43 protein-coding genes (2 of these 43 cut by a window edge) are annotated in these 57,671 nt (G+C 61.6%); 16 read left to right on the top strand and 27 right to left on the bottom strand.

Features of this window, described 5'->3' with window-relative positions:
- Positions 1 to 683 carry the final stretch of a PCMD domain-containing protein gene (locus tag QVG21_RS03340; protein WP_287922267.1) on the top strand. 964 nt of this gene lie to the left of the window's left edge, so the window shows 683 of its 1,647 coding nt (coding positions 965-1,647); the start codon falls outside the window, past its left edge; its stop codon occupies positions 681 to 683.
- A gap of 491 nt (positions 684 to 1,174) precedes the next feature.
- Here the strand turns inward: QVG21_RS03340 and QVG21_RS03345 are convergent, their stop codons facing one another.
- The 3 genes from QVG21_RS03345 to QVG21_RS03355 form a co-directional block, all read right to left on the bottom strand.
- Positions 1,175 to 1,858: a transglycosylase SLT domain-containing protein gene (locus QVG21_RS03345; protein ID WP_287922270.1), complete on the bottom strand. Its 684-nt coding sequence runs from the start codon at positions 1,856 to 1,858 to the stop codon at positions 1,175 to 1,177.
- 44 nt (positions 1,859 to 1,902) lie between these two features.
- Positions 1,903 to 4,017 (bottom strand): putative porin, encoded by a 2,115-nt coding sequence (locus QVG21_RS03350; RefSeq protein ID WP_305155700.1) that lies wholly within the window; start codon positions 4,015 to 4,017, stop codon positions 1,903 to 1,905.
- 131 nt (positions 4,018 to 4,148) lie between these two features.
- The gene (locus QVG21_RS03355; protein WP_287922275.1) at positions 4,149 to 4,856 is read right to left on the bottom strand and encodes a CDP-alcohol phosphatidyltransferase family protein; all 708 of its coding nucleotides are present in this window, start codon (positions 4,854 to 4,856) and stop codon (positions 4,149 to 4,151) included.
- 90 nt (positions 4,857 to 4,946) lie between these two features.
- On the opposite strand from QVG21_RS03355, the gene QVG21_RS03360 reads away from it, so the two are divergent.
- The 8 genes from QVG21_RS03360 to gdhA all read left to right on the top strand — a co-directional run bounded on the left by QVG21_RS03360 (position 4,947) and on the right by gdhA (position 15,416).
- A complete protein-coding gene (locus QVG21_RS03360; RefSeq protein ID WP_251214200.1) occupies positions 4,947 to 6,020 on the top strand; it encodes a mannose-1-phosphate guanylyltransferase in 1,074 nt (357 codons plus the stop codon).
- 3 nt (positions 6,021 to 6,023) lie between these two features.
- Positions 6,024 to 7,268, top strand: a complete 1,245-nt coding sequence (locus QVG21_RS03365; protein WP_287922279.1) for a UDP-N-acetylmuramoyl-tripeptide--D-alanyl-D-alanine ligase — start codon at positions 6,024 to 6,026, stop codon at positions 7,266 to 7,268.
- 125 nt (positions 7,269 to 7,393) lie between these two features.
- The gene (locus QVG21_RS03370; protein WP_251214202.1) at positions 7,394 to 7,720 is read left to right on the top strand and encodes a nucleoside triphosphate pyrophosphohydrolase family protein; all 327 of its coding nucleotides are present in this window, start codon (positions 7,394 to 7,396) and stop codon (positions 7,718 to 7,720) included.
- Positions 7,721 to 7,892: 172 nt separating this feature from the next.
- Positions 7,893 to 9,893: an OPT family oligopeptide transporter gene (locus QVG21_RS03375; protein ID WP_287922282.1), complete on the top strand. Its 2,001-nt coding sequence runs from the start codon at positions 7,893 to 7,895 to the stop codon at positions 9,891 to 9,893.
- A 14-nt stretch (positions 9,894 to 9,907) separates the two neighbouring features.
- Positions 9,908 to 11,125, top strand: a complete 1,218-nt coding sequence (pepT, locus tag QVG21_RS03380) for a peptidase T (RefSeq protein ID WP_287922285.1) — start codon at positions 9,908 to 9,910, stop codon at positions 11,123 to 11,125.
- 169 nt (positions 11,126 to 11,294) lie between these two features.
- Positions 11,295 to 13,223: an NAD(+) synthase gene (locus QVG21_RS03385; protein WP_287922287.1), complete on the top strand. Its 1,929-nt coding sequence runs from the start codon at positions 11,295 to 11,297 to the stop codon at positions 13,221 to 13,223.
- 13 nt (positions 13,224 to 13,236) lie between these two features.
- Positions 13,237 to 13,842: a DUF4923 family protein gene (locus QVG21_RS03390; protein WP_287922290.1), complete on the top strand. Its 606-nt coding sequence runs from the start codon at positions 13,237 to 13,239 to the stop codon at positions 13,840 to 13,842.
- 218 nt (positions 13,843 to 14,060) lie between these two features.
- On the top strand, positions 14,061 to 15,416 hold the full coding sequence (gene gdhA / locus QVG21_RS03395) for an NADP-specific glutamate dehydrogenase (protein ID WP_287922293.1): 1,356 nt from the start codon (positions 14,061 to 14,063) through the stop codon (positions 15,414 to 15,416).
- Between the two features lie 27 nt (positions 15,417 to 15,443).
- Here the strand turns inward: gdhA and QVG21_RS03400 are convergent, their stop codons facing one another.
- From QVG21_RS03400 to asnS, 3 genes are all read right to left on the bottom strand, one after another.
- On the bottom strand, positions 15,444 to 16,055 hold the full coding sequence (locus QVG21_RS03400) for a PEX28-32 family peroxisomal membrane protein (protein WP_251214208.1): 612 nt from the start codon (positions 16,053 to 16,055) through the stop codon (positions 15,444 to 15,446).
- A 244-nt stretch (positions 16,056 to 16,299) separates the two neighbouring features.
- Complete coding sequence (gene rpoN, locus QVG21_RS03405) at positions 16,300 to 17,721, bottom strand: RNA polymerase factor sigma-54 (RefSeq protein ID WP_251214209.1); 1,422 nt, start codon at positions 17,719 to 17,721, stop codon at positions 16,300 to 16,302.
- A 136-nt stretch (positions 17,722 to 17,857) separates the two neighbouring features.
- Positions 17,858 to 19,246: an asparagine--tRNA ligase gene (gene asnS, locus QVG21_RS03410; RefSeq protein WP_251214210.1), complete on the bottom strand. Its 1,389-nt coding sequence runs from the start codon at positions 19,244 to 19,246 to the stop codon at positions 17,858 to 17,860.
- 100 nt (positions 19,247 to 19,346) lie between these two features.
- Here asnS and QVG21_RS03415 point away from each other — a divergent pair, with 100 nt between their 5' ends.
- From QVG21_RS03415 to QVG21_RS03445, 7 genes are all read left to right on the top strand, one after another.
- The gene (locus tag QVG21_RS03415; RefSeq protein WP_287922298.1) at positions 19,347 to 20,663 is read left to right on the top strand and encodes a glycoside hydrolase family 2 TIM barrel-domain containing protein; all 1,317 of its coding nucleotides are present in this window, start codon (positions 19,347 to 19,349) and stop codon (positions 20,661 to 20,663) included.
- Positions 20,664 to 20,670: 7 nt separating this feature from the next.
- Positions 20,671 to 21,144, top strand: a complete 474-nt coding sequence (rlmH, locus tag QVG21_RS03420) for a 23S rRNA (pseudouridine(1915)-N(3))-methyltransferase RlmH (RefSeq protein ID WP_287922303.1) — start codon at positions 20,671 to 20,673, stop codon at positions 21,142 to 21,144.
- Position 21,145: 1 nt separating this feature from the next.
- Positions 21,146 to 23,398: a TonB-dependent receptor gene (locus QVG21_RS03425; protein ID WP_287922306.1), complete on the top strand. Its 2,253-nt coding sequence runs from the start codon at positions 21,146 to 21,148 to the stop codon at positions 23,396 to 23,398.
- 13 nt (positions 23,399 to 23,411) lie between these two features.
- On the top strand, positions 23,412 to 23,945 hold the full coding sequence (locus QVG21_RS03430) for a hypothetical protein (protein ID WP_287922308.1): 534 nt from the start codon (positions 23,412 to 23,414) through the stop codon (positions 23,943 to 23,945).
- A gap of 61 nt (positions 23,946 to 24,006) precedes the next feature.
- Positions 24,007 to 24,861: a carboxylating nicotinate-nucleotide diphosphorylase gene (gene nadC / locus QVG21_RS03435; protein WP_251214215.1), complete on the top strand. Its 855-nt coding sequence runs from the start codon at positions 24,007 to 24,009 to the stop codon at positions 24,859 to 24,861.
- A complete protein-coding gene (locus tag QVG21_RS03440) occupies positions 24,861 to 26,780 on the top strand; it encodes an LTA synthase family protein (RefSeq protein WP_287922310.1) in 1,920 nt (639 codons plus the stop codon). Before nadC ends, QVG21_RS03440 begins: the two co-directional genes overlap by 1 nt.
- A complete protein-coding gene (locus QVG21_RS03445) occupies positions 26,773 to 28,167 on the top strand; it encodes a GNAT family N-acetyltransferase (protein ID WP_287922312.1) in 1,395 nt (464 codons plus the stop codon). The genes QVG21_RS03440 and QVG21_RS03445 overlap by 8 nt, the downstream gene beginning before the upstream one ends.
- 124 nt (positions 28,168 to 28,291) lie before the next feature.
- Here the strand turns inward: QVG21_RS03445 and folD are convergent, their stop codons facing one another.
- The 21 genes from folD to QVG21_RS03550 form a co-directional block, all read right to left on the bottom strand.
- A complete protein-coding gene (gene folD, locus QVG21_RS03450; protein ID WP_287922314.1) occupies positions 28,292 to 29,140 on the bottom strand; it encodes a bifunctional methylenetetrahydrofolate dehydrogenase/methenyltetrahydrofolate cyclohydrolase FolD in 849 nt (282 codons plus the stop codon).
- Positions 29,141 to 29,193: 53 nt separating this feature from the next.
- The gene (gene purD, locus QVG21_RS03455; RefSeq protein WP_287922316.1) at positions 29,194 to 30,450 is read right to left on the bottom strand and encodes a phosphoribosylamine--glycine ligase; all 1,257 of its coding nucleotides are present in this window, start codon (positions 30,448 to 30,450) and stop codon (positions 29,194 to 29,196) included.
- Between the two features lie 4 nt (positions 30,451 to 30,454).
- A complete protein-coding gene (purH, locus tag QVG21_RS03460; protein ID WP_287922318.1) occupies positions 30,455 to 31,984 on the bottom strand; it encodes a bifunctional phosphoribosylaminoimidazolecarboxamide formyltransferase/IMP cyclohydrolase in 1,530 nt (509 codons plus the stop codon).
- A 2-nt stretch (positions 31,985 to 31,986) separates the two neighbouring features.
- The gene (gene purN, locus QVG21_RS03465; RefSeq protein WP_287922320.1) at positions 31,987 to 32,553 is read right to left on the bottom strand and encodes a phosphoribosylglycinamide formyltransferase; all 567 of its coding nucleotides are present in this window, start codon (positions 32,551 to 32,553) and stop codon (positions 31,987 to 31,989) included.
- A 3-nt stretch (positions 32,554 to 32,556) separates the two neighbouring features.
- On the bottom strand, positions 32,557 to 33,582 hold the full coding sequence (purM, locus tag QVG21_RS03470) for a phosphoribosylformylglycinamidine cyclo-ligase (RefSeq protein ID WP_287922322.1): 1,026 nt from the start codon (positions 33,580 to 33,582) through the stop codon (positions 32,557 to 32,559).
- Between the two features lie 31 nt (positions 33,583 to 33,613).
- Positions 33,614 to 35,032: an amidophosphoribosyltransferase gene (purF, locus tag QVG21_RS03475; RefSeq protein WP_287922324.1), complete on the bottom strand. Its 1,419-nt coding sequence runs from the start codon at positions 35,030 to 35,032 to the stop codon at positions 33,614 to 33,616.
- 2 nt (positions 35,033 to 35,034) lie between these two features.
- Positions 35,035 to 35,751, bottom strand: a complete 717-nt coding sequence (gene purC / locus QVG21_RS03480; protein WP_251214224.1) for a phosphoribosylaminoimidazolesuccinocarboxamide synthase — start codon at positions 35,749 to 35,751, stop codon at positions 35,035 to 35,037.
- Positions 35,752 to 35,801: 50 nt separating this feature from the next.
- Entirely contained in the window at positions 35,802 to 39,521 is a 3,720-nt protein-coding gene (locus tag QVG21_RS03485) for a phosphoribosylformylglycinamidine synthase (protein ID WP_287922326.1), read from the bottom strand.
- A 13-nt stretch (positions 39,522 to 39,534) separates the two neighbouring features.
- A complete protein-coding gene (purK, locus tag QVG21_RS03490) occupies positions 39,535 to 40,629 on the bottom strand; it encodes a 5-(carboxyamino)imidazole ribonucleotide synthase (RefSeq protein WP_287922328.1) in 1,095 nt (364 codons plus the stop codon).
- Between the two features lies 1 nt (position 40,630).
- Positions 40,631 to 41,119 (bottom strand): 5-(carboxyamino)imidazole ribonucleotide mutase, encoded by a 489-nt coding sequence (gene purE / locus QVG21_RS03495; RefSeq protein WP_287922330.1) that lies wholly within the window; start codon positions 41,117 to 41,119, stop codon positions 40,631 to 40,633.
- A 404-nt stretch (positions 41,120 to 41,523) separates the two neighbouring features.
- Entirely contained in the window at positions 41,524 to 42,897 is a 1,374-nt protein-coding gene (locus QVG21_RS03500) for a DUF4989 domain-containing protein (RefSeq protein WP_287922332.1), read from the bottom strand.
- A 69-nt stretch (positions 42,898 to 42,966) separates the two neighbouring features.
- Complete coding sequence (locus QVG21_RS03505; protein ID WP_287922334.1) at positions 42,967 to 44,475, bottom strand: BT_3987 domain-containing protein; 1,509 nt, start codon at positions 44,473 to 44,475, stop codon at positions 42,967 to 42,969.
- Between the two features lie 20 nt (positions 44,476 to 44,495).
- A complete protein-coding gene (locus QVG21_RS03510; RefSeq protein WP_287922335.1) occupies positions 44,496 to 45,671 on the bottom strand; it encodes a DUF1735 and LamG domain-containing protein in 1,176 nt (391 codons plus the stop codon).
- 11 nt (positions 45,672 to 45,682) lie between these two features.
- Positions 45,683 to 46,732 (bottom strand): glycoside hydrolase family 18, encoded by a 1,050-nt coding sequence (locus QVG21_RS03515; protein ID WP_287922337.1) that lies wholly within the window; start codon positions 46,730 to 46,732, stop codon positions 45,683 to 45,685.
- Between the two features lie 19 nt (positions 46,733 to 46,751).
- Positions 46,752 to 48,341, bottom strand: a complete 1,590-nt coding sequence (locus QVG21_RS03520; protein WP_287922339.1) for a SusD/RagB family nutrient-binding outer membrane lipoprotein — start codon at positions 48,339 to 48,341, stop codon at positions 46,752 to 46,754.
- A 15-nt stretch (positions 48,342 to 48,356) separates the two neighbouring features.
- Entirely contained in the window at positions 48,357 to 51,764 is a 3,408-nt protein-coding gene (locus QVG21_RS03525) for a SusC/RagA family TonB-linked outer membrane protein (protein ID WP_287922341.1), read from the bottom strand.
- Between the two features lie 167 nt (positions 51,765 to 51,931).
- Entirely contained in the window at positions 51,932 to 52,873 is a 942-nt protein-coding gene (locus QVG21_RS03530; RefSeq protein ID WP_287922343.1) for a FecR family protein, read from the bottom strand.
- Between the two features lie 102 nt (positions 52,874 to 52,975).
- A complete protein-coding gene (locus QVG21_RS03535; protein WP_287922345.1) occupies positions 52,976 to 53,548 on the bottom strand; it encodes an RNA polymerase sigma-70 factor in 573 nt (190 codons plus the stop codon).
- A 177-nt stretch (positions 53,549 to 53,725) separates the two neighbouring features.
- Positions 53,726 to 55,285 (bottom strand): BACON domain-containing protein, encoded by a 1,560-nt coding sequence (locus QVG21_RS03540; RefSeq protein WP_287922347.1) that lies wholly within the window; start codon positions 55,283 to 55,285, stop codon positions 53,726 to 53,728.
- A gap of 56 nt (positions 55,286 to 55,341) precedes the next feature.
- On the bottom strand, positions 55,342 to 56,790 hold the full coding sequence (locus QVG21_RS03545; protein ID WP_287922348.1) for a BT_3987 domain-containing protein: 1,449 nt from the start codon (positions 56,788 to 56,790) through the stop codon (positions 55,342 to 55,344).
- Positions 56,791 to 56,797: 7 nt separating this feature from the next.
- Positions 56,798 to 57,671, bottom strand: partial view of a DUF1735 and LamG domain-containing protein gene (locus QVG21_RS03550; protein ID WP_287922350.1) — the 3' portion only. 341 nt of this gene lie beyond the right edge of the window; only the last 874 of its 1,215 coding nucleotides appear in the window; its start codon lies off the right edge, out of view; it ends in the stop codon at positions 56,798 to 56,800.

Consider the following 57,671-nt stretch of genomic DNA (forward strand, 5'->3'; position numbering starts at 1 on the left):
CATTCTGGGACACCGGAAACCACGGCTCGGCGACCATGGGCGTCAACGTGACGACCAATGCCAACGAACCCCGGCCCGGTTCGGCCGGCACGACCTCGGCCTATCTGCACTCCCAATTCGTGGGCATGGGCACCTTGGGCAAATTTGCGGCCGGCAACATCTTCACGGGCAAATACTTCAAGACCGACGGCACCGACGGCATTCTCAACTTCGGCCGTCCGTTCGCCACCCACCCCATTGCTCTGCGCGGCTGGGTGAAGTACCGGCAAGGCCAAATCGACAAGATAGGCAGCAGCCCTGCGGGCATGACGCTGACCACCGACGACATGGACGAAGGGTCGATCTACATAGCGCTCGGCACATGGACCCCGGCGGAATACGGCGGCACCGCAGAATCGCCCGTACAGATACGCACCAAACCGAGCGACCAGCTGCTTTTCGACAAGAACGCCAAAGCCGTCGTCGGCTACGGCGAACGGATTCTGACCGAGAGCGTCGGCGAATGGACGCAGTTCACCATCCCGATAGACTGGCGCGACAAGACGACCCCGCCGACGCATATGATAATCGTGGGCTCGGCCTCGCGCTGGGGCGACTACTTCACGGGGTCGACCCAAAGCGGCATGTGGCTCGACGACCTCGAACTGATCTACGACGAAGCCGACCTCGGCGAAAACCGATAACCCCGAAAGCAGCCGGCCCGGAGTGGCAGAGGTCACGGCTTCTGCCAGCGAGGTCCGCAGATTCAGCAATCCGCTGGCGGCACAACGCGTTTCCGGTCCGGCCGGGAACGAACAACCGCCAGTTATTCAATCCAGTCTGGCGGAAAACTCTTTTTTTCTGTCATCCATTCCAGCGATTGCTACTCAACACCTGCTACGGGCTACCGCCTCTACTCGACGGGAGCCTTGAACGTCGTCGGCACGGAAGGCGGTTCCTGGTGCTCATCGTCCTACGTTGCGGGCAATCACAACGCAGGCGACTTCTGGTTCCACACGGGCAACGTGAATCCGCTCAACAACGGCAACCGGAGCAACGGCCTCCCCGTGCGCTGCGTCCAGCATCTGCGTGCTGCTTTCCCCCTAACGGGCGCAAACCCTCCCCGAACCGCAAAACGAACCCCGCAGGCCATGAATGGTCTGCGGGGTTCGCTATGACTTGGGGATGACCGCGGCTAACGCCCGGCCCTCTTGCAATATTCGTGGTAATACTCCAACACGTCGTCGACATAAGCCTGCGTCATACCGGAGCCTGTGAAACGCCCGCAGCGGACGAGCTCGGACTCGTAATACTCGGGCAGGGCCTTCAAACTGAGATAATCGAGGACCGTGTCCCACGAATCGGGGTTGCGGCCGTCGCGGCGGGCCAGACGCCGCGCATCGCGGACATGACCGAGCCCGCTGTTATAACACGCCAACATGATACTCATGCGGTCCCTGGCCGGAGTATTCTCCGCCATCTGGAGCGCGTCGACGATACTCGACAAGAGCTGGTTGGCGAGCCGGACGTTGATTTGAGGGTCGGCGATCAACTCGACGGGCACGCCGAACTGCCGGGCCACGGAAGGCATGACCTGCATAAGCCCGCGCGCGCCGCGCGGCGAAACGAGGTGCGAACGGAAACGCGACTCGTGGTAGGCCATGGCCGAAATGAGCCGCCAGTCGTGGCCCTCCTCCTCGCTGATATGACGAATCAGCTCGTCGTAAGGCGAAATGACGTAATCGCCCTCCATGAGCAGCGAATAATCGGGCCCGATGGTATCGGAAGCCAAAGCCGGAACGGTCCAGCGGGTATGGAACCCGCAGAACGAAGTCAGCACCATCAGACACGAAAAAATCAGAACGCTCTTTCTGAACATACAAAAACGGTTTGCGGGCAGCTTATGCCGTGCAGAACAATACGCTAATCATAGAAACCCCACGAGATGCCTATCTTGAACATGCCGGGATTGAGCGGATAATTGGCGACGGAGAAATACTCGCCGTTGCCGAACAAACCCCTGTTGACATGCTGATACTTCAAGAAAATGCGCATCCTTTTCCACTTGGCCATCGCGAAAGCGTCGACGTAAGGGTAATTTCCCACCTCGACCTCGCGCTGGTTGTAGAAGGCAGACAAGGCCGGATTGTAACTCGGAGCCCGATACCTGGTGTGGTAACGGCCGTCCAGCCCGATCTGCAGCCGCAGCACGTCGCGCACCACCCAGAACTCGTAATAATACGACAGGTAGGCGCCCAACAGCGGCACGGGTACAACTTCCTGATTGGTACTCCACTGCAACAATACCCTGTTGTCTAAGTGAAATCCGCCGAAACGGAAATCCTTGCGGGCGTACACGCTCGTGAGGCTGACGGTACCGTCGTGCTGGGCGATACGGCTGTCGGCGCCGTAGTAGACCTTGCTGCCGACAACGCCCTGCTGCAATCCCGCCTCGAAGGCGAAATCGGGGACGGCGAACCGGACCTCGAAACGAGTTTCATTCTCCTTGTCCAAAGGAGCGGACCACCGGTAGTGGTTCGAGAAGAGATTCTCCTGCCAGTAAGAGGGCGTGCGGCGGTTCATCGAAAACCGCCCTTCGAGAATCAGGGGGTGTCGGCGGATGAATCCCGTGAGCGCCAGGTGAGCGCCTATTTCGAGATCGCCGCCTCTGTATCCCGACGGGTAGAACCTGAGGTTGGCATCCCAGTCGACATACTTCTTTATTTTGCCTCCGACCGACCCGTAGGCGAAGTAGCTGGTCTTCTTCACCCTGCGGTATTTTCCGGTCAGGTAGTCGTCCATCGCGAACTGCGAATAGGCGTGCAGGTCCAGACCCACGCCCGCATCTATCGTGCCGACCACCCCGTTGCGGTCCCACGGCTGGGCCTGCACGAAAACGCGGTTGGAAATGACCCGCTCGTAGAGCGAATCGCGCGACTGCGCCGGGTTGATGAACCAATCGTCGTAGTAACTGCCCGTGGCCGAGACGAAATTACCCTCCTCGTCGCGGTGGTCGCGGTCGTTGACGTAGTCGGCCCGGCGGTCGGTGTAGACCTTGCTCCACGAACTGTACTGGAACGAATGGCCGATGTAGACCGCCGAAAGCCCCGCCATCGAAAAATCGCTTTCGGTCATCCGCTGCAATGGGATGCCGTAAGACTGCGTGAGGAAAAAGGCGTTGTTGCGGTAGATGTTCCTCGCCTCGGCGTCGGCCAACTTCATGGGCACGCCCGAAGGATGCTGGAACGTAGTGTCGGCGATGGCCCAGATACCGACCACACCGCCGTTTTCCTGCTGCTCGATGTGGTTGTTGTAGTAGGCCGCGTGGACCGAATAACGCTTGCCCGTGTGGCTGAAAGCGACGGAGAGGTTGTGGTTCTTGGTCCGCGACCAAGCGTACAACCCCCGCGTACCGCGCGCCTTGTAATCGACGTTGAAACCCGTGGACGGCGAAACGTTCTGCGCGAGCATGATGTTGAAATTCTCCTCGCGGTAACGCTTCTGGCCCGACTCGATGTAACCCATGCGGATGAGCGGCCGCTTGGTATTGTAGAACGGCACGCTGCGCATGTCGTAGATATAGGCGTAGTAGGGAGAGGCAAAACTGAAGTCAAAGAACTGCGGCCGCCGGAAGTAGTCGAGCGGCATCGAGGTCTGCCCGAGGGCGCCCTGCGCCATGTCGCCCACCCCCTCGCGGTAGAACGGATAGTCGATCCGGAAATCCATGAGGGTGGTGTCCAGCGGTCCGATTTCCACGCGGTTGTAATCGGGGTCGATGTGCCACTTGAAGTTGTTGAGCGCCCGGACCGAATCGCTGAAAAAATAGGATTCGAGCGGCTTGCGGATACGCTTTTTCTTCTTGGTGGTGTCCTGAGGCTGTTCGGCGCCCTCCTCGTCCTGGGTCTCGTAGGGGTTGTTGCCGTAGAGGTTGGTCTGCTCGCCGCGCTGCTGCGCCCGCAGGATAGCCCGGGCGTCCAGCTGAGCCAGCGCGCTCGCGGGAACCGCCGTCAGCAACCCCGCCAGCAGAGTACGAACCAATTTTCTCGACAACCTCGACATACACCGGAGGCGGAAATCCGCCGCAAAGATAACGATTTAATTTTCAGCCTGCTTTTTCCGTTTCACACCATTCGTGTTCCGCACGGTCCTATTTCGTGGGCCACAAGGGGTCAGCTTTCCGAATGCGTGCGGCAGGCGGCCCACCGGACCAGCGACACGAACACGTAAAGCGCCACGACGACCGGAATGGCCCGCAACTGCAACACGGCGAGCAACACGGCGCTCACCGCCAAAAACGAATAACGTATTTCATTCCCTTTCCACCCGTAATGGGAGAACTTGAGGGCGAACATCCGCACGGGCGAGACCATCAACGCCCCGACGGACCAAGCCGCGAGTACCACCGCCTCGCGCGAAACCTCCAGCCCGTAACGCTCGGCCAACAGCCCCAGCGAAGCGCAGAAAAGCGCCGCGGCAGGCGACGGAAGCCCGCAGAACTCGGTATGCTGCGAATCGTCGATGTTGAACTTGGCGAGCCGCAAAGCCGCGCACGCCGCAAACACGAAGACCAAAAATCCGGCCCACTCGGGCAATAGACCGCCGGTCGACCGCCCGTAAAGCACATAGAGAACCGCCGCGGGCAGGAACCCGAACGAAATGTCGTCGGCCAACGAATCGAGCTCGCCGCCTATCGGCCCCTCCTGCCGCAGAAGACGCGCCGCGAACCCGTCGAAGAAATCGAAGACGGCCGCGGCGGCCATGAACCCGAAAGCCGCCGTCAGATTGCCCCGCGAGAGAGCCGCCACGGCGCCCAACGCCCCGCAGAGGAGGTTGGAGAGGGTCAGCAGATTGGGTATGGTAAAGAGTTTTATCCGCATGGGAAAGGTGAAATTTAATTCCACGTAGGCGGCAAAGTTACGAAAATATTTTTATCTTTGTAGTTACAATCCGACATAACAGCAAGCATTATGGCAAGCAACAGATACTGCGTCATCATGGCGGGCGGAATCGGCTCGCGCTTCTGGCCCAAGAGCCGGCAGTCGATGCCCAAACAGTTCCTCGACATCCTGGGGACCGGGAAGTCGTTCATCCGCCACACCTACGAACGTTTCGAGAAAATCGTCCCGCCGGAAAACTTCCTGGTGGTGACCAACCGCAAATACAAGGACCTGGTGCTGCAACACCTGCCCGAGCTCACCGAACGGCAGGTGCTGTGCGAACCCGTAGGCCGCAACACGGCCCCGTGCATCGCCTATGCGGCCTACACGCTGCTGGGGCAGAACCCCGACGCCGAGATGATCGTCACCCCGTCGGACCACCTGATACTCAACGAAGACGACTTCCGGGCCATCATCGGCGAATGCCTCGAATTCGCAGACAGGCACGACGCGCTGATGACCGTGGGCATCAAACCCACGCGACCCGACACGGGCTACGGCTACATCCAGGTGTCGGACGCGCAGCCCGTGAGCAAAGTGAAGTGCTTCACCGAGAAACCCGACCTCGAACTGGCGCAGACGTTCCTGCAATGCGGCGAATTCTTCTGGAACTCGGGCATCTTCGTCTGGAAAGTGAAGAACATCGTTGCAGCGTTCGAGAAATACCTGCCCGAACACCACGCGCTGTTCAGCGGACTGATGCGCGCGCTCGGCACCGATGCCGAACGGAACATCGTGGAGATGGTGTTCTCGGAGTGCCGCGCCATCTCGATAGACTACGGCATCATGGAAAAGGCCGACAATGTCTATGTCCGCTGCGGCGAATTCGGCTGGAGCGACGTGGGAACCTGGGGCTCGGTCTACCAACATTCGCGCAAGGACCGCTACGCCAATGCCGCGCCCGACGAAGGCTGCTACCTCTACGACACACGCTCGTCGATCATCTCGCTGCCCAAGGACAAAATCGCCGTCATCAGCGGGCTCAAGGAATACATCGTGGTCGACACCGACGACGTGCTGATGATCTGCCCCCGCGCCGAGGAACAGAACATCAAGAAGTTCATCGACGAAGTGAAGTACAAGAACGGCGAAAAACACATCTGAGCCTTGGCACTCTACGACCTTTTCTGCCGACACCCCCGGATTGCGACCGACACCCGGCGAATCGAACCCGGCTCGCTCTTCTTCGCCCTGCGGGGCGCCACGTTCGACGGCAACAAATTCGCCGCCGAAGCGCTGGCCAAGGGGGCGGCCTATGCGGTGGTGGACGACCCCGCGGCCGCGGCCGACGAACGCATCGTGCTGGTCGACAACGTGCTCGAAGCCTTGCAGGAACTCGCGCGCGAACACCGGCGGGCCCTGGGCATCCCGATTCTTGCCGTGGCGGGCAGCAACGGCAAGACCACGACCAAGGAACTGGTGAGCCGCGTGCTGGCCGAAGGATTCGAGGTCTGCGCCACGCAGGGCAATCTGAACAACCACATCGGCGTACCGCTCACGCTGCTCTCCATGACGCGCGAAGTGCAGTTCGGCGTGGTCGAAATGGGTGCCAGCGCCTGCGGCGAAATCGCGCGGCTGGCCGCCATCGCCGAACCCAACTACGGCATACTGACCAACATAGGCCGCTCGCACCTGGAGGGCTTCGGCGGCCCCGAGGGCATCCGGCGCGGCAAAGGCGAACTCTACGACTTTCTGGCGGCTCACGGCGGGCGCGTCTTCGTGCGCGAAGAAGACCCGGTGCTGACGGAGATGGTCGCCGAACGCAGCGGACTGGCCTGCGAACCCTACTCCGAACGGCTGGCCGACGGCATCGAGAGCCGGCTGGCGGGCGACTACAACCGCTACAACATAGCGGCGGCCGTGGCCATAGGCCGCTACTTCGACATCGACGAGGAGCGGATGCGCCACGCCATTGCGAGCTACACCCCCGACAACAACCGCTCGCAGCGGCTCGAAACCGCACGCAACACGCTGGTAGTCGACTGCTACAACGCCAATCCGTCGAGCATGCGGGCCGCCGTCGGCGACTTCCTGGCCAAAGCGCCCGGTCCGCGCACGCGCCGCATCCTGATATTGGGCGACATGCTTGAACTGGGCGAGTGGTCGGCCGAAGAACATGCCGCGGTACTGCGGCAGGCGATGCAGGACCCCGCGGCCGAACTCTATCTGGTCGGCCCCCGCTTTGCCGAAGCCTATGCGGCGTCCGCAATGGCGGAGACCGGGCGCGCCACCCTCTATCCCTCGCGGACCGAGCTGGCCGAAGCCCTGCGCTCGCACCCCGTCGCCGACGCGCTGGTGCTGCTGAAAGGCTCGCACGGAATCGGGCTGGAAAAGGTGGTGGAACTGCTCTGACCCGGCCGCAGGCCCCGACGAACCCACGACGAACCGCCCTCCGGTCCGTCGTATTTTTTGCAGGAGCGGCGGGCAGTTCCGAAATTATTGCGTATTTTTGTTCCGAGAATCCAAAAAACAACCCTATGACACTCAACGAATACCAACGGCACGCACTCGAAACGGCCATCTACCCGGCCGAAAGCCGTATCGTCTACCCGACGCTCGGACTGACGGGCGAAGCGGGCGAAGTGGCCGACAAGGTCAAGAAAGTCATCCGCGACGGCCACCGCGAATTCACGCCGGAGAAGAAAGCCGAAATCATGAAGGAAATCGGCGACGTGCTGTGGTACTGCGCGACCCTCTCGCACGACCTGGGCTACGAACTGGAAGAAGTGGCGCAGACCAATGTCGACAAACTCCGCTCGCGCATGGAACGCAACCGCATCGCGGGCAGCGGCGACAACCGATAGACGATTTCATAATTAAGAATGAAAAATTAAAATCGGGAGGGGGCATGCAGGTTTTCCCGTCTCGGCACAGGCGGCATTCCCACACGGCTCTTTATCGAACATCCGGTTCGCCTAAAATGCGATGAACAATTTTTAATTCTTAATTTTTCATTTCTAATTTCGAGAGACAATCATGGAAGAAAACAACCCTACTTCGCTGCCGGAGAACGCCTACCGCGAACTCAAGCCCGGCGAAGAATATACGCCCCTGATGCCGGCAGCCTCGGCCCCGCGCGAAGTGACGCCCTACTCGGTGACGATGGGCGTAATCATGGCCGTGGTCTTCTCGGCCGCGGCGGCATTCCTCGGCCTGAAAGTCGGGCAGGTCTTCGAGGCGGCGATACCCATCGCCATCATCGCCGTAGGCATGGGCAACGTGCTGGGCAAGAAGAACATGCTCGGGCAGAATGTCATCATCCAATCCATCGGTGCGTCGTCGGGCGTCATCGTCGCAGGAGCGATCTTCACCCTTCCGGCGCTCTACATCCTCGGGCTCGACGCCGCATTCTGGCAGGTCTTCCTCTCGTCGCTTTTCGGCGGACTGCTGGGCATCATGCTGCTGATTCCGTTCCGCAAGTACTTCGTCAAGGAGATGCACGGCAAATACCCCTTCCCCGAAGCGACGGCCACCACCGAAGTGCTCGTCTCGGGCGAAAAGGGCGGCTCGCAGGCCAAACTGCTGGCCGCGGCCGGACTGATCGGCGGCCTTTACGACTTCGTGGTGGGTACGTTCGGGCTTTGGACCGAATCGGTGTCGACACGCATCTGCTCGTGGGGCGCCATGGCCGCCGAGAAATTCAAGGTGGTCTTCAGCGTGAACACCTCGGCCGCCGTGCTGGGCTTAGGCTACATCATCGGACTGAAATACGCCCTCATCATCACGGCCGGGTCGGCCCTGGTGTGGTTCATCATCGTCCCGGTGGTGGGCTCGCTGGCCGAAGCGCTCGACCCCGCCGTCATGGCGTCGCTTCTGGGCGTCACGCGCGACGACCTGCTGGCCGACCCGCAGCGCCTGCTCTCGGCCGAAAACCTCTTTCAGTTCATCGGCAAACCGCTGGGCATCGGCGGCATCGCGATGGCGGGCATCATCGGCATCTTCAAGCAGTCGCGCATCATCCGGCAGGCCGTAGGGCTCGCCGTGACGGAACTCAAGGGCAGCAAAATCCAACCCGTAGCCGTGGGCCGCACCGACCGCGACCTGCCGATGAAACGGATTCTGACGATTCTGGTCGCCACGCTGCTGTCGGTCTTCGTCTTCTTCCATGTAGGACTGCTCGACGGCTGGGTGCAGTCGCTGACCGCCATCGCCGTGGTCTTCGTCATCTCTTTCCTCTTTACCACCGTGGCAGCCAACGCAATCGCCATCGTGGGCACCAACCCCGTCTCGGGTATGACGCTGATGACGCTGATTCTCTCGTCGCTGATTCTGGTGAGCGTCGGACTGAACGGCACCACGGGCATGACTGCGGCCCTTATCATCGGCGGAGTGGTCTGCACGGCCCTTTCGATGGCCGGAGGCTTCATCACCGACCTCAAGATCGGCTACTGGCTCGGCACCACGCCCCGCAAGCAGGAAAGCTGGAAATTTCTCGGCACGCTCGTTGCCGCGGCGACCGTGGCAGGCGTGATGATCGTGCTCAACAAATCCTACGGATTCGTGGGCGAGGGAGCGCTCATAGCTCCGCAGGCCAACGCCATGGCGGCCGTCATCCAACCGCTGATGACGGGCGGGCAGACCCCGTGGATGCTCTACTTCTGCGGCGCCATGCTGGCGCTGATACTCACGACGATCGGCGTACCGGCGCTGGCCTTCGCGCTGGGCATGTTCATCCCCATGGAACTGAACGCCCCGCTGGTAACGGGCGGTCTGATAGCCTGGTACGTCTCGACGCGCACGCAAGACGAGACGCTCAACAAAGCCCGCTTCGACCGCGGCACGCTCATCGCCTCGGGCTTCATAGCCGGCGGAGCGCTGATGGGTGTGGTGAGCGCCGTGCTGAAGTTCGCAGGCGTCGACTGGTTCCTCGCGGAGTGGGCTTCGTCGAACGCCGCCGAATGGGTCGGGCTGGCCATGTACCTGCTGCTGATAGGCTACTTCGCCTGGCACACGCTGAAATTAAAAATGAAAAATTAAGAATTAAAAATCCTATGGAGCTCCAGGAACGTTTTCTGAAATACGTCTCCTACGACACCCAGTCGTCGGAGGAGAGCACGACCTACCCGTCGACCGACAAGCAGAAAGTGCTGCTCTCGGAACTGCGCGACGAAATGCAGGCGCTCGGCATGACCGAGGTAACGATGGACCGCTACGGCTATGTCATGGGCACGGTTCCGGCGACACCGGGATGCGAGAACGCCCCTGTCGTCGGCTTCATAGCCCACGTGGACACCTCGCCCGACATGAGCGGCAAGGACGTCAAACCCCGCATCGTCGAAGACTACGACGGCGGCGACATCGTGCTGAACGGCCATCTGACCATGCGTGTGGCCGATTTCCCGGAACTCGCCTTTTTCAAGGGCCACACCCTCATCCACACCGACGGCACGACCCTCTTAGGCGCCGACGACAAAGCGGGTGTCGCCGAAATCATGACCGCGGCCGAATACCTGCTGACCCACCCGGAAGTGAAGCACGGCAAAATCCGCATCGGCTTCACCCCCGACGAGGAAGTGGGGCGCGGCGTCGACTTCTTCGACGTGGCGGCTTTCGGCGCCGACTTCGCCTACACGGTCGACGGCGGCATGGAGGGCGAACTCGAATACGAGAACTTCAACGCCGCGAGCGCCCGCATCGACATCCAGGGCCGCAACGTCCACCCGGGCTATGCCAAGGGCAAAATGATAAACGCCATCGAAGTGGCCTGCGACCTGCAACGGATGCTGCCCGAAGCCGAAAAACCCGAACACACCGAGGGCTACGAAGGATTCTATCACTGCGTAGGTCTCAACGGCACGGTCGAAAAGGCGACGCTGAGCTACATCATCCGCGACCACGACGCCGACCGCTTCGAGCAGAAGAAGGTCTTCATGTGGGCGGCGGTCGACCTGCTGAAGAAGAAATACGGCGACGAAGTGCTGACCCTCACCCTCAAGGACCAGTATTTCAACATGCGCAAGATGGTCGAACCCCATCCGCAGGTCATCGGCAAGGCGCTCGAAGCCATGCGGATGGCCGACGTGAAACCCTTGGTGCGGCCCATTCGCGGCGGCACGGACGGCGCACGCCTTTCGTTCATGGGACTGCCCTGCCCCAACCTTTTCACGGGCGGCATGAACTTCCACGGCAAATTCGAGTACTGCTCGCTCACCACCATGCGCAAGGCCCAACAGGTAATCCTCAACCTCGCGCAGCTATGGAGCGAATAATTCTTGAATTAAAAATTAAGAATGAAAAATTAAAAATGATTTGCAGAACTTCCGGCCTTGTCCCGAAGCCGGCTCGCATTTCATCAAGGCTCACTCTTGCACTCGACCTGCGCAAACGGATGAGACGTTGATTTTTAATTCTTAATTTTTCATTTTCAATTACGACAGGATGGATAATTTCGGTTTTCTGAAAGTCGCGGCGGCCGTTCCGCAGGTGCGGGTCGCCGACTGCGAATACAACTCGGCGCGCATCGTCGCGCTGGCCGAGGAAGCCGCCCGGCGGGGCGTCGAAATCGTCGCGTTCCCCGAACTCGCCGTGACGGGCTACACCTGCGGCGACCTGCTGCTGCAATCGGCCCTGCTCGATGCGGCCGACGCCGCGCTGGAAGAGATCGTGCGGGCGACGCGCAAACTGCCGCTGACGCTGCTTGTCGGCGCGCCCCTGCGCCATGGCTCCACCCTCTACAACTGCGCCGTAGTCTTCACGCAGGGACGCGTGCTCGGTGTCGTGCCCAAGACCCACATCCCCGACTACGCGGAGTTCTACGAAAACCGCTGGTTCGCGTCGGGCGCCGGAATCGCCGAGGAGGAACGCATCGCCGTCGCCGGACAGCAGACCGACTTCGGCACCGGTCTCACGTTCGAGGTCAACGGCACGGAATTCGGCGTCGAAATCTGCGAAGACCTCTGGACGGCCATTCCCCCCTCGTCGCAGCTGGCGCTCAACGGCGCCAAGGTGCTCTTCAACCTCTCGGCCTCGCCCGAGGGGGTGGGCAAGCACGCCTATCTGCGCCAGTTGGTGGCCCAGCAGTCGGCCCGCACCCTCTCGGCCTACGTCTACTGCTCGGCCGGGCAGGGCGAATCGTCGACCGACCTGGTTTTCGCCGGCAACGGATTCATCGCCGAAAACGGCGTCGTCCTGCGCGAAGCCGAACGCTTCGCGGCCGAAGAACAGCTCGTCGTGGCCGACGTGGACATCGAACGGCTCGAATTCGAGCGGCGGCGCAACACGTCATTCCGCAACAACGAAACGACGTCGGAAAACACCGTCATCGAAATGGAAATCCCCGAAGGGCTGCGCGCCGCGGCGCTCGACCGCGACATCGACCCGCTGCCGTTCGTACCCAAGGACGAGGGGCACCGCAGCGAACGCTGCGAAGAAATCTTCCGCATCCAGGCCCACGGCCTGGCCCAGCGGCTCCGCCACACGGGCTGCAAGCGCGCCGTAGTGGGGATTTCGGGCGGGCTCGACTCGACGCTGGCCCTGCTGGTCACCGTCCGCGCATTCGACTTCCTCAAGCTGGAACGCGCGGGCATCGTCGGCATCACGATGCCCGGATTCGGCACCACTGACCGTACCTACCGCAACGCGCTGGAACTGATGGGCCGCTTAGGAATCACCGTCCGCGAAATACCCATCCGCGAAGCCTGCATCCAACACATGAAAGACATCGGGCTCGACCCCGACGACCGTTCGGCGGCCTACGAAAACGCGCAGGCCCGCGAACGGACGCAGATACTGATGGACGTGGCCAACATGGAGGGCGGGCTGGTCGTCGGGACGGGCGACCTGAGCGAACTGGCCTTAGGCTGGGCCACCTACAACGGCGACCAGATGTCGATGTACGGCGTCAACGCCTCGGTGCCCAAGACGCTGGTCCGCCACCTGGTCCGGTGGGCCGCCGAAACCGAGACGGACGAGACGGCGCGCGCGACGCTGCTGGACATCGTGGACACCCCCGTAAGCCCCGAACTGCTGCCCGCCGACAAGGAAGGGCGCATCGCCCAGAAGACCGAAGACCTCGTGGGTCCCTACGAACTGCACGACTTTTTCCTCTACCACTTCCTGCGTTCGGGCTACGGACCCGCCAAAATTCTGTTCCTGGCCGAAACGGCGTTCAGCGGCAGCTACGACCGGACGACGATCCACAAATGGCTCGGCGTCTTCTTCCGCCGCTTCTTCGCCCAGCAGTTCAAGCGCTCGGCCATGCCCGACGGACCCAAGGTCGGGTCGGTGGCCTTGTCGCCGCGCGGCGACTGGCGGATGCCCTCGGACGCTTCGGCGGCCGCATGGCTGAACGAACTGGAAAACCTGTAAAACCCCGCACGAAATGAAGAAACTGCTACTGCTGGCCATACTGTGGCTGTCGGCAGGAACCGCCACGGCGCAAAACTGGTCGGACATACTGACCAAAATCGGCACGGCACTTGCCGACAAGGCCACCGACGGCCAGCTGACCCGCTACGCCATCGTCGGCCAATGGTGCTACACCGCGCCGGGCGTCCGCTTCGAGAGCGAAGACCTCGGCGGCGAAATCGGCGGCGCGGCGCTCGAATCGACCGCAGCGGCCAAACTCGAATCGGCCTACAAGCTGGTCGGCATCCGGCCCGGAGCGTGCGAATTCACTTTCGAGCGCGAAGGCGAGTTCACGGCGACGCTCGGGACGCACAAACTGAGCGGCACCTACGAATTCGAGCCTGCCACCCACGCCCTGACGCTCCGCTTCGCCAAAGGCAAGTACAACCTCGGGACCCTCCCGGGCCACGCTTTCGTCAGCGGCACGGAGCTGCAAATCGTCTTCCCCGTCAACGGGCTGGTCCGGCTTTTCACGGCGCTCGGCAGCAAGATTTCGTCGCTGGCGACCGTGGCAGAACTGCTGGGCAAATACGAAAACGTCTATGTCGGATTCCGGTTTGCGCGGCAGACGGGCCAATAAAACGGCAAAAAGTCGATAACTTTTTGATAAATGTCGGATTCTTCAAGAATCCGGCATTTTCTGTTATCATCTCTAATCGGGCGGAACCCGGCATGCAAGAAACGATAAGAAAAACAGCCCCGGAAACGGGACGGCGGGCGGGCGCCGTTATTAAAGAATTTGCAAAACCCGCCCGTTCCTCCTATTTTTGAATCCGGACAAACAAAAAACACCCCTCTATGGAGACCTCCCCCGAACGTTACGTCGAAACATTCATGGCGCAGCTCATCGCCCGCAACCCCAACGAACCCGAATTCCACCAGGCCGTGCGCGAAGTGGCCGAATCGCTGGCGCCCCACATCGCCGCCAGCCCCATGTTGCAGCAGATGAAGATTCTGGAACGCATCGCCGAACCCGAACGCGTGGTGATTTTCCGGGTGCCGTGGCTCAACGACCGCGGCGAGATCGAAGTCAACCGCGGCTACCGCGTCCAGATGAACAGCGCCATCGGTCCCTACAAGGGCGGCATCCGCTTCCATGCCTCGGTCAACCTCTCGATACTGAAGTTCCTGGCTTTCGAGCAGACATTCAAGAACAGCCTGACGACCCTGCCCATGGGCGGCGGCAAGGGCGGTTCGGACTTCAACCCCAAGGGCAGGTCGGACAACGAAGTGATGAAGTTCTGCCAATCGTTCATGACCGAATTGCAGCGCCACATCGGGCAGGACACCGACGTTCCGGCGGGCGACATCGGCGTGGGCGGCCGCGAAATCGGCTATATGTTCGGACAATACAAGCGGCTGCGCAACGAATTCACCGGCACCCTCACGGGCAAGGGCCGCGACTGGGGCGGCAGCCCGCTGCGGCCGGAAGCGACGGGCTACGGCGTCTGCTACTTCGCCGAGGAGATGCTGGCCGCGCGCGGCGACAAGCTGGCGGGCAAGACCGTCTGCATTTCGGGCTCGGGCAACGTGGCGCAGTATGCCTGCGAAAAGGCCACGCAGTTAGGAGCCAAGGTGGTGACCCTCTCCGATTCGTCGGGATTCGTCCACGACCCCGAGGGAATCGACGCGGCGAAGCTGGAATATGTCATGGAACTGAAAAACGTATTCCGCGGCCGCATCAAGGAATACGCCGACCGCTACCCGCAGGCGACCTACCATCCCGGCGAACGGCCGTGGAGCATCCCGTGCGACGTAGCCATGCCTTGCGCCACGCAGAACGAACTCGACGGCGACAACGCGCAGGCACTGGTAGACCACGGCTGCATGTGCGTGGTGGAGGGGGCCAACATGCCCTCGACGCCCGAAGCCATCCGCATCTTCCAACAGCACAAACTGCTCTATGCGCCGGGCAAGGCCGCGAACGCGGGCGGCGTAGCCACCTCGGGGCTCGAAATGTGCCAGAACTCGATGCGGCTGACGTGGACGCCCGAGGAAGTGGACGCCAAACTCCACGGAATCATGCGCAACATCCATGCGGTGTGCGTACAATACGGCACGCAGCCCGACGGCTATGTGAACTACGTGGTCGGGGCCAACATCGGCGGCTTCATGAAAGTCGCCAACGCCATGCTTGCCCAAGGGTGCGTATAGCACCCGCAGGCGGATGGCCGCAGAAAATCAAAGGAACAGAAGCGCCAACGCAGCGACGCAGAATCCGCCGCAGAACCCGGCGAAGATCTGCGCAGCGTTGTGGCAACCCAGGTAGAGCCGGGCGGAAGCCAACGCCCCGGCGCAGAAGACGGTGACGGCGAACGGCACGAGCGAACGCCCGGGGTCGGCGACGCTCATGATGACAAGCAAGGCCACGGCGGCCCCCATAGCTGTGAGGTGCAGGCTGATTTTCCAATAGAAAGACACCACGAGGCACATCCCCTCGCAACAAGCCGCGGCCAACATGAACTTGCGCAGGAAAACCGCCGACGGAATCCGGGCGAGCGTCACGGCGCAAAGCACATAACAGAGCGTGCCGATGAGCAGGGGCCACCACCGCTCGCGCCGCTCGTCGATGCGCCAGTCCGAAACACGCCCCAACGCCCGCAACAACCCCAGCGAGAGCACGGGGATGACCATGGCATAGAGGACGATGACCCACGCGAAATAGAACTTCATACCCGTGGGATAATAAACGAAAGCGGTGCATGTCAGCAGGTAGACCACCGCGTAGAGCGGCAGCAGAAAGGGATGCAGCGCCCAAGAAAGGGCATGAGAAATTCGGGCAAGAGGTTTCATTCGGGTAAAGGGAAAGTAAATGTTGCGACTGCTTGCGAGTTATGCGGAGCAAGGAGGAGGGGAACAGCGAAACGCAGTTAATTTGCCATAAGATTCTTCGCTGCGCTCAGAATGACAGAGAGGGGAAATTCGCTCAGAATGACAAAAAGGGGAAATTCGCCCTGCACGACAAAAAGCTGCCGATTTGCCCGGCGCGGCAAAAGACGGGGACATTTCACCTTTCACTTTTAACTTTTCACCCAAGTTAAATCTGTTTGCGCAACCGTGCGACGGGGATGTTGAGCATCTCGCGGTACTTGGCCACCGTGCGGCGGGCGATGCGGTAACCCTTGGAATTGAGGATGTCCATCAGCGTCTCGTCGGTCAGCGGACGGCGCTTGTCCTCGTCGTCGATGCACTGCTGGAGGATGTTCTTGATTTCGTAGCTCGACACCTCCTCGCCGCTCTCGGTCTGCATGGCTTCGGAGAAAAGCGACTTCAGCAGGATGATGCCGAACTGCGTCTGCACATACTTGCTGTTGACCACGCGCGAAATCGTCGAGACGTCGAGCCCCGTGCGGTCGGCGATGTCCTTGAGAATCATGGGCCGCAGTCTGGACTGGTCGCCGTCCTTGAAATACTCCTGCTGGTAGTCGAGAATCGTCTGCATGGTCCGCATCAGCGTGTCGTGCCGCTGCTTGATGGCCGAAATGAACCACTTGGCCGAGTCGATCTTGCTCTTGACGAACTGAATCGCCTCCTTGTCCTTCTCCTTGACCGTACCGTCGGACGCGACCATGTCGCGGATCATGTCGACATAACGGCGGTTGACCCGCACCTCGGGCACGTTGTAGGAATTGAGCGAAAGGTGGAACCGCCCGTCCTGGTAATCGAGGATGAAATCGGGGATGATGTAGGGCGTGGTGTCGGTGCCCCCCTCGGCGTAGAGATTGCCGGGCTTGGGCGACAGCCGCTTGATTTCGCCGATGGCCTCGCGGAAATCCTCCTCCGAAATCTGAAGCCGTGCGATGAGCTTCTCGTAATGCTTCTTGACGAACTCCTCGAAATAGGAGGTCAGAATCTTGCGGGCGAGCCGCCGCGGCCGGGAATTGACCGCTTTCTGGTTCATTTGCAACAACAGACACTCGCGCAGGTTGCGTGCACCGACCCCGGCAGGCTCCAACTCGTGGATGATGCCCAACAGCCGTTCGAGCTCTTCGGCCGTGGTTTCGAGCCCGACCGAAAAGGCGATGTCGTCGGCTATCGAATCGAGGTCGCGGCGCAGATAACCGTCCTCGTCGATGCTGCCTATCAGGTAGACCGACAGCCGCATGTCGCGCTCGGTGAGGTTGCGGAAACTGAGCTGCTCGACCAAATACTCCTGCAGCGAACGGCCCCCGGTCAGAAAGACGGGACGCTGCTTGTCGTCCTTGGAGTAATTGTTGATGCGGCTTTTGTAAGCGGGCGTATCGTCCTCGCGCAGGTACTCCTCGACCGAAATCTGCTGCGGCTCGGCATCTTCCTCGGAGGACCGCTCCTCCTCTTCGAGCACGATGTTGTCCTCGATCTCCTGCTTGATGCGCTGTTCGAGCTGTACGGTAGGCAGCTCCAACAGCTTGATCATCTGAATCTGCTGCGGAGAGAGTTTCTGCTGGAGCGAAATGATCTGTCGCTGATTGATGGCCATACTGCTGCCGAAAAAAATTAAAAATGAAAAATTAAAAATCACCTCGTGCACCCGGTATCGGGGAAGCAGCGCACATCGGCATCCGACCGTCGGCCGGCACTCCGATTTCCGAATTTTTAATTTTCAGTTCCTAATCTTAGAAGTCGGCGTGCTGCGGCGTGCGCGGGAAAGGCTGCACGTCGCGGATGTTGGTCAGGCCCGTCACGAAAATCAACAGCCGGTCGAAGCCCAGACCGAATCCCGAGTGCGGAGCCGAACCCCAACGGCGCGTATCCAGATACCACCAGAGTTCCCGCTCGCTCATCCCGAGTTCCCGAACCCTTGCACAGAGTTTGCCATAATCGGCCTCGCGCTCCGAACCGCCGATAATCTCGCCTATTCCGGGGAAAAGGACGTCCATTCCGCGCACGGTTTTGCCGTCGTCGTTCTGTTTCATGTAGAACGCCTTGATTTCCTTGGGATAGTTGATGAGGATGACCGGACGCTTGAAATGCTCCTCGACCAGGTAGCGTTCGTGCTCCGACTGGAGGTCGCAGCCCCACTCGCACGGGAACTCGAACTTGCGGCCCGAAGCCTTGAGGATTTCGATGCCCTCGGTGTAGTCCAGGCGCTTGAATTCGTTGTCCACCACGAACTTCAGCCGCTCGATGAGCCCCGGATCCCACATCTTGTTCATGAATTCGAGGTCCTCGCGGCAGTTGTCGAGCGCGTAGCGAATCAGATACTTCAGAAAGTCCTCGGCCAGCTCCATGTTGTCCTCCAGCTCGAAGAACGCCGCCTCGGGTTCTATCATCCAGAATTCCGAAGCGTGGCGCGGCGTGTTGGAGTTCTCGGCGCGGAACGTGGGGCCGAACGTGTAGATGCGGCCCAGCGCCAGCGCGCCCAGCTCGCCCTCCAGCTGACCCGAGACGGTCAGGTTGCAGGCGCGGCCGAAGAAATCCTGCGAGAAGTCGATCTTGCCCTCCTCGGTCTTGGGCGGATTCTCCATATCGAGCGTCGTGACCTGGAACATGGCACCCGCGCCTTCGCAGTCCGAAGCGGTGATGATGGGGGTATGGAAATAGTAGAAACCCTGCTTGTTGAAATATTCGTGAATGGCATAGGCCATCGCGTGGCGGATGCGCAGCACGGCCCCGAACGTGTTGGTCCGGGGACGCAGATAGGCTATGTCGCGCAGGAATTCGAGCGAATGGCCCTTCTTCTGCAAGGGATAGGTCTCGGGGTCGGCCGTACCGTAGACCTCGATGCGCCGGGCCTGCACCTCGACCCCCTGTCCCGAACCGGGCGAGGCGACCAACCGCCCGTCGACCCGGATGCAGGCGCCGGTCGTCACGGGCTTGAGCGTCTCCTCGGCGATTTCCGCCAGGTCGACCACCACCTGGATATTACCCACGCACGAGCCGTCGTTCAAGGCGATGAACGCCACATTCTTGTTGCCGCGTTTGGTGCGCACCCAGCCTTTCACAACAATGTCGGTGTCCACGACGCCCGACTTCAGAATCTCTGCTATTCTCTGCGTTTTCATGACGATGATGTTATGCTTGTTTCCGAATTCACAAAGATAGTCGTTATTTGCGATTCGGCAAAAAAAACCTACCTTTGTCGTGCTTTATAAAACAAGGTATATGATCAAACGCATCCTATCGCTCTGCATGGCTTTGCTGGCGGCCGCAGGCGCTTCGGCCCAGCAGGACGCACGCATCGGCCGCACCGAAGCCATACCCTACGACATGCGCCACGACGCCGAAGCCCGCAACCTCGCCGCGTCGGGCCATACCATCGCTTTCCGGCCCGAGACGACCATCACCGCCGAGGGGCCGCTCTGCGCTGTCATGGAGCAGCAGACCGAAATCCCCTATGTCTGGACCGACGGATGCGTCTACCTCCATATCGAGAACGCCCCCACGGCCTATGCACTGTGGGTCAACGACCGCAGCGTGGCCGAAGTCGACGACCCGCTCACGCCCGCCGAATTCGACCTCTCGCCCTATATCCGGCAGGGCGCCAACGACTTCAAGTTCCTGATATTCAACGACCGCGGCCGGCTGGACGCTTCCGATCCCGTGCGCCGCAAGGAATTCGAGGGCAGCTACCTCTACTATCAGAACAAGCGCTCCATCCGCGACTTCCGGATTGCGCTGGTGCCCGATTCGCTCGGCCGCAACTTCGCCATGCTCGACCTGCAAATCGTCGCGCAGAACATGTTCAACTACAACGAAAAGGTCGAGGTCGGCTACGACATCTATTCGCCGCAGGGCAAGCTGCTGGAATTCGACATCCGCGAGACGGTCATCCCCGGCCGCTCGGCCGACACGGTGCGGTTCTCGCCCTTCATCTACCACGCCTACGAAAACAAGTGGGAACCCTCGGCCAAGAATCCGCCGCTCTACAAGGTCATGCTTTTCACCCGCCGCGACGGCACCTACAAGGAATACATGCCGCTAAAAATCGGCTTCGGACCGGCCGAATTCGCCGACGGACGGTTCACCCGCTTCGGCAAGCCGCTGCAACTCAACATCGCCCGCTACAACGCCGCGGCCGACGCCAAGACGACCGCCGCCCAGCTGCAAACGCTCCGCAAGCAAGGCTACAACACCCTCGCGCCCGACTATCCGCAGCCGGAATGGTTCTACGGGCTCTGCGACCGGCTGGGGCTGCAAGTCATCGACCGGGCCAACATCCACGCCCCCGAACAGCGCGACAACCGCCGGGTAGGCGGCACGCCCTCCAACGACCCGGCGCTGGCCGACGAATATCTGGAACGCGTGCAGGCCATGTACTACCGCTCGCGCAACCACACCTGCGTCATCGCCTACGCCCTGGGCGGCGAAGCGGGCAACGGCTACTGCATGTACAAGGCCTACCAATGGCTCAAGGAAGCCGAACCCTCGCGCCCGGTCATCTGCGCCGATGCCGACGGCGAATGGAACACGGACTTATAAGGGTGAAATGACCTTAGAACTGATCGTCATAGGCAAAACCGACTCGCAGGAGGTGGCCGCGCTGGTGGAGCTGTACGCCCGGCGCGTGAACCACTATTGCAAGTTCTCGCTCACGGTCCTGCCCGACGTGCGCGACACCAAGAAACTGACGGCCCGCCAGCAATCCACGGCCGAGGGCGCCGCCATCCTGCGCCAGCTCTCCGAGGGCGATTTCGTGGTTCTGCTGGACGAGCGGGGCGAGGAGATGCGCTCCGTCGAATTCGCCTGCTGGCTCCAGAAACGGATGAACAGCGGCGTCAAGCGGCTGGTCATGGTCATCGGCGGCCCCTACGGCTTTTCCGGCGAGGTCTACGCCCGCGCCGACGCCCGGCTCTCGCTCTCGCGCATGACTTTTTCGCACCAAATCGTGCGGGCCATCTTCGCCGAGCAGATTTACCGCGCGTTCACCATCCTCAACAACGAACCCTACCACCACGAATAAGATGCGCCTGCTGTCGACCGTGCTGCTGCTCTGCTCCGCCCTGCCGCCGACCGCCCGTGCGGCGGCCCGGCACACCGATGCCGACACGACCATCTTGGTCGACAGGGTGCAGGTCACGGCCATCAAGCAGGGCACGGTGCTCCGCTCGCAGCCCGTCGCGGCCACCATCCTCGGCAGCCGGGTGCTCGAAGGCAGCCACGTCGGCGCCGTGAAGCACCTTTCGCAGCGGGTGCCCAACCTCCACATCCCCGACTACGGCTCGCGCATGACCTCGTCGGTCTACGTCCGCGGGCTCGGAGCCCGTATCGACCAGCCCGTCATGGGGATGAACGTCGACAACGTGCCCGTGATGAACAAGGACTGCTACGACACCGAGCTCTCCGACGTCGAGCGGATCGAAATCCTGCGCGGCCCCCAGTCGACCCTCTACGGCCGCAATACGATAGGCGGCGTCATCAATATCTACACCCGCTCGCCCCTCGCCTACCAGGGCACCCGCCTGTCGGCCGAATACGGCTCGGGCAACACATGGCGCCTGCGCGCTTCGACCTACCACAAGTTCGGCGACAGCTTCGGCGTCGCCCTTGCGGGTTTCTACACCCGTTCGGACGGTTTCTTCCCGAACCTCGCCACGGGCCGCAACTGCGACGGCGAGCAGATGGGCGGCGGGCGTTTCAAGCTGCAATGGCGCGGCAAAAACGGGCTGCGCATCGACAACACGCTGGCGTTCTCGCTGCTCGACCAGGGCGGCTATCCCTACGCCTACATCGGTCCGGAAATCGTGCGCGACGGGCAGACCGTCATCCGCCCCGGCGAAATCCGCTACAACGACCCCGCAGGCTACCGCCGCACGACCCTCAGCGACGGGCTCACCCTCCGCTTCGACGCCGGCCGCTGCTCCCTCTCGTCGATTACCGCCTACCACTATTCCGACGACGCCATGACGCTCGACCAGGATTTCCTGCCCCTCTCCTACTTCACGCTCCGGCAGGCCCGCACCGAGCACACGTTTTCGCAAGAGCTCGTTGTCCGCTCGCGCGACGAAGGGCGTTACCGCTGGCTCGCCGGGCTGTTCGGCCTCTACCGCCGTTCGGCGATGGACGCTCCCGTGCTTTTCAAGCGCGACGGCATCGAGGAGCTGATTCTGCGCAACGCCAACTCCGGCCCCGTCTTCCGCTACGACACCGACGCCGAAGAGCTGCTGCTCTCGTCGGATTTCCGCAATCCCGCTTTCGGTGCCGCGCTCTACCACGAATCGAGCTTCCGGCTCGGCCGCTGGACCCTCACCGCCGGCATCCGGGCCGACTTCGAGCACACCCGCCTGCACTACCGCAGCCGCACGAAGTTCGACTATTCGCTCAGCATCTCGGGCGGTCCTGCGGGACAGCACACGGCCGCCATCGACGACCGCAGCACCCTGAAGCGTTCCTACCTGCAACTTCTGCCCAAGGCCACCGTTCTATACAGCTTCGACGAAGCGCGCAACCTCTACTTCTCCATCGCCAAAGGCTACAAGGCAGGCGGATTCAACACCCAGCTTTTCTCCGACATCCTGCAAGAAAAGCTCAAGGCTCAAATGGCTTCGGGCGTCGACGACACCGACCCCGGGCTCATGTCCTACCGTCCCGAAAAAAGCTGGAATTTCGAGCTGGGCGGCCACTTCTCCTGCGCCCAGGGCATCCTGCGGGGCGATTTCGCCCTTTTCTGGATTCTCTGCCGCGACCAGCAGCTCACCGTCTTTCCCGCGGGCAGCTCCACGGGCCGCATGATGACCAACGCCGGGCGCTCGCGTTCGCTCGGCGGCGAGCTGTCGCTCCAAATCCTGCCCCACCGCAACGTGGTGCTCGACGCCGCCTACGGCTACACCGACGCCCGCTTCATACGCTACGACAACGGGCGCTCCGACTTCAGCGGCAACCGCATCCCCTACGCGCCCGGGCACACGCTCTCTTTGGGCGCCGAATGGAGCATCCCCACGGGCGCCGGCTGGCTCCACGAAGTGGTCCTCCACGCCGGGGTCCGCGGCACGGGACCCATTTGCTGGGACGAAGCCAACACGCTGCGGCAGGATTTCTACCTCCTGCCCGACGCTTCGGTTTCGCTGCGCCACAGCCGCTATGCCCTCGATTTTTGGGGCCGCAACCTCACCGACACACGCCACGACGTCTTCTGGTTCAAATCCATGGGCAACGAGTTCGTCCAGCGCGGACGTCCCCGCACCTTAGGCGTCACCCTCTCCATCCGCATCAACTAAAAACAAAACCGATATGCAAAAGTTCCTTCTGTTCGCCTTCGCGCTTCTCGCATTCAGCGCCTGCAACGACAGCGATTCGGACGAAATCCGCTTCGCTACTGAAAACACCGCCATCGCCGACGGCAGTCTGACGGGCATCAACCTCCATTTCCTCGGCACCTCGGTCGCCACGGCCCCCGACGGCACAGCCTACACCGACAGCTCCGCCCGCTTCGAGTTCGCAGGCGGCAGCGAAAAACTGACCCTCTACATGCACGGCACCCGTTTTGCAGCCGCCATGCCCGCCTTCAATATGCGTCTTTTCAACGTTCCCTACACCCCGGGCGAGGGGGCCGCGCTTTCGTTCTTGCTTCCGACCGTCGTTCCCGATGTCTACCTGCCTAATGCAGTCGGGGGAGGGTACAGCTACCAACCATTGCCCGCCTACACCCTCACCAACGTCGAGGGTTCCATCGACGGTATCGACTGCCGCGTCGCATTCTCGTGCAACGTTCCCAAACTGGGCGCCTACCGCGTTGAATACCAAGGAAAACTGCTCTCACGATAACCGCCCCTGCCCTTTGCGCAGGCCGCATCCGCCAACAACCGAACATTCAATTCAAACAACCATGAAACCCGAATACAGACCTTTCGTCGAAGAGTTGATCGAACTCTGCATCAAGGAAGACATCGGCGACGGCGACCACACGTCGCTCTGCTGCATCCCGGCCGACGAACACGGCCGCATGCGCCTGCTGTGCAAGCAGGAGGGAACCATCGCAGGCATCGAAATCGCCGAACTGGTGCTCCGGCGGCTCGACCCCGGCGTGAAGTTCGAGCAGCTGCTCCGCGACGGCGACCGTGTGAAGCCCGGCGACGTGGCGTTCTACGTCTCGGGGCGCCTGCGCTCGCTCTTGCAGGCCGAACGCATCCTGCTGAACATCATGCAGCGCATGAGCGGCGTCGCCACCCAGACCGCCGTCTACGTCGCACGCCTCGAAGGACTGCACACCAAGGTCCTCGACACCCGCAAGACCACGCCCGGCATGCGCGTGCTGGACAAGATGGCCGTCAAAATCGGCGGCGGCGAGAACCACCGCATGGGGCTTTTCGACATGGTGCTGCTCAAGGACAACCACATCGACTTCGCGGGCGGCATCCGCAAGGCCATCCAGGGCGCCCGCGAATACCTCGCCGCCAAGGGCAAGCAGATTCCCATCGAATGCGAGGTCCGCACCTTAGAGGACATCGACGAGGTCTTCGCCGCAGGGGGCGCCGACCGCATCATGTTCGACAACTTCTCGCCCGAATTGACGCGCGAAGCCGTGCGCAGGGTGGCCGGACGCTGCGAAACCGAATCGAGCGGCGGCATCACCCTCGACAACCTGCGCCAGTACGCCGAATGCGGCGTCGATTTCATTTCGGTCGGAGCGCTGACCCACCAGATCAAGTCGCTCGACATGTCGCTCAAAGCCTGCGAATAATGCAACGTCTGCTCCACACTCCGCTGGCGCTGCTCCTGCGGCGCATCCTGACGCTCTACGTCGTGCTGTGGCTCTGCCGCATCCTTTTCTACTCCTACAACCACGTGCAGTTGGGCGCCATCGGCTGGCCGGAGGTCGGGGCGCTGCTGCGCGGGTCGCTGCTTTTCGACACGGCGTCGGTGCTCTATGCCAACGCGCTGTTCGTCGTGCTCTCGCTGCTGCCGTTTGAGTTCTGCTGCGGCCCGCGCTACCAGAAAATGCTGTTCTGGTACTATACCGTCGTCAATTTCGTGCTGATCGTCGCCGCCAACCTGGCCGATGCCGTCTACTTCCACTATACGCAGAAGCGCATCACGGCCGACGAGTTTCTTTTCGCCGACAACGACAACTCGCTCCTGCTGGTTTTCAAGTTCATGGGCGAAAACTGGCCCCTGCTGCTCGCCGCCCTCGCGCTCGGCGTCCTGCTGGTCATCGGCTTCGGCCGCCGCACCCGCTGCGAATCGATCCTCAACCCCGGCTGGAGCTACTACACGCTGAGCACCGTCACCCTCTGCCTGGCCGCGGGGCTCTCGATAGCCGGCATCCGGGGAGGGGTCACGCGCGCCACACGGCCCATCACCCTCTCCAATGCCACCCTCTACACCCCCGACCCGGGCAAGGCCAACCTGATTCTGAGCAACCCGTTCTGCCTCCTGCGGACCATCGGCCACAGCGGCAAGGTCCGCTATCGCAAGGATTTCTCCGAGGAGCGGCTGCAGGAGCTGTTCTCGCCCGAGCACCGGCCTGCCGCCGATTCGGTGCGGAACGTCGCGGCCGACACCCTCCGCGGGGCGCTTCGCGGCCGCAACGTCCTAATTTTCATCCTCGAAAGCATGTCGGCCGAGCACTCGGCCCACCTGCGGCCCGACCTCTACGCCGACCGCCCCGAGCAGGGTTTCACGCCGTTCCTCGATTCGCTCATGCGCTCCGGACTGACGTTCCGCCGCATGTATGCCAACGGCACGCGGTCGATTCAGGCCATGCCCTCCGTCCTGGGCAGCATCCCCTCGTTCAAGACGCCTTTCGTGCTGATGCCGCAGGCGCTCGGCCGGAGCCGCCAGCTACCCGCCATCCTCGCGGAGCAGGGCTATTCCACCCTCTTCTTCTGCGGTTCGGAACGCGGTTCGATGGGCTTCGGGGCCTATGCACGTTCGGCCGGGGTCGAACGACTGGTCAGCCGCGAAGACTACGAAAAGGCCCACGGCACGAACGACTTCGACGGCTACTGGGGCATCTGGGACGAAGAATTCCTCCAGTTCGCAGGCGAGGAACTGCGGACGGTCGCACAGCCTTTCTTCGCCACCCTTTTCACCCTCTCGGCCCACCACCCGTTCGTAGTTCCCGAACGCTACGCCGCCGCGCTGCCCGAGGGTTACACCCGCATCCACAAGGGAATCGCCTACGACGACATGGCTTTCCGCCGTTTCTTCGCCCGCTTCGGCCACGAGAAGTGGTTCCGCAACACGCTTTTCGTCTTCGTAGCCGACCACGTTTCGTCGGAGAAGTTCGCTCCCGAAAGCCGCGAATACCCGGGCAGCCACCACATCGTCGGCTTCTTCTACACCCCCGACGGAGCCTTGCAGGGAGAAATAGGCGAAGTGACCCAGCAGTTGGACATCATGCCGACGGTCTTGGGGCTTCTCGGCAACGATCAGCCTTATTTCGCTTTCGGGCGCGACCTGCTCGGCGAGCCGGACCGTCCCCGCTGGGCCCTCTCCTACGACGGGCAGTTCCGCGCCTGGACCGACCGCGGTCCGGTGGAGTTCGACGATGCGCTCCCGCCCGCACCCACCGAAAGTGCAATGCAGCAGCGTTACCGCGCCCTCGTCCAGCAGTACTACTCCCATATCGAACGCAAAAGCTACGTCGTCGATGATTGAGTTCCGCCCCGTCCGGCTCGAAGACCGCGCGGCCATCGAGCGGTTCACCCTCCCGTCGGACGTCCGCAACTGCGACCTCGCTTTCGCCAACATGTTCTGCTGGCAGACGGCCTACCGCAGTTCGTGGGCCGTGGTCGAAGGGTTTCTGGTCGTCCGGTTCCACATCGGCGGCGGCACCCGCATCGGCTACATGCAGCCCGTCGGCGAGGGCGACTTCACCCGCATCGTTCCGGCGCTGGAAGCCGATGCCCGTGCCCTCGGACAGCGGCTGCGGCTCATCGGGCTGACCGACCAGGGGCGCGAACTGCTCCGCCGCAGCTGCCCCGGAGCATTCGCGTTCCACTCCGACCGGGCGTCCGAAGACTACATCTACCGCGCCGACGACCTGCGCCAACTGCCGGGCCGCCGCTATCAGCCCAAGCGCAACCACATCAACCGCTTCACAGCGACCTGCCCCGACTTCCGCTACGAGGAGCTCACGCCCGACCGTTTCGCCGAGTGCATGACCCTCGAACGCCAGTGGCGCCGGGCCCACGAGGGCCACGCCTCCGAGCTGTGCGCCGAACAGCGGGCCATGCAGCTGGCGTTCGACCATTTCAGTGAACTGGGCCTGCGCGGCGGGTGTCTCTACGTCGGCGAGCGGCTGGCGGCGTTCACCTATGGCTCGGCCGTCAACGACCGTACGTTCGTCACCCACGTCGAAAAGGCCGACACGGCGTTCGAGGGGGCTTTCACGGTCATCAACAAACTTTTCGCCGAGCACCTGCCCCCGCAATTCACCCTCGTCAACCGCGAGGAGGACCTCGGCATCGAGGGGCTCCGCCACGCCAAGCTCTCCTACCATCCGGCCGAACTGCTGCACAAGTTCGCGGCCATCCGGCTCGACCCCGACGAATCGGCGTGCAAGGCGTTGTGGATGAAAGTTTTCGGCGACGGCGACGAGTTCGTCGACACCTTTCTGATGCGCTATTACGACCGCAGCCGGATGCTCACCGCCCAATGCGAAGGACGCACGGCCGCCATGCTCCATATCCTGCCGTTCGACACCGAGCTGGGCCGCACGAGCTACATCTACGGCGTGGCCACCGACCCCGAATTCCGCAACCGCGGGCTGGCGTCGCAGCTGATGGAGCAGGCCCTGCAACTATGCGACGAGCAGGGCGACGGTGCCGTTTTCCTCATCCCCACCCCCGGCAGGGAGTGGCTGCGCGGGTTCTACGGCCGCTTCGGATTCGCAGGCTCCCTGCCCGCAGCGTTCCGCACGCCCGACGGCTTCGACTTCGGCACGGGCGACCCCGCCGCCGACCTCGCCATGCTCCGCCTGCGCAACCCCGCTGCGCCCCTGCCCGGGCAGCTGACTTGCACTTACAAGCAGGAACACGCATAGCGCATTTTCGGCCCGCATGAATTCCCCGGCAACGGCGAGCGAAATGCCGACGCACCCAACGAAAAAGGCCCGGAGAGCTCCGGGCCTTTTCTTTCCACTGGTTGCTAAAACGTTTTAGCAACAACTATTTCTGCTTGCGCAGGAAACATTCGATGGTATTTTCCATCAGGCAGCAGATGGTCATCGGACCCACGCCGCCGGGCACGGGTGTGATGACGGAGGCTTTCGGCTCGATGGCGGCGTAGTCGACGTCGCCGCACAGCTTACCCGTCTCCGAGTCGCGGTTGACCCCCACGTCGATGACCACGGCGCCGTCGGCCACCATGTCGGCCGTGACGAACTTCGGGCGGCCGATAGCCACGACGAGGATTTCGGCGCGGCGGGTCACCTCTGCCAGGTTACGCGTGCGGCTGTGAGCGATAGTCACCGTCGCGTTTTCGTCCAGTAGCAGCTTGGCCACGGGCAGTCCCACGATGTTGCTGCGGCCGATGACCACCGCCTCGCGGCCCGCGATCTCCACCCCGGCGGCCTTGAGCATCTTGATGATTCCTTTGGGCGTGCAAGGCAGCGTGCAGGGCTGTTTCTGCCACAGCGCCGCTACGTTGAGCGGGTGGAAACCGTCCACGTCCTTGGTCTTGTCGATGGCCGCGATGACCCGCTCCTCGCTGATATGTTTCGGGAGAGGAAGCTGCACCAGAATGCCGTCGACCTCCGCATCGGCGTTGAGCTCGGCGATGATGCCGAGCAGTTCCTCCTCGGCGATGTCCGCAGGCTTGCGGATGGTGGTGTTGCGGATGCCCACCTCGGCCGAAGCCTTGGCCTTGCCTGTCACATAGCTCACGCTGCCGGGGTCCTCGCCCACCAGGATGACCGCCAGATGGGGCACGCGTCCGTATCGGGCCGGAAAGGCCGCCACCTCCGCCGCCATGTCGGCCTTGAGCCGGGCCGAAAGTTCTTTTCCGCTGATTGTCATAATCTATTGCATTTTGAAGATTCTTCGTCGCCTACGGCTCCTCAGAATAACGGTTACTTGTTTTCATTCCCCAACGCCCAATGGCCGATGTCGGTGCGGTGGAACAGGTGCCCGCAGTCGATACGGGCCACATCGCGCAGGGCGTTCGCACGCGCTTCGGCGAGGTCCTTGCCCCGGCCCACCACGAACAGCACGCGGCCCCCGGCGGTCAGCACGCGGTCGCCGTCGGCCTTGGTCCCCATGTGGTAAACCGTACCGTCGACAGCGTCCAGCCCCCCGATTTCGTGGCCCTTTTCATAGGCGCCGGGATAGCCTTTCGACGCCAGCACGATACCCAGCGTTGCAAAACCGTGCCACTCCAACCGGGCGCCGCGCCCCTCGGCCACGGCGCAGAAAATATCGACGATGTCGCTTTTCAGCCGCGGCAGCACCACCTCGGTCTCGGGATCGCCGAACCGGGCGTTGAACTCGATGACCTTGATTCCCTGCGCCGTCTTCATCAGCCCGCCGTAGAGCACCCCCTCGAACGGGCATCCCTCGGCCGCCATCGCGTCGGCCACGGGCTGCATGATACGCTCCAACGCGAATTTTTCGTCTTCGGCCGTGACGAACGGCAGCGGCGAATAAGCCCCCATGCCGCCCGTGTTGGGTCCGCAGTTGCCGTCGTAGGCCCGCTTGTGGTCCTGCGCCAGCACCATGGGCCACACCCGGCGGCCCGAGACGAAACACATGAACGAGAACTCGGGACCCTCCAGATAATCTTCCACAACCACCTTGCCCTCGCCGAACTTGTCGTCGAGCAGCATGTCGCGCAGAGCGGCGTCGGCCTCCTCCATCGTCTGTGCGATGACCACGCCCTTACCGGCAGCCAGTCCGTCGTACTTGAGCACGGCTGGAAACGACCGCCCGGCCACATAGTCGCGGGCCGCGGCATAATCGGTGAAAGCCCGGAACCCGGCAGTCGGGATGTCGTATTTCGCCATCAGCTCCTTGGCGAACTCCTTGGACGATTCGATGCGCGCGGCCGCTTTCGTCGGGCCGAAAATCCGCAGTCCCGCGGCCTTGAACGCATCGACGACGCCCGCCGCCAACGACACCTCGGGCCCCACGACCGTCAGCCCGACGCCCTGCGCCACAGCGAAGTCGCGCAAGGCCTCCACGTCGGTCTCCTTGACAGCCACGCACTCGGCCTGCCGGGCGATACCCGCGTTGCCGGGCGCGCAATAGATTTTTTCGACCTGCGGCGAACGCGTCAGCGCATCGACGATGGCGTGCTCGCGGCCGCCCGAACCGATTACAAGAACTTTCATCTTTTCAATGTTTGAAATGGCGTTCGCCCGCAAAGCACATTGCGATTCCCTTTTCGTCGGCCTTGCGGACGGAATCTTCGTCGCGCACCGAACCGCCCGGCTGGACGATGGCCGCCACGCCGTAGTCGGCCGCAAGGGTCACGCAGTCGTCGAACGGGAAGAACCCGTCGGAAGCCAGCACCAACCCCTCGATGAACCCGGCGGCCCGGGCCTGCTTCAAGGCTATTTCGGCCGAACCGATGCGGTTCATCTGGCCGGCGCCGACACCCAAGGTGCGGCCCTCCTTCACGACCACGATAGCGTTGGATTTCACATGCTTGACGATGCGCCAGCCGAAATTGAGGTCGTCCAGCTGTGCGGCCGTCGGCTTCCGCTCCGTGACGCACATGTCGGCCGTCACGGCTTTCGTCGCGACGTCGAGCTCCTGCACGAGCAGCCCGCCGTTGACGCTGACATACTGCTTGGGCGCCCCGGCATCGGGCGTCATATCGACCTCCAACAGACGCAGGTTCTTCTTGGCGCAGAGGACTTCGAGCGCCCCATCGTCGAACTTCGGCGCCATGATGATTTCGAGGAAAACCGGCTTCATCAGCTCGGCCGCCTCGCGCGTCACGGTGCGGTTCGTGGCGACGATACCGCCGAAAATCGACACCTTGTCGGCCTCGTAAGCCTTGGTCCACGCATCGGCCACGTCTGCGCCGACGGCCGCGCCGCAAGGGTTCATGTGCTTGAGACCGACGCAGAACGGCGCATCGAACTCGCGCACGATGGAAAGGGCCGCATTGGCGTCCTGTATATTGTTGTAAGACAACTCCTTGCCGTTGAGCTGCCGCGCGAACGCCAGCGAATAAGGCGTCCGCTCGCCCTCGCGGTAGAACTTGGCCGACTGGTGGGGATTCTCGCCGTAGCGCAGCGACTGCACGAGGTCGAATTCGAGGAACAGCTTCTCGTCGAGCCCTGCCTGCGCCCGCATGTAGGCCGCAATCATGGCGTCGTACTGCGCCGTGTGGGTGTAGGCCTTGGCCGAGAGCTTCAGCCGCGTAGCCCTATCGGTATTGCCCGAAACGCGTATTTCGCTCAAAATCTGCGCATAATCGTCGGGGTCGCACACCACCGTCACGTCAGCCCAGTTCTTGGCCGCCGAACGCAGCATCGAGGGGCCCCCGATGTCGATGTTCTCGATGGCGTCCTCCATCTTCACGCCGGGTTTGGCAATCGTTTCGCGGAACGGGTAGAGGTTGACGCAGACCATGTCGATGAACCCGATGCCGTTCTCCTTCAGCGCCCGCAGATGCTCGGGGTCGTCGCGGCGCGCCAGCAGACCGCCGTGCACCTTGGGATGGAGGGTCTTGACCCGTCCGTCGCAGATTTCGGGGAATCCCGTCACCTCGCTGATGTTCAACACTTCAACACCGCCGTCGCGCAGCAGTTTCATCGTTCCGCCCGTGGCGATCACCTCCCAGCCCAACTCGCGCAGGCCCCGGGCGAACTCCACGACGCCCCGCTTGTCGCTAACACTGATTAAAGCACGCATAATTATTTGTTGTTCAATATTTTGTCTATCGTTTCAATATAAAGCGGATATTCCGTGGCATGGACCAGCCGTTCCAACTCGGCGAGGTCGCCGCCCTCGTAGTCGAACGCCCGCTGGGCGAGGATGGGCCCGCCGTCGAGCGTGGCGTCGACCCGGTGGATCGTCACGCCGAAGACCTTGACGCCGTACTCCAATGCCTGCTCGATGGCATGGGCGCCGCGAAACGCCGGGAGCAGCGACGGGTGAACGTTGATAATCCGTCCGCCGTAAGCCGCCAGCAGCGTGTCGCCCACGATGCGCATGTAACCCGCCAGACAAACCAATTCGACCCCGGCAGCATCGAGCCGCGCCACGATTTCACGCTCGTAATCTGCCTTGGAGGGGTACTCCCTGGGGGAGAAGACGAACGTATGGACCCCGTGCGCCGCCGCCCGTCCGACCGCCCGGGCTCCGGGCCTGTCGCAGACCAAGAGCGCCACGCACGCGTCCAGCACGCCCCGCTCGCACGCCCCGGCAATGGCCTCGAAATTGGTCCCCTCGCCGCTGGCGAAAACCGCGATCCGGTGCATGGACTACCGGATGGCGACACCCTCGGTGCCGGTGACGCGTCCGATGACCGCAGCCCGCTCGCCCTGCCCGGCGAGGATGCCGATGGCCCGCTGCGCCTCGGCGGCGTCGAGCGCGATGACCATGCCGATGCCCATGTTGAAGATGTTGAACATCTCGCGGTGGGGCACCTTGCCGTACTTTTCGAGGAAGCGGAACACGGGCAGAATCTCCCACGAACCCTCCTCGATCTCGATGCCCTGCCCCTCGCGGAGGATGCGCGGGATGTTCTCGTCGAAGCCGCCGCCCGTGATGTGGCTGATGCCGTGGACGTCGCAGCTGCGGATGACTTCGAGCACCTGTTTGACGTAGATTTTCGTGGGGGTCAGCAACACCTCGCCCAGCAAACGGTCGGAGAGCTCTGGGTAACTTTCGTGCAGATTCAATGCGTTGTCGGCCACGATTTTACGCACCAAGCTGAAGCCGTTGGAATGAACGCCGCTCGACGCCACGCCCACCAGCACGTCGCCGACCTTGACCTTCGAGCCGTCGATCAACCGCTTCTTCTCGACCACACCGACCGTGAACCCGGCGATGTCGTACTCGCCGTCGGCATACATGCCCGGCATTTCGGCCGTCTCGCCGCCCACCAAGGCGCAACCCGCCTGGCGGCAGCCCTCGGCGACCCCGGCGACGATAGCTTCGATTTTGCGGGGCTCGTTGCACCCCACGGCCACGTAGTCGAGGAACAGCAACGGTTCGGCCCCCTGCGCCAACACGTCGTTGACGCACATGGCCACGGCGTCGATGCCGATGGTATCGTGCTTGTCCATGGCGAACGCCAACTTGAGCTTGGTACCGACGCCGTCGGTGCCGCTCACCAGCACAGGCTCCTCGACCCGCAGCGCCGAGAGGTCGAACATCCCGCCGAACGCTCCGATATTGCCCATCACGCCCAAACGCGAAGTCGACGCCACGTGCTTCTTGATGCGCCGCACCACTTCGTATCCGGCTTCGAGGTTGACCCCCGCCTTTTCATAACTTTCTGCCATCGTGGAAAGGAATAATTTTTAATTCTTAATTTCAGAACTTTCCGTCCTTGTTAGCTTCCTCGCGCGCAGTGTAAAGCGCCGTCGGGTAACGCCCCGTGAAGCAGGCCGTGCAGAGTTCGCAGCGCCCGCCCGCCGCATAGAGCGCCTTTTCGGAGAGGAAAGCCAGCGTGTCGCACCCGATTTCGCGGCGCACGCCCTCGACGTCGAGCCGGGCCGAAATCAACTCGTCGTAAGTGGAGGTGTCCACCCCGTAGAAACACGGGTCGGTCATCGGGGGCGACGCGATGCGCACATGCACCTCCGCAGCACCCGCCTCGCGCAGCATGCCGACGATGCGCCGCGAAGTCGTACCCCGCACGATGGAATCGTCGATGAGCACCACCCGCTTGCCCCGCACGATGGAACGCACGGCCGAGAGCTTCATCCGCACCCCCTTTTCGCGCATAGCCTGCGAGGGCTGGATGAAGGTGCGGGCGATATACTTGTTCTTTATCAAACCCATTTCGTAGGGCAGGCCGCTCGCTTCGGCGTAGCCCATCGCGGCGCTGAGACTCGAATCGGGCACCCCGACGACGATGTCGGCCGAAACGGGGGCTTCCTCGAAAAGCAGGCGCCCCGACTCCTTGCGGTAGGCGTGGACGTTGCAGCCCTCGATGTCGCTGTCGGGACGCGCGAAATAGATATACTCCATGGCGCACATCTGACGCCGCTTGTACTGCGAATAATCGGCCGAACGCAGGCCGTGCGAATCAATGGTCACGATTTCGCCCGGCTCGACGTCGCGCACGAACTCGGCGCCCAGCACGTCGAACGCGCAGGTCTCGCTCGAAACGACATACCCGTCGCCCAACCGCCCGATGGAGAGCGGTCGCAGGCCGTGCTTGTCGCGGCAGGCGTAGATGCGGTGGGCCGTCATGATGACGAAAGCGAAAGCCCCCTCCAGCATGTTGAGCGCATCGATGATCGAATAGATGCGCGGCCGGTCGTGGAACTTGGTCTCCTTCTTGATGAGGTGGGCCAGCACCTCGCTGTCGGACGAGGACTGGAAAAGGCTGCCCCGGTTCTCCAGGTAATCGCGAACCTGTCTGGAATTGACGATGTTGCCGTTATGGGCCAACGCGAAATCGCCCGTGTTGTGGCGGAACATGAAAGGCTGCACGTTCTCGATTCCGCCGCCGCCCGCCGTCGAATAACGCACGTGGCCGATGGCCATGCTGCCCGTGAGGGTGGCCAAACCGGGCTCCTTGAAGACCTCGGTCACCAACCCCTCGCCCTTGATGCGGCGGAGCTTGCCGCCCTCGTCGACGCTGACGATGCCGCAGCCCTCCTGCCCACGATGCTGCAAGGCGTGCAGCCCGTAGTAAGCGAGCGTCGAAGCCCCGGGCACGCCGTAGACCCCGAAGACGCCGCACTCCTCGTGCAATTCCCTGTCGCTGAAGCGCCGCATCATTCCTAAGCCGTGATTTTACGCAACCGGGCCAGAATCTCCTCGTAAGCCTCGCGCACCTTGCCCAGGTCGCGGCGGAAACGGTCCTTGTCGAGCTTCTCGTTGGTCGTGGCGTCCCACAGACGGCAGGTGTCGGGCGACACTTCGTCGGCCAGCACGATTTCGCCGTCGGAAGTCTTGCCGAACTCGATCTTGAAGTCGATGAGGCGGATGTTCATCTGGGCGAACAAACCCTTGAGCACCTCGTTGATTTTGGCCGTCATCTTATAAATCGTATCGAGCTCCCCGTAGGTCGCGGCACCCAGCGCCACGGCGTGGTGGTCGTTGATGAGCGGGTCGCCCAGCTCGTCCTTCTTGTAGCAGATGTCGAAGATGACGTTCGAGGGCTCGGTCCCCTCCTCGATGCCCAGACGCTGGGCCATCGACCCGGCGATGACGTTGCGCACGATGACTTCCAACGGGATGATCGTCACCTTGCGGCACACCTGGTCGCGGTCGTTGAGCGTCCCGACATAGTGGGTCTTGACACCGGCCTTGTGCAGCTCCTTGAAAATCAAGGTCGAAATGGCGTTGTTCAGCACCCCCTTGTTCTCGATGGTCGCTTTCTTGACGTTGTTGAACGCAGTGGCCGCATCCTTGTAGTGGATGATGATTTTGTCCGGGTCGTCGGTCAGAAAGACCTGCTTTGCCTTGCCCTCGTAGAGCATTTCGAGTTGTTTCATGATTATGATGTTTTTGGTCTCTATCGTTTTCGCATGCGGAAAAGCGCTTTTCACCTTTCACTTTTCACCTTTCTGAAATAGCTTACGGCATTGCCGAACAGATCCTGCCGCTTGTTGCCCTCGATGTTCTTGAAGAGGTGCTCCTCCCAGCGTTCGGTGTGGCCCATCTTGCCCAATATGCGGCCGTCGCGCGAGGTGATGCCCTCGATGGCATAGGACGAACCGTTGGGATTCCACGGCGCCTCGGTCGTGGGCCGTCCGTCCGGCCCGACGTACTGGAACGCCACCTGCCCGGCGTCGAAAAGTTCGCGGGCCAGCTTCTCGCTCACCACGAACTTGCCCTCGCCGTGGCTCACCGCGACGGTGTGCAAATCGCCCGGCTCGAAGCCCGCCAGCCACGGCGAAGCGGCCGAAGCCACCCGCGTGGTGACCATCTGCGAAATATGGCGGTTGATGTCGTTGCGGAACAGGGTCGGCGATTCGCACGTGACCATGCCCAAACGGCCGTAAGGCAGCAGACCCGACTTGACCAGCGCCTGGAAACCGTTGCAGATGCCCAGAATCAGACCGCCGCGGTCGAGCAGCGCATGGACCGCATCGCGAATATCCTTGTTGTTCAACACGTTGACAATAAACTTGGCACTTCCGTCGGGTTCGTCGCCCGCCGAGAAACCGCCGCTCAGCACCAAAATGTGGCAGCGGTCGATACACTCGCGCAGCCGGGCTATCGAACGCAGGATGTCATCGCCCCCGAGGTTGCACAGCACGCTGGTCTCCACTTCGGCACCCGCCCGGCGGAACGCCTTGGCCGTGTCGTAGTCGCAGTTCGTACCGGGGAACACGGGCAGGCAAACCCGCGGGTGCTCGACCGCTTCGCCCGGATAGGTGCAAGCTCCCGTGCGGGGCGCTGCGTCCATCAGTTCGGCCCGGTTGTCGCCCTTGTCGGGATAAACCGTCGCGAAACGCTCGGTGTTGGCGCGGTAGAGAGCGTCGAGCGGCATCCGCACCCCGTTGACCGTCAGCGCCGGGTCGTCCACGGTCTGGCCGAGGAGCTCGGCAGCCGGGAAATCCAGCTCGCCCTCGCATTCCACCAGAATCGAACCGTAGGCATAGCCGAACAACTCCCGCTCGTCCATCGTCGCGCGGGCGCCCACCTCGTTGCCGAACGCCATCTTGGCCAATCCCTCGGCCACGCCGCCGAAGCCCACGGCCCACGCCGACACGATTTGCCCGGCCTCGATGCGGTCGGAGACGAACGTGAAATTACGCCGGAGCTGCGCGGTGTCGGGCATCCGGTTTTCGCGCGGAGTGTGGCGTATCAGATAGAGGTTGTTGCCCGGGCGCTTGAAGTCGGTCGAAACGACCGTCGCGGCGTCGACCGTCGTGATGCCGAACGCCATGAGCATGGGCGGCACGTTGATGTCCTGGAACGTACCCGACATCGAATCCTTGCCGCCGATGGAAGGCAGGCCCAGTTCGACCTGCATCCGCAGGGCGCCGAGCAGCGCCGCGAGCGGCTTGCCCCACGAACGGGGGTCGGAGGTCATGCGCTCGAAATACTCCTGGTACGAATAACGCATCCGGTCGAACCGCGCGCCCGCGGCCACGACCTTGGCGGCCGCCTCGACCACGGCATAGGCCGCGCCGTGGTAAGGGCTCCACGAAGCCACGCAGGGATTGTAGCCGAAAGCCATGACGCTGGCCGTGCGGGTGAACCCGTCGACCGGGAGCTTCTGGACCGAAACCTGCGTCTCGCTGCGCTGCGTGCGTCCGCCGAAAGGCATCAGCACCGTCGAACGGCCGATGGACGAATCGAACATCTCGATGAGCCCGCGCTGCGAAAGGACATTGTCCTCCCGGAGGTTGTTGGCGAAGCGCTCGGCGAAGTCCGCCCCGGCGATGGGGCGCGCAAAGGGGTCGCCGTCGGCCACCGCCCCGATCTGCGCCTCGGCAAAATGGGCCGCACCCGCCGAGTCGATGAACTCGCGGCTCAGGTCGGCCACCATGCGGCCGCCGTTGAACATCCGCATCCGGGCCGTGTCGGTGACGTCGGCCACCTCGACCGCTTCGATGTTCTCCTCGCGGCAGTAATCCATGAATGCGGCGGCGTCCCCGGCTTCGACGACCACCGCCATGCGCTCCTGCGATTCGCTGATGGCCAGCTCGGTGGAATTCAGCCCGCTGTATTTGGTCCTGACGCGGTCGAGGTAGATGTCCAGCCCGTCGGCCAGCTCGCCGATGGCCACGCTCACGCCGCCTGCGCCGAAGTCGTTCGACTTCTTGATAAGGCGCGTCACCTCCGGACGGCGGAACAGCCGCTCCAGCTTGCGCTCCTCGGGGGCGTTGCCTTTCTGGACCTCGCTGCCGCATGTTTCGAGCGAATGCGAATCGTGCTCCTTGGAAGAACCCGTCGCACCGCCGATGCCGTCGCGCCCCGTGCGGCCGCCGAGCATGATGATTTTATCGCCCGGCGCAGGCTTTTCGCGGCGCACGTTCCCGGCCTTGACGGCCCCGACCACGGCCCCGACTTCGAGACGCTTGGCCACGTAACCGTCGTGGTAGATTTCGCGGACGTGGGTCGTCGCCAAGCCGATCTGGTTGCCGTAGCTCGAATAGCCCGCGGCGGCCTTGCGCGAAATGACACTCTGCGGCAGCTTGCCCGGAAGCGTGTCGCTCACCTTTTGGTAGATGTTGCCCGCACCGGTCACCCGCATGGCCTGATAGACGTAGCTGCGGCCCGACAGCGGGTCGCGGATGGCGCCGCCCAGGCAGGTCGAAGCACCGCCGAAAGGCTCGATTTCGGTGGGATGGTTGTGGGTTTCGTTCTTGAACTGCAAGAGCCAGCGCTCGGTCTTCCCGTCGACATCCACGTCGACATAGACCGAGCAGGCGTTGTTCTCGTCGCTCACCTCCATGTCGTCCAGCAGCCCCTGCTGGCGCAGATAGCGCGCACCGATGGTCGCCATGTCCATCAGGCAGAGGCTCTTGTGCTCGCGCCCCAACTCGCGGCGGATGCGCAGGTACAAAGCCAGCGAATCCTCGATTTCCTCCTTGAGGAACGATTCTTCGACCGTGATGCCCGTAAGCTCGGTCGTGAAAGTCGTGTGGCGGCAATGGTCGCTCCAGTAAGTGTCCAGAATCCGCAGTTCGGTCTCGTAGGGGTCGCGCCCCTCGCCGCGGAAGTAGCGCACCACCTCGCGCAGGTCGTCGGCGTTCATGGCGAGCCCGTGCCGCTTGCAATAAGGCTGCAAGTCGGCGTCCTCCATGGCGCGGAAGCCCTCCAGCACTTCGACCGGCCTGACCTCGGCCTGCTCCATGTCGCTGAGCACGGCGAGGTCCTTTTCGCGCGATTCGACGGCATTGATATAATAACGGCGGACTTTCGCCAACTCGGCGTCGCTCACGTCGGCATCGAACAGCAACAGCTTCGACGAACGGATGCGCACGTCGGCCGAGGGGTCGATCAGCCGCACGCAGTCGACCGCCGACGCAGCCCGCTGGTCGAACTGCCCGGGCAGGAACTCGACGGCGATATACTTGTGGCCGCTCAGGTCGCACTCCTCGCTCACGGTGTCGGTGACCACCTCGCCGAAGACGGCATAGCGGCTTTTTTCGAGCAGCTCCGCGCTGAAGCCGAACAGGTCGTAGACGTTCAGCAGCCGCAGCGTGCGGAGCGACAGCCCCAGATCGGCATTCAGTTCGCGCCGCAGGCTCTCGGCTTCGACCCGGAAGCGGGGCAGTTTCTCGACGAAAATACGGTAGTTTTTCATTATGGCTGTTTTTCTATTGGACGAATTTTCCGGCCCAGCGGGCTGCGTAGTCCGCCGCATCGGTCCCCACGAACGTCACATGGCCCATCTTGCGTTCGGGGCGGCTCTCGCTCTTGCCGTAGAGGTGGACGAAGACCCCTTCGCGGCGCTCGGCGGCCAACCGCCCGGCAACTTCGAGGTCGCGGCCCAGAATGTTCTTCATGACCGTCGGCGCCTGCAGCCGCGGCTCCTCCAACGGAAGACCCGCCAGGTAGCGCACCAACTCGCGGAACTGGTTGGTCGTGCACCCCTCGATGGTCCAATGGCCCGAGTTGTGGGGACGCGGCGCCATCTCGTTGAACCAAAAGCGGTCGCCTTTCACGAAGAGTTCGACGGCCAGAATCCCGGTATAGCCGCACGCCCGCATGAAACTTTCTCCGGTCCGGCGCATGCGCTGCTCCAGCCCGGGCGAAAGTTCCTGGGCCGGAACGCAGCAAAGGTCGAGAATGCCGTCGCGGTGGATATTGCGCCCGACGGGGAAAGTCACCACCTTTTCACCGTCCGCCACCATGACCAAACTGGCTTCGTAGTCGAAATCGACGAACGCTTCCAGGATACACGGCACGGCCAGCAGCGGCAACGCCTTGGCCAGGTCCTCCTCCGACCGCAGCACGGCCTGCCCGTGGCCGTCGTAGCCCAGTGTCCGGGTTTTCAGCACGCAGGGATAACCCACCTGCGCCGCGGCATCGCGCAGCGATTGCTCGTCGTCCACCGCCGCAAAGTCGGGGGTGTCGAATCCGTGGGCGCGGGCGTTCCGCTTCTCGCGCAGGCGGTCCTGCGAATCGTACAAAGGCCTGAATCCCTGCGGGATGTTGTATCGTTCGGCCAGGGGTATCAGCACCTCGCCCGGCACGTTCTCGAATTCGTAGGTCACGGCGTCGCATTGGCGGCACAGCTCCTCCAAGGCCGCCGCGTCGTCGTAGGCCGCCACAATCCGGCCGTCGCACGCCGCAAAGGCGGGCGCATCGGCCGCCGGGTCGAGCGCCACGGTGCGCACCCCGAGCCTGCGCGCCTCCTGCGCAAGCATCAGCCCCAACTGACCGCCCCCTATGATGCCGATGGTCTTCATCCTACAATTCGGCTTTCAGCACGTCGGCGGTCTGCTTGGCGCGGAACGCGTCGAGCCGCGCGGCAAGCTCCCCGTCCTGCAAGGCCAGTATCGAAACGGCTATCAGAGCGGCGTTCTTCGCCCCGTTGATGGCGGTCGTGGCCACCGGAACCCCGGCAGGCATCTGCACGATGGAAAGCAGCGAATCCAGCCCGCTGAGCGCCCGCGACTTGACGGGAACGCCCACCACCGGAAGCGTCGTCATCGACGCCACCATGCCCGGCAGATGGGCCGCGCCCCCGGCCCCGGCGATGATGACCCGGATACCGCGCCCGCGCGCCGTCTTGGCATACTCGCACAACAAATCGGGCGTACGGTGGGCGCTGACGACCCGCTTTTCGAGCCCGACGCCGAACTCCCCGAGCGTGCGCACGGCCTCGGCCATCACCTCGTAATCGCTCGCCGAACCCATAATCACGCCCACTCTGACCGCTGTTTCCATCTTCTTCATCAATCTTTTTTTACAGAGCCCAAAAGCGAACCGCCACGGCACTTTATGTCATGGCGGTTCTTATCTATCCTTTTATTATGTATGCGGCCGCATGCCGCTCCCGCGAACGAACGCCGCAAACGCATTGCAGGTGCGGCGACAAAGCCCCGGCGCCCTCGCGGCGTCGTCTGCGGCCCACCGGCCCGTTATGGTCGAAAACAATCATTGCGTATGCGGAATCCGGCGCCGGGCCGGAATACAACGTTACAAAAGTAGCGCTTTCCGGCCGCACCCGCAACCACCCCCGGCGGATTCTATCGACAAGTTATTCACAATTCACGGCCGCGAATCGGCGGCACAAAAAAGCGGAGGCCCCGCAACAGACGTGCGGAGCCCCCGGCCCTATTCAGAACCGACTTTCAGCGTCAGTTCTTGCCGTAGATATAGAATTCCGAAATGTCGACAGGGTAAGGGTAAGGAGAATTTTCAACCGCAACTCCGACCCACTTGACATAACGCGCATTGCAGGGAGTGAGCTGAACATAGTTGGTAGCACCATCCGTGTTGTTAGGCGCATCCGCTATCATCAGTTCGCCATGCAACTTCCAGTTCTCGCCGTCTTCCGACGTCGAACACTCGAAAGACTTGCCCATATAGGTAAAGCTCCCAAAGCACGTAACACTGAATCCGACCACCTTCTGCGACACTTTCATGTCGATGATGATTTCCAGCGGATCTCCGGAAATATCGGTATCGGACGACCCGTCAAAGAGAAGCGTATTGAAATCGTGGCCGCCATAAGAGGAACCATTGGATTCCACCGTCCAACCGTCCGTAGGTAACTTCGTCCACGACGCATCGGCCGCAGCCAGGAACTTCACCAAATCGGACATCTTCACGATTTGAATCGCCACCCCGGCGTCCTCCGGGTCGACGACGGCAGTAGCCGATTCGCCGACCATCTCAATCGAGAGCTGCATCGGGAAAGTACCGAGCACGTCGTCGACTTCGAGAAAATCGTTGGCAAGCGTCCATGTCGTTGCCGAAGACTCTTTCTCTCCAGCCAAAATCGTCACCTCGGCTGCGGGCGAGAAGCTCTCGTCATCGGCGAACCCCTCGGGAATACCCGCCGACTTGACGACGAACTTCGTATCCTCCAACACGGGACGGTCCGTCACGACCTTCACTTCGCAGGCCATCGGGTCTTCGTCCAGAATCTGGCCGTCGACATAATTGCGAGTGATGACCAATTCATTGCCAGCGATACCCACCAGCGATGCGGCAGCCATATAAGCCTCCTTTTCAATGACCTTCTTGGCCTCGCCGTCAACCACAGGAACCTGCGAACCTCGGGCCTCGACCACGCGCACGCCCAGTTCGTAAGTGACGGACTGAGGTACGTTGTCCATGAAACCGTAATCCTCCTCGGTCATCGTCACCGAGACGGAAGCCGTCGTACTGCCAGCCGGAATCACCAGCTCGCTGGCGCTGATTTCGACCAACTCGGCAGGCACGTTGGTGATGATGGGCTCCACGCGGACGGTGACATCCTCGGGACTGGCCTGCGCCAGGGCGATGGTATATTCGCCCGAAAGCGAACCTTCCACATTCAACGCCCCGTCGCCATCGTAGGTAGCCTTGGAAACGGCTACCCGGTCCGAAGTGCCCGAAATCGTCGCACCGACCGGAGTTTGGGGATAACCCGCCAAACCGACCTCCTCGTCGGCACGGCAGCCGGTGAAAAGCGCGGCTCCGCCAGCAAGGGCGAAAAGCAGCGCGTATCTAACTATGTTTTTCATTGTTTACTCTTTTTCGGTTAAAATCGTTCCGCGGGCAGGGTCCGCCCCCGCCTGCGGAACGGAATCGAATCAATAGTTCGGCCACTCGGACTGCGCCGGACGCGAATAGCGAGCCGGCACGTCGTCGGGATAATTGTAACGCGTGGTATCGGCGAACTTGTAGAAATGGGTCGGCGCCTTGAGCGGCGAACCGTAGAGCTTCTCGGGACCCTTGTTCAACCGGTTAACGAAAATATTGCGCCAATGATTCTTGTCCACACTACCGTCGTAATTCTTCAGCGGGTCGGGAGCGAAGCCCATGAACCAGCCTTTGCCGATATTGAGCATGCTCTGCGCGGTGGATGCGGTGAAATTACCGCCCGAACCGTTGTTGAACTCCATCGAGATGCCCGAGCACTGCTTCTCGGTCATATTGCCGCACGGCGAGGTTGTACTGCCGTAATCAGCTACGGCAATGTCGCACCATTCGGCAATGTTCTGCCCCTCGATCTCGGTCGGCCAAAAATCGATCTTGAACGTCATGTAGGAATAAGAGGCAACCAGTTTGTCGGGCATGGCCTTTTTGCACTCGTAAGCCAGACGAGCGGCACGATGCGCACCGCACACATCGTAATAAGGATTCGAGAGATCGGGGTCATTCGAGTACTCGTCGTCGAAGCATACGCCGTCGATATTGTAAGTCTCGCAGAACCGGGCGAGCTCCTCGGCGAACATCCGGCAACCGTAGTCGGAAAGCTGGGCCACGCCGGCCTGGTCGTGATTGCCCAGGACGCACATGAGAACCTTGATACCGCGCTTGCGCAGGGGCTGGAGGAAGACCTCGTTGTTGTCCATCCAGTACTGGGTCTGCGGATTGAGCTTCAGGAACGGTGCGTTGCGGTCGGGATGGTGGTTGATGTTGCCCGAGAAAAGGCAGACCACGTCCCACAGCAGACGGCCGTCTTCGAGCTCGAACGTCAGGGCGTTGAGCGGATTGGCGTCGTTCACCTCGAAGAAGAGGAATCCCTTGGGCAGGTCGTCGCCCTTGTAGCAGGTGGGCATCGAAGTCATGTCCTTGACCACGTAGAAGCAATGGCTCTCCTTGAGGACCACGCCCTCGGCTTCGAGGGCCACGGGAATCAGATAACCTTTGCCTGCGACGAGCCCTTCGGCAACCGCAACCGTCATTTCGAGCGTCATTTCGGCGCTGCGCTCAGCGGCGGCGAAGAGACCGTCGTTGGCGAAAGTCACCTTGTCGGCCGGATACAATTCGTACTTCGTGCCGTTGGCCTTGTTGTACTGCGCGATGTCATATTCGGTGTCGACCTTGGCCCTGGCGGTGAAGCCCTCAGCGGGAGCTTTTGTCAAGACCAGACGCAAGTCGGCCGTATGGGTCGCTTTCCAAAGCTCGACGGAGGCATTCGACTTGCCGGAAGCAGCGTCCTGCAACAGAGCGCCCGTCTGGCTGAGACCCGTTTCGATGGATTCCGTACCGTTCCACTCGCCCACCGTCACATCTTCCGAACAGGAGCTGAACGCAACGGCGCACAGCCATGCGGCTGCGACAAGAATGCCGGATTTGAAATATTTGGTTTTCATACGTAAATGGCTGTTAGGGATTATTTGATTTCGGGAAGCGTGACGGGAACCCACGTCGGAGTACCGCCCACGGCCGAAAGATTCGTACCGTTGGCGTGGTCGACAATCGACGAACCGACACCCTCGTTGAACTTCCAATAGGCCACCAAGCCTTCGCTTTCGGGGTTGACGCCGTAGATATTGTTGGCGATCTCGTCGGCCGTGCGGGCAACGCTCCAAACGCGCAGCTCGGAGATTTCACCGGGGATATAACGCTCGTCGTTATACGACTTGCCGACGTAGCAGTCGCCCGTCAGCGTGACCGAGCCGCTCATCGCCTGGTTGGAGTAGGCCACCTGCACACCGTTCTGGTAGTAGATGCGCTCGCCGTTGAGGGCGTCCCACACCACGGCGATATGGACCCACTCGTTGACCGGAAGACCCGGTGCGGCATTGGCCGCGGGCCAGTTGCCGCCGTTGGCCGAACCCGTAGCCAACTGAAGCTGGTCGCGCGGACGGTCGGCGTCGCCGATACGCACCAGGAAATTACCCTCGATGCCGAAGACCGAACTCAGAGGGTCGCCGCGGCCGTCGGTCCAGTCGGCGCTGCGCAACAGGGCCTCGACGGTCACCTGCTTCATACCGCTGATAAGGGGGCGCGCCTCGGCCGACCAATTGACCGGGAAATACATGTAAGCGATATTGGCCGTCACATTGATCATCGCACCCTGACGGGCCACGAAATAGACCGTCGTGCGGCTGTCGAGCAGACCGACGCCCTTGCACGAAGTGACCGTCACGGGCAACACGTAACGCTGGCTGCCGTCGAGCGTGTTGATGTCCTTGAACTCGATTTCGATGGTCTCGCCCGTCACCTGTCCGGCCGCGATGTTGATTTCGTTCGACGAAAGCTCGTAACATTCGGCAGGAAGCACCACGGCGTTGTCGCCGTAGATCATGTTGTAGGCGGCCACCTCGGCGGGCATGGCTTCGATAGTCACCGCAACGGGCTGCTCGGCGGGCATCGACAGACGCGACTCGATGGTCTTGGTGTAGCCCGGGGTGTCGCTCTTGATGAGCAGGTCGTCGGACATGAGGGCCGACGAAATGTAGAACTTGTTGTCGAAATGGTGCTTGTCGGGATCGTCGTTCTTGCAGCCCGTGAAAGCGACTGCGGCGAGCGCCGAAAGAACCAAAAGGCATTTGTTGTATTTCATGGCTTTCAGTTTTAGAGGGAGGGATTCATGATGCCGATGGCCTCGCGGGTCTTGGCCCACACCTTGGCGGGGTTGTAGTAGTCGTAGCGGACGTCCTCGATAAGCAGACCCGCACGCGTGTAAGCCGGCGAAGGAAGCGTGGTCCACCCGGCCCAAGCCTCGATAGCCTCGATCGTGTTGCCGAAGCTATCGGCCATGCCGGTGTAACCGAACTCCTTCTTGTCGTCGCCGGGACGGGTGGTCTGGGCGGTCACGATGAGCCGGTCGGCCGGCACGCCTGCCACCCTGACGGCGGTCAGAGCCGAGAACGACATCTCGTCGAGCGTCCTCACGCTGCTGGTCGACAGAATCATGTAGGCACACTCTTCGAGCAACGGAATATTAGCTTCTGTGAGGGCTCCGGTGAAGCCGCGGAAGATAATCAAGCGCGACGGATTGGCTTCATGCCATGCACGGATGGGCGCGAACAACGCGTCCTGACGGGCGGAATAGACTTCCAGCGCCTCGCCCTGCATACTGCCCACGGCCAGACCCGGGTAGGTGAAGATGAAACCGTCGTAACCCCAGCGGTCGGCCAGCGCAATCTGCTCATCGACACGGCCGTCGAGATAAGCCAGCGCATCCTCCTCGGTGAGCGACGGGTTCTCCTTGAGCACCTGCGTCCAATCGTTCTCGAACGTCTGCAAGTCGATGTTGAAGAGAACGCGCGTCCCTTTCACCTCGCGGACCTGCCGCATCTCGTCGACCAGCGTCCGGCAAAGCTCCCGGGGCGTATTGACCACGATGAAATCGACGCTGTCGGGAATGGCCATGAAGTGCTGCGTGCGGTGGGTGGTGGCAGCACCCGCTTCGGGCACGTCCATCGTCACGAACACCGCCTTGTGAGCACCCGCCTTGTACTCCCGAACCGCCTGCATGTACTGCGCGTAGAGCTCGGGGTGCGCCTGCTCGAACGACCCGTAGTTGACCCCGATGGATTCGGGTTCGACCGCCTCGTGGCAGCCCGCCATGAAAAGAACGGCTGCGAGGGGCAGGATATGTTTTCTGATATTGGAATTCATGGTTTGTCGGTTTTATAGGTTAGCGGATCCGGGGATTGCAGTCCCACCACAGCCGGGTCGACATCTTGTCCTGACCGCCCAGCCACTCGTCCACAGCGGCCTGAATCGTCGCGCCGTTGGCCTCGTACTCCTCCAGCGGGTAGGTCAGACGGCGGGCGCCCAACTGCAAGTTCGTGATGTCGGGGTTGTTGTTGACCACCACGGGGAACAACTGCGGATAACCCGTGCGGCGGTAGTCGGCCCACGCTTCGGAACCCAGCGGGAAATTGGCGATCCATTTCTGGGTGATGATCCGTTCGAGGTTCTCCTCGAAATCGGCTGCATCGTTCCACGGAATCGTCACCGTCGAGAGGTTGGTATAATCGTGACCGAACGCCGGGTCGGCATAGCTGCCCGGAAGCGCCGCCGAAGCCATGTAGGCCGCCAGCTGGTCCGCCACGCCACAGCGCTCGAACGACAGCCGGATACCCTCCTCGTAGAACGTCTTGGCGTCGCCGCCCATCGCCCAGCCGCGCAAAGCGCCCTCGGCGCGCAGGAAGGCCACCTCCGAAGCGTTCATCCACATGAGCGACGTCGAAGCCGTGACGTTGTAACGCGAATACCTGTTGATACGCTCGTCGTCGGGAATCCGAATGCCGTTGCGCAGACCCACGTAACCGCCGCCGCTGAAAGTCGCCTCGTTGAAATAGCTGGCGCGGCGGGGGTCGGCGTAACCGTTCATGAACGACGTGATGTCGGCAGCGATGCGGTGGTCGCCCTCACCGGACTTGAAACTGAAGAAGCAGACGTAGAAAGGATTGCCGTCCTTACCGAAGCCCATGTACATGGCGTTGCCTGCATTGTCGGCGATGACGCCCAACTCCGAAGCGACGGCTTCTTCGGCCAGCTGCTGCGGAGTGCGGCCGTCCTCGGTGGTGAAATCGGTGTAGACGATACGCATCGCCAGGCGGAGCTTGAGCGAATTGGCCAGGCGGCCCCAACGCTCCAGGTTACCGCCGTAGACACGGTCGGCGTCGGTCGAAATCATGCCAGCGCGGTTGCGCGTCAGCACCTCGATGGCGGCGTCCAGGTCGGCGAACATGGCCTTGAAGACCTCCTTTTCGGAATCCAGCGGCACCGGATTGACGCCCGTGCCGACCTGCGTGTAGGGAATCGGACCGTAGGTGTCGGTCACGCGGTGCACGCCGGCCACCTTCACCACCTTCGCCACGGCGATGGCGTTCTCGTCCTCGGTCACCTTGCACAGCTCCGAGTAATTCGACATCTCATTGGTATAGACGACGCGGTAGAACACCGGCGACCAGTTCGACTGCGGGTCGTAGGTCGAGAACTTTCCGGCGTTGAAACCGCTGTTGGCGTCGGTAATGTACCCGCCGTAGGGACCGCCCAGCAGCACGTCAGTGAACTGGCACTGGTTGCGGTCGGTCGGAACGACCCAGCTCTGCATGGTGGTCATGAACGACCGCATGGCGTAGCCGTCGCGCTCCATCTCCTCGCCGGTCACCTCGTAGGGATTCCGGTTGATATCTTCGTAGTTGGCCGTGCAGGAAGCCGCGCCGAGCGCCGCCACCGCAAAGACCGCCTTGATGTTCGATATGTTGAATTTCATGGCGTTTTAGCTTGGTTAGAATTTGACACGCAGGTTGAAGCCGACGCTGCGCAACGAAGGCATCATGAAGTAGTCGATACCCTGGTAGTAGTTGCTCGTCGTAGCCACGGCTTCGGGGTCGAACGGCGCCTTGTTGTAGAGCATCCACAGGTTGCGGCCCACCACCGACACGGTGATGTCGCACACGTTGCCGAGCAGCTTGCGCGGAATCGTATAGCCGATCGAAGCCTCCTGCAACCGCACGTTCGTAGCCGAATAAGTATAGTACTGCGGGGTGGTATCGCCGTTGGCCACGGTCTGGTACCACTTCTGCGCGTCGATGATGTCGCTGCCGTTGAAGACGATACCGCCGGCGTCGCGCGCTGCGGCCGAAGCCTCCGACACGCCGTAGTAATCCATCACGGCCTGCGTACGCGAGTAGACCACGCCGCCGATGCGGGCCGTCAGCAGGAACCCGAAATTGAGGTTGCGCCAGCGGAAGTCGTTGCGGAACGCCAGGTTGGCATCGGGGAAGACGGAACCCAGCTTGATGAAGTCCTTGGTCTGGGTCTTGTTGTCGACGAAGATATTGCCGTCCATGTCCTGGTAGATGTCGCCGTTGGAATCGCGGCGCAGGTCGGCGCGCGAGTAAATGTCGCCCAACGAACCGCCCTCGCGCAGGATGAAGCGCACGTTACCCATGCCGCCCACGTTGAGGTCGCCGATGGGAATCACCTTGCCCGTGTTGGGATCGACCACCTCCTTGCCCAGCCGCATGATTTTGTTGCTGTTGGCGCTGGCCGTGAAGTTGCTTTCCCACGAGAAACGGTTCCAGGTGTTCCGGTAGCCCAGCGAGAGCTCGAAACCGCGGTTACGCACGTCGCCGTCCTGCTTGTAGACCTTGCTGTACATCGAGCTCGCGGGGATACCCGTGTTGAAAGTCTGGTTGACGGTGCGGGTGTTGTAGTACGAAACGTCCAGGTTGAAGTGGCGCAGGAAACGCATCGTCAGACCCACCTCGAACGACTTGGTGCGCTCGGGCTTCAGGTCGTAGAGCGGGCTCTGCGACGAGAGGTTCCAACTATTGGTCGAAGCGTTCCACGAACGGGTCGGGTTGGCATAGAAACGCGAGAAAGCCAGACCCACCGACGCATAGGATGCGCGCAGTTTGACATAGGAGAGGTCCTTGGGCATGTTCGGGATGATTTCCGACAATACGATCGAAGCACCCACCGACGGATAGAAGAACGAAGAATTCACCGAATTGGGACCTGCCAGCTGCGAGGGCCAGTCGTTGCGGCCCGTCACCGTCAGGTAATAAGCCCCCTTGAACCCGGCTTCGGCCGAGAAGAAAATCGACTGCGACTGCTCGCGCCAGCCGATCTGCTCGCGGACGGTCTTCGAGTTGGAAAGGTTGTAGACGTTGAAGACGTTCGGAATGTTGTTGGGCTCGTAGATGGGGTTGCCGTCCTTGTCGTAACCCGTCTGCTCGCCGTAGGCGATGGGACCGCGGACCTTCGATGCGTCGGAATAGAGGTCCGAAATCGAAGCGCCGACATTGGCCTGCAGGCTCCAGTCATCGCCGAAAGTCTTGTTGATGTTGACCATCACGTCGCCGTAGGTCTGGCGGTCGTTGGTCTTGGTGATGCCGTACAGACCGTTGGGCGAACCCTCGGTGCGCAGGTTGTTGGTCGACGCGTAGAGCTTCTCGGTATAGTCGCTGTTGGAGTTGTCGACCCGGATTCGGCCCGACACCGACAGCCAGTCGAGAATGTCGTAGGTCAGCGACGCGTTGAGCATGTAACGGTCCTTGCGGGTCTCGCGCAGGTTGCGGTAGCTGATCCAGTAGGGGTTCTGCATCTGGTAAGTGTCGGCACCCATCGTCGGCCAATACTGCTCGTAGATGCCGCGCGACGCATTGTAGCGCTCGTACATCTTGATGTCCGCCCAATCGTCGCCGCGCGGGAAGAGGTAGGCCGACACCAACGGGTTGGAATAAACACCCTGGTTGACCATGTTGCGGTCGGTCTGGATGATATAGCTGGCACCTGCGTCGAGCTTGAGCTTGTCCTTGAGGAACGACGAGGTGTTGCGGAACGTGAAGTTGTAACGGTCGTAACCGTTGTTGGGGATGATACCGCGCGAATTGACGGCGCTGGCCGAAGCATAGGTCTGACTGCGCTCGTTGCCCGTCGAGAACGAAACTGTCTCGGTACCCACGACACCCGTCTGGAAATAGTCGGCAGCGGGGTCGTATCCTCGGTAATTGAACGAATTAAGGCGCTCGCCCCACGAATAGATGCCGTTGGTGGCCCCGGCCAGCTTGTCGCCCGTGCCGTAGCGGGTCTGGAACATCGGCATCACGAAAGGCGTGAGCACCTCCGTGTTGCTGGTCACCGTCACGGTCGTCTGTCCGGCCGTACCGCGCTTGGTCGTGATGAGGATGGCACCGTTGGCGGCGTCCGAACCGTAGAGCGCCGCCGCGGCAGCACCCGACAGCACGGTCATCGACTCGATGTCCTCGGGGTTGAGGTCGGCGATGGCTTCCGAAGCGCCCTGCGAATCGAACTCCTCGCTGCCGTCGCTGCGGAAGTTGCACATCGGGATGCCGTCGATGACATAGAGCGCGTTCGACGACTGCTCGATAGACTTCGAGCCGCGCATCACCACTTTCGACGCACCGCCCACGCCCGACGACGAAGCGTTGATGTTCAGACCGGCGACCTTGCCGCTGAGCGAATTGATGAAGTTGGCGTCCTTGACAGCGACGATGCTTTCAGCGTTGATTTTCTGAGCGTTGTACGACAGCGCCTTTTCCGAACGCTTGATACCGAGGGCGGTCACCACCACCGACTCGATTTCGGAAGCCGATTCCTGGAGCGTGATGTCGAACGAAGTGCGGCTGCCGATGGCGAGCGCCTGGGGCTCGTAGCCCAGATAGCTCACTTCGAGCCAAGCCGTCGAAGGAGCGGGAACCGACATGGCGAAGCGGCCCTCGGCGTCGGTCGTAGCACCGATATAGGTGTCACGGACAATGACCGTCGCACCGATGATCGGCATGCCGCTTGCATCGTGCACATAACCCGTAATGGAAGCGGGCTGCTCGGCCTTTTTCACCGAAAGGATGATGCTCAGCGAACGGATGTCGTAGCTCAGGTCGGTGCCTGCGACCATCCGGTTCAGCGCCTCGGTGAGGGGAGCCGCCGTCACGTCGAGGCTGGCGATACGGTCGGTCTTGACGTCCGCGCCCGTGACGAACAGATATTTGGTCTGCTGCTCGATTTCGGACATGATTTCGGACATCGGAACACGGTCCATGCGGATCGTCACTTGAGGCAAGCTGCTGTTCTGCGCCACCGCCGGTTGCAGCCGGCAAAGACACAATCCGAACACAAAAAGGAACACGAACGCCCTTTTCGCCTGCCGGAAAATCTTTTTATTCATAAATTTGTTCATTTTAGGTTTAGGTAGAGAATTTGCCCGAACCCCGGCCTGCGGGATACGCTACTATCCGTGCAGGCCATTTTTTTCGGAGTTCCGGCAATGTCATTCGATCTTCAAACAAGGTCGGCTTACATCATAGGCAGTCGGATTTTCGGATTATACTTGGTTTATCGGATGGTTATCGTATTGCTCTGCTCGTCTTTCACGTACTCGAAATCGCCGAAGCGCCGGAGCACCTCCAACGCATTGTCGATGCCGACCGACTGGCGGATTTTACCCTGTCCGATGCGGATGGAGGGTTCGCGCTCGATGCGGATCGTCACGCCGAAAGTCTTCTCGAAGCGGTGCATCAGCTCGGCGAACGTCTGACCCGTGAGACCGATGATTCCGTTCGTCCACATGTATTCCTCGTCGCTGCCGATCATCGCCCGGCACAGGTGTTCGCCCTCGAGCGTCACCACTTCGTCGGGTTCCAGCATCAGCCGCTCGCCGGGAACGATGCGGTTCGTCACGGCGACACGCCCCTCGAACAAGGCCGTGGCAAAAAGGCCGTTCCGCTCCTCGGCCATGATATTGAATTTGGTACCCAGGACCTCCACGTCGCAGGCGTAGGTCTCCACGATGAAAGGATGCCTGGCATCGTGCGCCACCTCGAACCGCGCTTCGCCGTCGATTTCCACCCGGCGTTCACGCCCCGTGAAAAGCGCCGGATAACGGAACGTCGTTCCGGCGTTGAGCCACACCGAAGTGCCGTCCTGCAAAGTCAGATTGACACGCTGTCCGTAGGGCACCGACACGGTCAGCAGCTGTTCGCCGCGCTGCGAGAAATCCCGCGCGACATGAAAATTATAGCCGCCGAACGCCAGCAGAACGGCTGCGGCCGCAGCGGCGCTCCAACGACGCAGGGCCCGGCCGAGCCGGAAAGTGCGGTCCTTGGCATAGAGCTCGTTGATGACCGGGGCGCTCATGGCCACCAGATCGTGCTGGCGCTGCACCTCGGCAAGCTCGGATTCGTGTGCGGGGTCGGCATCCAGCCAAGTCAGTACGGCCGTCTCCTCTTCGGGCGATGCCTGGCACGCCACATAGCGGTACAATGTCTCTTTCTCCATAATCGCTATATTGACGCACAACGAAGCGGGATTTGCGAAAAAAATCGCAAAATCCTGCAAATAAATATTTTTAATAATTCGGAAGGGGAATTTTCCGGCTTCTCAAAGGCCGCTGAGAAGCAATCCGACGAGCGGAAGATAATCCTTGAGCGCGGCTTTCAGCGTCTCTTTCGCCGCACGGAGTTCATAGGTCACCTGGCCCTCGGAAAGCTCGTACACAGCGGCGATTTCGCGGTAGGACATCTCTTCGTAACGATGGGCCACGAAAATCCGGCGCCGCTGTTCGGGCATCCGGCGCAGTTCGCGCTCGATGATGGCAAGCGCTTCGGTCATCATGAGGTTCTGGGGGTCGTTGGCTTCGAGCCGTGCGACGCGCTCGCCGACCACCCGCTGCTCGGTCCGGTGGAGGTCCTGATGAATCCGCAGGTGAATGGCCCTATCGCGCAGATGGTCCAGGCATTTGCGCTTGAGCATCGTCAGCAGGTAGGCGGGCAGGTTGCGGGGCATCGTCTCCGCGCGGTTCTCCCAGGCTTTCAGAAAAGTGTCCGCGACGAGGTCTTCGGCCGCCATTCGGTCACGCACATACGACACGGCGATCCGCACGAAATACGGTTTGTATTTCGCGTAGACCTCCTCCAGCCCGTGGGGGGGGGAATTCTTGGGTGTGCGGTTCATGGCGGTATCGCGTCCGAATGAAAAATAAAGGTAGCGTTTTTTGTTATTCCCGCAAATTTTTTGCTCCGGATTTTTCCCGCTCCGCCCCGCGGAAATATTATATATTTCCGATTCGCACAAAAACCCCGGTCCTGTCGCAGGACCGGGGCTGTCATCGGGTATTGCAAAGATTCGGGGTTATTCGTAAGTTATCACAAGATTTTCGTTATAAGTTCCAGTAGGTGTCAACTGGCCCTCCACCGATTTAGGCAAAATCACTTTTTCCAGTTTCGAGCAGAGATTCAGCCCCAAATTTTTGATTGCCGCACAATTACGCAGGTCTACCGTACCGGCCAGGCTCGAACAGCCGTTGAGCTTGATTGTGGTAATGTTATAACACTGCGAAAGGTCAATCTCAGTCATGACTCCATTGATTTCGAGCTCCTTGACGTTGCCCCTTGAAATAACCGTCAACGATGTTGACTTCAAATTGCGGGGATCGAACCACGAAAGGTTCATTTCACCCAAATCAGCATACGTCAGATTTTGCACATTATTAACACTCAAATTAGTGATATTCGGATTCTTGGACAAATCCAAACGGGCCAACGGATTGCCGGACACGTTAAGCGTCGCGATATTCGTGAACACCTCTATCCCCGTCAAGTCAGCAATATTACTATTGCTGACATTCATCATCGGAATCGTCGTTCCATCATCAAGCACCTTGCAGATTTCGCTGTCGGCGCTCTCAATATAACCCAGCGCCAGCAGTTTCGTGCGGAAATTGGCATCGGGAATGCGGACCGCGCCCTCCGGCAGCGGCTCCTCGCCGTCCTGCTTGATGGCAACATCCAATTTGAGCTGGCCGTTCTCGGGATGTGCAATCGTCACCGTGCCGTTGCGCGGTTCGCCATCGTTGGCGGCCACTTCGATGCTGAGCGTATAGGCCACAACACCCTCCTCGGCCGAAGCGGCCACGGGTTCGCCTACGGTAATCCAATCGGCCGAAGCCGTTACCACGGGTTTGAAGTTGGCCTCGAACGCGAACGAAACCGTCTCGGCGGGTTTGCCGACATTATAAGTTACGTCCGTCCCCTCAGCGACTTTCAGCACATCGTTCTGCACCTGCGTCACCACTACCGGAACCGAAAGTTCGCCCAGCGTGAAAGTCACCGTTGCCTGGCGGGCCTTGCCCGTGTCGTTGGCGGCGGCCACCAGCTCCGCACGTTCCGGAGTTGCAGCGGCAGCCGAAGCGGCCGTCGGTTTGGTCAGCCAGTCGGCCCCCTCCTCGACGGTGTATTCAAAGGCGCCCGAAGCCTTGACCTCAATAACGACGGGGCCGCCATATATAGGCGCCGCATATTCGCGCGTCTCGATAGTGAGCTCGTCTCCGCCCGACTGCGTGAGCGTCAGCTCGGCAATCTCACCGTCGCACAGAAACTGGAACGTCTCGGTGCGCTCCTCCGATTTGGGGTTCACGCCTACGGTGAAGGTCACCTTGTCGCCGTTTTCGCCCGACTTGGCCGACGGCTCGAATACCTTGTCGTCGCCGATGAGCTCCCACGCGCCGCTCGACGTCACCGTGATTTCGTCCGACGTACCCCCGGCCGCGGCAAAGGTATACTCCGTCGCGCTGAGCGAGATGGAGGCTTCCGTCACGGGCGGTTCGGGTTTCTGCGGTTCGTCCACGTTCTTGTCATCGCCGCACGACCATGCGAGCATTGCCGAAGCAAGCAAAATCAGATACTTTTTCATTTTGATTTAAGTTTTAGGTGTGTAATTTGGTGTTCGTTTTCATGCAGCGACCGGGGCTACCAGTCCTTGGCGTAGGTCTTGCCGGACCAGACCAGCTGGTCGCCGAAAAGCCGCGACGCGATGTTCCGCATCGACTCCAGCTGGCAGCCCACCCGGTTGGGATTGGGCTGGGAGAAGTTGGCGCGCGTGGGGTCCATGGCGAAAATCATGTGGACCTGGCACCCGGTGTCGAGCATCTGCTGATACTCGTCCTGGCCCGCGATAATGAGGTTGAAGACGTCCTTGAAATACTCCTCGGGGTAGATGCCCAGCCGCTGCACCGGATAGCCCGTAACCAAGTCTTCGTGGCGGTAGTCGTTGAGCATGTAGTCGACCCATTCGGCCGAGGGACGGCCGTCCACGTCGGGGAGGTTGTAGAGCCGTCCCGGGCGGTAGGTTCCGGCCATGTAATCGCCCATGTAGGCCATATAGACGATATTGAGCTTGTCGGGCATCGCCTGCTTGGTCTCGTAAATCAGTCTCGCCGCCGCAGCGCCCGACGCCGGATAGACGAAGCCCGGACCCTCTGCGTAGTCCGAATACTCGTCGTCCCAGAATATGCCGTCCAGCTCGTAGGCTTCGCACAAGTTTTTCAGTTCGCGGGCGAATGCACGCGCCGTCTCGTCGGCCAGCCCCGCCACGCCGGCCCGGTCGTGGTTGCCCATCATGCTCAGCACCACCTTGATGCCGCGCTGCTGCAAGGGCTTGATGTATTTCTCGCGGTTGTCCAGCAGGTGACGGATGTTCTCGTTGTTGGAGATGTAGACCCGCCCGGTCTTCGCGTCGTAGTTCATGTTGGACGAGAAGAGCACCACGATGTCGACCAGCATCTTGCCGCTGTTCTTGAGCGTGAATTCCAGGTTGTTGAGCGGATTGGTCTCGTTGACCTCCATGCAGCTCACTATCTTGATGCCCGAAGGTTTCGTGGCATCGGGAATGTCGCCCATGTCCTTCACGAGCAGCATGTAGACGTCTTCGCCCGGCGCCATCCGGATCGAGGCGTCCGAGGGGGTCACGCGCAGCGGCACGGCATAGGTCCGGCCCTCGGCCGCTGCCGGCGCCGCTTCGACGGTCACCGTTATCTCCGACGAGCGCTGCGACTGCGCCGTCACCAGCGCACGTCCGCCCGCCTGCAACGACACGGCGTCGGCCGGATAGAGTTCATACGAAGTGGCGTGGGCAAGGTTGTAGGCGGCGAGCGCCGATTCGTCGTAGGCAAAAGTCACCGTCATGGTCTTCGCCGCGGGGCGCGTCATGCCGAAGTAGATTTGCGTCGTGCCCGGCTTGCCGTTGCGCAGTTCGAGCGTCGTCGTCGAACGCGGTTCGTCGAGGTTGCGGACATAGCCGCAGGTCTGGTCCACCCCCTCGAAGCCCTCGCCCGAGGGTCCGGGGACCTCGATTCCGTCGGTACAGGAAGCCAGCACGGCCGCAGCCGCCCAAAGCAGGTTCTTTATGGTTCGTTTCATGGTTGGGTTATTCATTGGTTGGTGCTTGTTTTTCGGGCAGCCAGACTTTCGTCCAGCCGATGCCCCGGACGACCTCGCCGTCGCGGTTCTGCCCCACGCGGCCGTGGTTGGCCGAGGGCGACGAATCCCTGATGACGGTTCCCGACCCCTCGTCGAATTTCCAGTAGGCCACCAGCCCCTCCGACGCCGGGTCCACCTCGTAGGGGTGGGCCGCTATTTCGGCCTGCGTGCGCACCACGTTCCAGATGCGGCACTCGGCGATGCAGCCGGCCAGCCAGCGGTTCTTGTCGTACGAAAGGCCGATGTGGAATCCTGTGCCGGGCGATGCGACGTCGGTCTTCACGGCCAGCGTCCGCGTGCCGTAGACCTGCTTGCCCGAGGCCTTTTCCTCGCCGTCGAGATAGATGCGCCAATCGCCCTTGATGAGGTCGTGGGTCACGGCGATGTGGACCCAGCGCCCTACCGGAATCGCCGGGCTCTCGGCCGCCGTCGGGAAGTTTTCGTTCGACGAACGGCCCGCAATCTGAATCTGGTTGTTGGCGTAGCCCGCATCGCCGATGCGCATCAGATAGAGCCCCTCGATGCCCATCACCGTCGAAATCATCCGGTCGAACTTGTCGACCTTGACGAGCGCTTCCATCGTTATCTGCCGCAGGCCGCTCAGCGGAGCCGGGTTGTCGAACTTCGGGAACTCCACGTAAGTCTCCGTCATGTCGGCCACCACGTTGATGATGGCCCCCTCGCGCAGCAGGTAGTAGTACGTGCGGGCGCTTTCGAGCACCTCCATTCCCGAGCGGACGCTCACCGGAAGCACATAGGAGCGGCTCATGTCGAGCCCGTCCAGCCGGTGGAACCCGACGGTCGCTTCCGACGACTTCACG

The sequence above is a fragment of the Alistipes sp. UBA6068 genome, from assembly GCF_949428155.1.
Classification (GTDB): domain Bacteria; phylum Bacteroidota; class Bacteroidia; order Bacteroidales; family Rikenellaceae; genus Alistipes; species Alistipes muris.

Excerpts from the sequence above, each read along its gene's own strand:
- QVG21_RS03345 (WP_287922270.1), bottom strand. The coding sequence starts at position 1,858 with ATGTTCAGAAAGAGCGTTCTGATTTTTTCGTGTCTGATGGTGCTGACT.
- QVG21_RS03355 (WP_287922275.1), bottom strand. The coding sequence starts at position 4,856 with ATGCGGATAAAACTCTTTACCATACCCAATCTGCTGACCCTCTCCAAC.
- QVG21_RS03360 (WP_251214200.1), top strand. The coding sequence starts at position 4,947 with ATGGCAAGCAACAGATACTGCGTCATCATGGCGGGCGGAATCGGCTCG.
- QVG21_RS03370 (WP_251214202.1), top strand. The coding sequence starts at position 7,394 with ATGACACTCAACGAATACCAACGGCACGCACTCGAAACGGCCATCTAC.
- QVG21_RS03375 (WP_287922282.1), top strand. The coding sequence starts at position 7,893 with ATGGAAGAAAACAACCCTACTTCGCTGCCGGAGAACGCCTACCGCGAA.
- pepT (WP_287922285.1), top strand. The coding sequence starts at position 9,908 with ATGGAGCTCCAGGAACGTTTTCTGAAATACGTCTCCTACGACACCCAG.
- QVG21_RS03385 (WP_287922287.1), top strand. The coding sequence starts at position 11,295 with ATGGATAATTTCGGTTTTCTGAAAGTCGCGGCGGCCGTTCCGCAGGTG.
- QVG21_RS03390 (WP_287922290.1), top strand. The coding sequence starts at position 13,237 with ATGAAGAAACTGCTACTGCTGGCCATACTGTGGCTGTCGGCAGGAACC.
- gdhA (WP_287922293.1), top strand. The coding sequence starts at position 14,061 with ATGGAGACCTCCCCCGAACGTTACGTCGAAACATTCATGGCGCAGCTC.
- QVG21_RS03400 (WP_251214208.1), bottom strand. The coding sequence starts at position 16,055 with ATGAAACCTCTTGCCCGAATTTCTCATGCCCTTTCTTGGGCGCTGCAT.
- rpoN (WP_251214209.1), bottom strand. The coding sequence starts at position 17,721 with ATGGCCATCAATCAGCGACAGATCATTTCGCTCCAGCAGAAACTCTCT.
- asnS (WP_251214210.1), bottom strand. The coding sequence starts at position 19,246 with ATGAAAACGCAGAGAATAGCAGAGATTCTGAAGTCGGGCGTCGTGGAC.
- QVG21_RS03415 (WP_287922298.1), top strand. The coding sequence starts at position 19,347 with ATGATCAAACGCATCCTATCGCTCTGCATGGCTTTGCTGGCGGCCGCA.
- rlmH (WP_287922303.1), top strand. The coding sequence starts at position 20,671 with ATGACCTTAGAACTGATCGTCATAGGCAAAACCGACTCGCAGGAGGTG.
- QVG21_RS03425 (WP_287922306.1), top strand. The coding sequence starts at position 21,146 with ATGCGCCTGCTGTCGACCGTGCTGCTGCTCTGCTCCGCCCTGCCGCCG.
- QVG21_RS03430 (WP_287922308.1), top strand. The coding sequence starts at position 23,412 with ATGCAAAAGTTCCTTCTGTTCGCCTTCGCGCTTCTCGCATTCAGCGCC.
- nadC (WP_251214215.1), top strand. The coding sequence starts at position 24,007 with ATGAAACCCGAATACAGACCTTTCGTCGAAGAGTTGATCGAACTCTGC.
- QVG21_RS03440 (WP_287922310.1), top strand. The coding sequence starts at position 24,861 with ATGCAACGTCTGCTCCACACTCCGCTGGCGCTGCTCCTGCGGCGCATC.
- QVG21_RS03445 (WP_287922312.1), top strand. The coding sequence starts at position 26,773 with ATGATTGAGTTCCGCCCCGTCCGGCTCGAAGACCGCGCGGCCATCGAG.
- folD (WP_287922314.1), bottom strand. The coding sequence starts at position 29,140 with ATGACAATCAGCGGAAAAGAACTTTCGGCCCGGCTCAAGGCCGACATG.
- purD (WP_287922316.1), bottom strand. The coding sequence starts at position 30,450 with ATGAAAGTTCTTGTAATCGGTTCGGGCGGCCGCGAGCACGCCATCGTC.
- purH (WP_287922318.1), bottom strand. The coding sequence starts at position 31,984 with ATGCGTGCTTTAATCAGTGTTAGCGACAAGCGGGGCGTCGTGGAGTTC.
- purN (WP_287922320.1), bottom strand. The coding sequence starts at position 32,553 with ATGCACCGGATCGCGGTTTTCGCCAGCGGCGAGGGGACCAATTTCGAG.
- purM (WP_287922322.1), bottom strand. The coding sequence starts at position 33,582 with ATGGCAGAAAGTTATGAAAAGGCGGGGGTCAACCTCGAAGCCGGATAC.
- purF (WP_287922324.1), bottom strand. The coding sequence starts at position 35,032 with ATGATGCGGCGCTTCAGCGACAGGGAATTGCACGAGGAGTGCGGCGTC.
- purC (WP_251214224.1), bottom strand. The coding sequence starts at position 35,751 with ATGAAACAACTCGAAATGCTCTACGAGGGCAAGGCAAAGCAGGTCTTT.
- QVG21_RS03485 (WP_287922326.1), bottom strand. The coding sequence starts at position 39,521 with ATGAAAAACTACCGTATTTTCGTCGAGAAACTGCCCCGCTTCCGGGTC.
- purK (WP_287922328.1), bottom strand. The coding sequence starts at position 40,629 with ATGAAGACCATCGGCATCATAGGGGGCGGTCAGTTGGGGCTGATGCTT.
- purE (WP_287922330.1), bottom strand. The coding sequence starts at position 41,119 with ATGAAGAAGATGGAAACAGCGGTCAGAGTGGGCGTGATTATGGGTTCG.
- QVG21_RS03500 (WP_287922332.1), bottom strand. The coding sequence starts at position 42,897 with ATGAAAAACATAGTTAGATACGCGCTGCTTTTCGCCCTTGCTGGCGGA.
- QVG21_RS03505 (WP_287922334.1), bottom strand. The coding sequence starts at position 44,475 with ATGAAAACCAAATATTTCAAATCCGGCATTCTTGTCGCAGCCGCATGG.
- QVG21_RS03510 (WP_287922335.1), bottom strand. The coding sequence starts at position 45,671 with ATGAAATACAACAAATGCCTTTTGGTTCTTTCGGCGCTCGCCGCAGTC.
- QVG21_RS03515 (WP_287922337.1), bottom strand. The coding sequence starts at position 46,732 with ATGAATTCCAATATCAGAAAACATATCCTGCCCCTCGCAGCCGTTCTT.
- QVG21_RS03520 (WP_287922339.1), bottom strand. The coding sequence starts at position 48,341 with ATGAAATTCAACATATCGAACATCAAGGCGGTCTTTGCGGTGGCGGCG.
- QVG21_RS03525 (WP_287922341.1), bottom strand. The coding sequence starts at position 51,764 with ATGAATAAAAAGATTTTCCGGCAGGCGAAAAGGGCGTTCGTGTTCCTT.
- QVG21_RS03530 (WP_287922343.1), bottom strand. The coding sequence starts at position 52,873 with ATGGAGAAAGAGACATTGTACCGCTATGTGGCGTGCCAGGCATCGCCC.
- QVG21_RS03535 (WP_287922345.1), bottom strand. The coding sequence starts at position 53,548 with ATGAACCGCACACCCAAGAATTCCCCCCCCCACGGGCTGGAGGAGGTC.
- QVG21_RS03540 (WP_287922347.1), bottom strand. The coding sequence starts at position 55,285 with ATGAAAAAGTATCTGATTTTGCTTGCTTCGGCAATGCTCGCATGGTCG.
- QVG21_RS03545 (WP_287922348.1), bottom strand. The coding sequence starts at position 56,790 with ATGAAACGAACCATAAAGAACCTGCTTTGGGCGGCTGCGGCCGTGCTG.